We start from the raw sequence: 57,671 nt of genomic DNA on the forward strand, positions 1-57,671 counted from the left end.
GTGGATCGCGATTCCGGAGTCTGGGCGGCGTTGCAGCCGCTGCTCGACAGCCGTGGCGGTCACCCGGACAAGGCACAGGTGCTGGCCGAATTCAGCGAGGTGGTGCAGGCGCTGTACCCGCGTTTCGGCGAGCTGGGCTTCAGTGGTTTGCTGTGTTTCGCCCACCGCCAACTGGCCGAGCGCTGGGAGTTGAAAGCCAGTTGGGAGGAGGGCATGAGCTTCGCCCGGTCCGTCGTCGGCTGGTCGTTGTTCGAGGATGCACCCGGCGCCATGCTGTACTTGCGCAAGTTCTATCGCCTGCTGGTGCATGGCGACCGTGACGCCGAAGATCGCGGCCTGCTGTGCGAACGCCTGGGGATCATGCCCGACGATTTTATATCCCTGGCAAGCGACCCATTGCAGGATCATGACTGGCTGGCGGCCAATGACCTTGATGCCAACGCCATCCTCCAGGTAACCCGGCCTGGTGCCCGACAACCGGGGGCGGGCGCGGTCTGCCTGATCTGTCGCGGCCGGGCCAGACAGCCGTCGCCGTGCGCGGCGGATTACTGCATCAACAGCATGGCGGATCTGGTGGCTCAGCATCAGCTGTCTTTACGGCGCTGATTTTGCTAGAAGATTGTCTTACAAACGGCAGTCAAGAGGTACGCAATGGAAGGTTTAGTAAAACTGGACCGAATCGACATCAGCATCCTGGTTGAGCTGCAAAAGGACGGGCGCATGACCAACGTCAGCCTGGCGGATGCCGTGGGCCTGTCGGCCAGCCCCTGCCTGCAACGGGTCAAGCGGCTGGAGTCGGCCGGGTATATTTCCAGCTACAAGGCTCACCTGAACCTGGCCAAGATCACCGACTCGGTCACGGTGTTCACCGAGATCACCTTGAGCGACCACAAGCGCGAGGACTTCGCCAAGTTCGAGTCCAATATCCGTCTGGTCGACGAAGTGCTTGAATGCCACCTGATCAGCGGCGGCTACGATTACCTGGTGCGCTTCATGACCCGCAGCATCCAGCATTATCAGGAAGTGGTCGAAAGCCTGTTGGACAAAAACATCGGCATCTCCAAATACTTCAGCTACATCGTCATCAAGTCACCCGTGCTCAAGGACGGCGTGCCGCTGCGCAAATTATTGCGCCACTGAAGCTGACTCCGCGTACCCCATTCCCTTGCAGCCTGCCGCGCCTTCATAAGAGGCGCGCGACGGGCTCTGTGTAGCAGCTGCCGAGCAGCGTGAGGTGGCGTTCGGCTGCGTAGCAGTCGTAAACCCTGAATGCATGGTGTACCTGACGGATCGCAGTGACTGATTTTGCGGCTGCTTCGCCGCCGAACGCCGCCTCGCGCTGCTCGACAGCTGCTACGGAGAATTCGGTTTGGGCATGCACCTCAATCGGACACCGGGGCCGCACAACCGCTTCAACACGCTTCATGCTGGCGCAGGCCGTATAAACCGCTGTTTACGCGGCGAAAACAGTCTTCGTTGGCGTTCCGGGCGATGAATTCGGAACAAAGCCCAAAATTGCCTGCGTTGTAATGCGTTCAGAGAGGGGGCAGGTCGTTGCAGGGCTGCAACGATCCGTGGAACAACACCAATCGGAGCGCAAAAAAATGCGAATGAGCCACGCAAAAAAAGCACTGTTGGGTTACGGCGTCTTCATGCTGGCAAGCAGCAGCGAGGCGCATCAAATCTGGTACGAGCAGCCACCGGGGCAACCCCTTGCGTTGTACTACGGGGAATATGACAAGAACATGCTGGAAGTTACACCGGGCGGGATGGACCGTTTCCGGCAACTCAAGGGCTGGTCGATCAGCGACAGGTCCCAGCCGTTGCGCCTGACCTTGCAGCGCCAGGCGTTTGCGGTGGCGCATCAAGCCAACGCGGATGATTCGCTGCTGGCCGAGGATGGGCACTACCCGATCTTCGACCTCCACGAAGGCGATAAAACCCTCAAGGCTTACTGGACGCCCGCCACCCGTTGGGTCGGCGATCTGCGCGCCCGCACCCCGGAATTGACCCTGGACATCGTGCCCACCGGCGTCGCCGATGCGGGCAAGGCGCAGTTCCAGGTGTTTTATGCGCACAAGCCCCTGGTCAATCAGGACGTGGTGCTGGAAACCGGCTCCGGGGAAGTGTTCACCCAGCGCACCGACGCGGCTGGCAAGGTCAGTTTCGAACTGCCCTGGCAGGGCACCTATGTGGTAGCCGTCGAATACAAGGATCACACCGCCGGGCAGCGCACCAATCCCCAGGGTCAGGCTGAGCCCTATGACGTGAAGAGCTTCAGTTCAACACTGTCGTTCTATCGAAAGGAAGGTCAGGTACCCTTGCCGCGGGCGCCGTCGCAGCTGCCGGCATCGGAAGTTGCCAGGCTGAAGAAACAGGGCTGAGCCAGCGGTAGTCCACTGACCAAGACATGAGTGACTGATATGACCCTATCTACAAGCGTGGCAGGGCAGGCGGGAAGTGTTTCCCCTGCGCTGGCCACCAGCGTTGCCAAAACCAACACCCGGATGTTGGCCATCGATGCCTTGCGCGGCTTCGTCATGCTGTTGATGCTCATCGACCATGTGCGCGAAACCTTTCTGCTGCACCGTCAGGTCACCGACCCGATCGATGCGCTGAGCGTGACCCCGGACCTGTTCTTCACCCGCCTGCTGAGCACCCTTTGCGCCCCGGTGTTCATCTTCCTCACCGGGTTGTCGGCCTGGCTCTACAGCCAGAAACACACGGCCAGTGAAACCTCGGTGTTCCTGCTCAAGCGCGGGCTGTTCCTGGTGTTTCTGGAGCTCACGTTCGTGTGCTTTGCCTGGAACGCCGAGTTCCCGCCCAAGACGCTGTGGCTGCAAGTGATCTGGTGCATCGGCATCTGCATGATCGTGCTTGCCGGGTTGCTGCACTTTAAACGCGGTTGGCTGATCGTGCTCGGAGTGGCGATCGTCGCCGGGCACAACCTGCTCGATGGCGTGACCGTGGGGCCGGAGTCGCCGTTCTTCGTGCCGTGGTCGATCCTGCATCAGCGCGTATTCATCGACATCACCGAGTTCACCCGGGCTCGCACCACGTATCCGGTGTTGCCGTGGATCGGCGTAATCCTGCTGGGCTGGGCCATCGGGCCGTGGTTCGGCAAGGACATGGAACCGGCCGCGCGGATTTCCCGCTTGCTCAAAGTCGGCGTCGGCCTGTTGGCGGCGTTCGTGTTCATCCGTTACCTGAACGTTTACGGCGAGAAACCCTGGGTGCAGACCGGCGATTCGCTGCGCACCTTCATGAGTTTCATGAGCGCGAAGAAGTACCCGCCGTCACTGATGTTCCTGATGCCGACCCTCGGCCTGGGGCTGATTCTCCTGGCGTTGTTCGAGAAGGCCCAGGATCGCTGGTCCACCGCGACCCTGGCGGTCTACGGTGGTGCGCCGATGTTCTTCTACTTGTTGCACCTGTATGTGCTCAAGGCCATGTACCTGGTGGCCGTTGCCATCTGGGGCGCCAATCAGGGCACCTATTACGGTTTCGATAACCTGCCCATGGTCTGGCTGTGGAGCGTGATTCTCGGGGTGCTGCTGTTCTTCCCGACGCGCTGGTTCGCCAACCTCAAGCAGCGCCGTCGCGATATCGCGATTCTCAAATACCTCTGAGCCGCTCTTCGGTGTCCCCCCATTGGGCGGGACACCGAAGAGCCGCTGCGCACGACCGATTTTCCAGGAGAAAACTGTAAAGACGTTAACCACGCATGCCCTGCTTTTGGCCTTGGGAGGGGAAACCCTGCTCGCCCAGGCATCGGAACAAGACAACGCCAACGGTTTTTTGCAGGACAGCCAGTGGAGCCTGCTCAATCGCAGCCTCTATGACCGCCGCGATTATCAACACGGCTCACTGAGTAACGGCGCCCGCAACGCCTATAAACCCAGGGCCCAGCGCAGCGATCTGGCGGAGGAGTGGGCTTACGGTCTGATGGCCGATGTGGCCTCGGGTTTCACCACCGGTACCGTGGGTTTCGGGCTGGACGCGCACCTGTATTCCGGCTGGCAACTGGACAGCGGCGGCGGGCGCGCCGGCAAGGCGCGGGTGCTGGGCGTGGACAACGAAGGCTACCCCAAGGATGAATTCAGCCGAGGCGGCGCCGTGGCCAAGCTGCGTTTTTCCTCCACCGAATTGCGCTACGGCGAGCAACGGGTGAAAACCCCGGTATTCGGTTCATCCGACAGCCGCTTGCTGCCCGAGACCGCCACCGGCTGGCTGCTGACCAGCCGCGAACTGCCCGGCACCACGTTGTACGGCGGGCACTTCAACGAGAGCACCGACCGTAACGCCACCAGTCATGACCAAGGTTTTGTGGTCAATTACTCCAACGGCAAGCAGGGCAACAGCTTCGATTTGATCGGTGGGCGCAACACCTCGGTCAAGGGACTCAATGCCAGCCTGTTCAGCGCGCAGTATGACGATACCTGGCGTCAGCACTATCTGGGCGCGGTTTACACGCAGCCGTTGGCCGCTGGCCAGGAGCTGATCTTCGATCTCAATCTGTATCGCACCCAGGACACCGGCAAAGCTTTGTCCGGCCGGATCGACAACACCACCTGGAGTTTGCTGTCCACCTACAAGGTCGGCGCTCACAGCTTCGGCCTGGGTTATCAGAAGGTCGACGGTGACACGCCCTTCGACTACGTGACCCGAGGCGCGATCTACCTGAGCAACTCGGTGGCCCTGTCCGACTTCAACGCACCCGAAGAAGCTTCCTGGCAGGCCCGTTACGATCTGAATATGGCTGGCTACGGCGTCCCCGGCCTGACCTTAGGTGCGTTGTATGCGCGCGGCAGCGGCATCGACGGCAGTCACATGGACCCCAACGGCGGTTACAAGTGGCTGGGTTACGGGCAGGGTGGCAAGCATTGGGAACGGGACCTGCAGGCCAAATATGTGGTGCAGTCGGGCCCGGCGAAAAACCTCGGGTTTACCCTGCGCCATGCGGTCCATCGGGGCAATTCGGCACAGGCTGAGCTGGATGCCGATCAGATTCGTCTGGCGATTGAATATCCGTTGGGCGGGAAATTCTGAGGCTCACGCCTTGTAGCAGCTGCCGAGCGCGCGAGGCTGCGTTCGGCTGCGTAGCAGTCGCGAAATCAGGCGCTGCGATCCGTCAGGCACGCTGCGCATTCAGGGATTACGACTGCTGCGCAGCCGAACGCAGCCTCGCACAGCTCGGCAGCTGCTACGGGATTAGCGTAACCGGGACCGATTACGCTGATTCAAATCGGCCAGCGCTATTTGACGGCGTAAACCTTGCGCACATACCGCGCACTGTTCCAGGCACAAGGTGCCCCTTGTGGCACGAACACGGTGTCACCGGGATTGACCGTAACGCTGCTGCCGTCAGGTGCCTGCAAAGTCACGCTGCCTTCGAGCAGGTGCATCAGCTCGTTGAGTTTGTGCGCTCGGCCATGGCGAGTGTACGGCGTCGAATCCCACACACCGACGCGCAGATTAGTCGTGTCGTCTTCGAAGGCATTGCGCGAGCGGCACTGTGGCGTGGGTCCGATCAGTATCTGCGGTTCCGGTGCCGCCGAAGGGGACAGCATCGCCAGCGGGTCGAGCGCTGTCAGCCCCGGTTTCTGTTCGGCGCTGGGGCTGGTGACGGCACAGAAGGCCCAGCACGTATCGGGTTGTGCCTGAACCCGCAGTGCCGTACCGCGACTGATCACCGCGCTGGCACCGATCCCCAATTCCAGCACCTGTTCCCCGGATTGCAGCACCACATGCCCGGCATGGACCACGATCACTTCGGTGTGCGGGAAGCCCTCGATGTCGAGTGTTCTGCTGGTGTGAACGAGGCCCGCCGAAACACCGTCGGACCCGACGTAGGCGAGCTGACGACCGTCCATGAACGGATCGATGGAACTCAAGGGCGCTGCCTTGAAAGACGTAGAAACGCGGCTGCCGTCGGCGCGGGCCAACAGCACAATGGTGGGTTGAGACATGCGGGTGACGCTCCCTGCAAATGGGGGGTAGAAAGTGATGGAAGGCGCTCGCTTCATCGCGCGCCGGGATCAGCCAATGGCTTGGGTGACGAGGGCAAATTGGCGGACGCCGTTGGCCGCTTGCGGCGGTGTGCCCCGTGCCATTTGCGCCACGGTGTCGACCTGTTTGAGACCGGCCAGCTCCAGCCACTCGCTCAAACCACTGTCCGCTGGAATGTCGATTCGCACGAAAGCGTCCGGCACCTGGGCCAGCAACACCGCGATCAGGTGTTTGGCCTGTTCAAGGTTTTCGGCGATGACCGGGCCGAGGCAACGACCGCGACCGAACGGGCGCAGCAGGGCGAAGGCACGCAACTGACCGTCGCGCTCGATGCCCACCGAATGCTCGGCCAGCGCGAACAGCTCCGTGAGCACCGCTTGCCGGTCCAGCCCGCTGCCGGCGTTGGCCAGTGCCAGTTGAGGAGCCCGATCCGCCGCCTGTAACGGGCGGCATTCTTCACCGTCTGCCAGCGGTTCAAGCGCGGGCGCCTGAGCCAGGCCTTGATGCTGCTGAATCCGCCCGAACTCGACAAACCCCTGGCTGGCGTAAAGCGGTGCGCCGGCGAGGGTTGCATTGAGCATCGGCGTGCGCGACTGGCAGGCTAGCAGCGCGTGTTCCATCAATCGACGGCCGATGCCCTTGCCCTGATAGTCGTCGCTGACAATCACCAGGCCGATGGTGGCGAAGTCGCCTTGCCGGCAGGCGAATGCGGTGCCGATCAGTCGGTCGCCATCGAGCACCACGAAACCTTCGCTGACCCGCTGCAGCATCGCCCAGTCTTCCAGGCGATGGGGCCACTTCAACTCGACAGACAAGGCATGGGCCGAAGGCAAATCAGCAGCGGTCATCGGCCGATAGACATAAGCGGAAGGGTGCGAGGCGGACATGATGAATCTCCGTTTTACAGTGTGCGCGATCAACCGGTTTTCCGGCGCGAGGATGCCTGTATCCCATCTGTGTGAAGGCCTGACAAGGGGGGCGGAAGGATTCGGCAGATTCCTCACATCAAAGGCCTGCAGACCACACTTACTACTTAATTGCCCCATAAGGTCGGCAGCAAATGCTTGGGCTTTTTTTCTACGATGGAGGCCTGAGTAAACGCCTCGCCGTCCCTTTTTGGAGTGCTCCATGGATAGCTTCGATCCTCGCCTCATCGCTGTGCGCAGCGCTCATTTTATTGCCGGAAAATACCGCGACGCCCAACCGGGGCTGGAGGTGGTTCGCCCTTCAGACGGTCAGGCTTATGCCCAGTTGCCGATCGCCGATGCCGACCTGGTGGATGAGGCGGTCAACGATGCCTGGCAGGCGTTTAACCGCAGCGATTGGGCCAGCCGTCCGCCCCGGGAGCGGGCACGGGTCATGCGTCGCTGGGCCGATCTGATCGAAGCCGATGTCGCCGTGCTGGCGCCGCTGGAAGCGGTGGGCTCGACCCGTCCGCATAAAGATGTGATCGCCTGGGACATTCCTTATGTCGCCGAGGGCATTCGTTTCTTTGCCGAACTGGCGGACAAGCACGGCGGCCAAGTCGCGGCGACCCAGACCGATCGCCTGGGCATGCAGATCGCTGAACCGTACGGCGTGATCGCCGCCATCGCGCCGTGGAATTTCCCCTTGAGCATGGCTTCATGGAAAGTCGCGCCGGCGCTGGCTGCCGGCAATGCCGTGGTGCTCAAGCCGTCGGAGCTGACGCCGTTTTCCAGCCTGCGCTTTGCCGAACTGGCGGTGCAGGCGGGCATTCCTGCCGGGATTTTCAACGTGGTTCAGGGCGATGGCCGCGTCACTGGCGACGCCTTGTGCCGTCATCCACGGGTGGGCAAGGTAACCTTTACCGGCTCCACGGCGACCGGCTCGAGCATCATGTCCACTTGCGCATTGGTGGGGCCGAAACCGGTAACCCTGGAGCTGGGCGGCAAGAGCCCGCAACTGGTGTTCGCTGACGTGCCGGATATCGCGAAAACCGCACGCACCGTGGCGCTGGCCATCACCGGCAATGCCGGGCAGGTGTGCGTGTCTGGTTCGCGGTTGTTGATCGAGCGCTCGATCATGGAACCGTTCGTTGCGCACTTGCAGGCGTATTTCGAGGAATTGCGTCCAGGCCCGACCTGGTCGTCCGAGAACACGCTGTCGCCTATCATTTCCCGGTTGCAGGCCAGCCGTATCGACGGCATCGTCCAGCGTTCACGCCAGGCCGGGGCCGAAGTGCTGACTGGCGGTGGCTTGTTCGAAGGGCTGGGCGGTGCCTATTACCAGCCGACTTTGCTGGCCGGCCTGGACAATCAGAACCCGGCGATCTGTGAAGAAATCTTCGGCCCGGTGCTGACGGTGCAGGCGTTCGATGACGAACAGCAGGCGCTGAACCTGGCCGCACACGCCACCTACGGCCTGGCGGCGGGCGTGCACACCGCCGACATCAACCGCGCCCTGCGACTGGTCCGGCGGCTGGAGGCGGGCACAGTGTGGGTCAACCGTTACGGACGCAGCAACGACTACATCCTGCCGACCGGTGGCTACAAACGCTCCGGCATCGGCAAGGACCTGGGCCGCGAAGCCTTCGAAGCCAACTTGCGCTTCAAGAGCGTGCTGATCGATATCGTCCAATAACACGGCCCCCGTAGCAGCTGCCGAGCCTGCGAGGCGGCGTTCGGCGGCGAAGCCGTCGTAAACCCGATTTGCAAGGTTTTCATGACACACCGCAATAGCTGATTTCACGACGGCTTCGCCGCCGAACGCAGCCTCGCAGGCTCGGCAGCTGCTACACCGGGTAGTCATCAAGAGAAGGTTCAAACCGCACCCAAACGGGCGCTTCCTCAGGGAAGCGCCCGTTTTCGTTCCGCCCGGCGCAGGTTCTGCCGTGAATGGGGGCGTTCGTCAGCCTCGCATAGTCATGAAGGTCCATAAGAGCGCATAAATACGGGGTTTGCCCAAGGCTGGAGCGAGCCGCAAAGTCTGCTGAGGGGGCAGGCTAAAACGGTGGTTTGTATCAAGCAGAGGTCGCTTTTAACGCCATCTGCTGATTTCACGGTGTTGTAATGACGGTGTGCTGCAGCGTTGCATCGCCGCTCCCGAAACGCAGCGAATACCTGTCGCGCCATGACCTCAACGAACTTCAGGACCGCACTCAATGAGCTTTCTACGCCCCAAATTCATTACGTTCGACTGCTACGGTACGCTGACCAATTTCCACATGGGCACGATGACTCGCGAACTGTTCGCCGACCGCGTGGTGCCCGAGCAGATGGATCAGTTCGTCAAGGATTTTTCCGCCTATCGCCTGGATCAGGTCATGGGTGACTGGCGGCCTTATGATGAGATTCTCAAGACCGCACTGGCACGGGTCTGCAAGCGTTGGGGTGTCGAATACCGTGGCGAAGGCCAGCTGTATTACGACGCCGTGCCGACCTGGGGCCCGCACCCGGACGTGCCGGCCGGCCTGTCGAAAATCGCCGACAAGATCCCCCTGGTGATTTTCTCCAACGCCAGCAACAGCCAGATCATGTCCAACGTCGACAAGCTCGGCGCACCGTTTCACAAAGTCTTCACCGCCGAACAGGCCCAGGCCTACAAGCCGCGCCTGGCCGCGTTCGAGTACATGCTCGACAACCTCAACTGCGGCCCGGAAGACATCTTGCATGTGTCTTCCAGTTTCCGTTACGACCTGATGCCGGCCCACGACATGAAGATCAAGAACAAGGCCTTCGTCGCCCGCGGTCACGAGGTTCCGGGCAATGCGTTCTACGGCTACCAGCAGATCACCGACATCGGTGGACTGGCGGCGCTGGTCGGTCTCTGAGTTGAACGGTAACGGCGCTCTTCACGGAATAAGGGGTTAGACATGGGCAGTGAATCCTACTGGCTCGACACCGCACCGGCCTTTTCCGGTGCTCAGCTCGGCGCATTGCCCAGGCAGGTCGACGTGGCCATCGTCGGTGGCGGTTTCACCGGCCTGGCGGCGGCTCGCGCGCTGGCCTTGAAGGGCGCCAGTGTGGTGGTGCTGGAAGCCGGGAAAGTGATCGGCGAAGCCTCCGGGCGCAACGGCGGCCAATGCAACACCGGCGTTGCCCAGGACTATGCCGGGCTGAGTGCCAGCCTCGGTGCCGACAAGGCGCGGGCCTATTACCAGGCCTATGAAAGCGCGGTGCAGAGCGTTGTGTCCCTGGTGGAGCAGGAGCAGATCGCCTGCGACCTCAAGCGCAATGGCAAGCTCAAACTGGCGGCCAAACCGTTGCACTACGAAGGTCTGGCGCGCACCTGCGAATTGATTCGCAAAGAGGTCGATGCCGAGGTCGAGTTGCTGAACGCCGAACAGACCCGCGCCGAAGTGAATTCGGCGCAGTTCCATGGCGGCTTGCTGCAGCGCAACGGCGTGCAGATGCATGTCGGGCGTTTCGGCGTCGGTCTGGCTGAGGCTGCGGCACGTCACGGCGCGCTGATCTATCAAGGTACGCCGGTGACGGACTGGAAAGCCCAGGCCGGCGGTTATCGGGTCAACACCGCCAAGGGTTCTTTGCACGCCGGGCAAGTATTGCTGGCGACCGGCGCTTGTCAGCACGGTGGCCTGGGCTGGTATCGGCGGCGGATCGTGCCGGTCGGCAGTTTCGTGATCGCCACTGAGGTGCTGCCGCAGTTCCTCATCGATCAGTTGCTGCCCGGTCGGCGTGCCTATGTCACCAGCCGCATGATCGGTAACTACTTTCGCCTGACCCCGGATAACCGCTTGCTGTTCGGCGGCCGTGCGCGGTTCGCGATGTCCGACAGCGTGAACGACGCCAAGAGCGGCAAGGTGCTGCAAGCGGCGATGGTGCAGATGTTCCCGCAGTTGGCCAAGGTGAAAATCGACTACTGCTGGGGCGGGCTGGTGGACATGACCTCCGACCGCTTGCCTCGCGCCGGTCAGCACGGCGGGGTTTATCACTCCATGGGCTACAGCGGCCATGGCGTGCAGATGTCGGTGCACATGGGCCAGGTGATGGCCGAGGTGATGGCCGGCAAAGTCGAGGCCAATCCCTGGCGCGAACTCGACTGGCCGGCGATTCCCGGGCATTTCGGCAAGCCGTGGTTCTTGCCGTTCGTAGGCGCTTACTACCGCCTCCAGGACTATTTGCATTGAGTTGATGTTGTGGCGTCACCGTCGTTTGCGTTTCCAGGACGCTCCGGACATCTGGGGCACTCGAATCTTCTGATTTTCGACAGGTACAACTGATATGACTGACAACAAGATCGACTCGAAACTGATTTCCGGCCAGGACAGCCTGCGGGTATTCGAAGGCCTCAACCGTGGCATGTCGCGCCGCCACGCCTTGCAAATGCTCGGCGTGGCGGGTGTTGCCGCAGCGGGCGCCGGTAGCCTGTTCGGCGCTGCCGGCAAACTGTTCGCCGAAGAAGCGGCAACCCCGGGCAAAGGCAAGCCGGGCGGGCGGATTCGCGTCGCCGGCATGTCCAGTTCCACCGCCGACACCCTGGACCCGGCCAAGGGCGCGCTGTCTACCGACTACGTGCGTCACTTCATGTTCTACAACGGCCTGACCCGTTTCGACAGCCACCTGGTGCCGCAACTGGAACTGGCCGAGCGCATCGATAACACCGATGCGACGCTGTGGATCATCACCCTGCGCAAGGACGTGACCTTCCACAACGGCAAGACCCTGAGCGCCGCCGACGTGGTGTTCTCGCTGTCGCGCCACAAAGACCCGCTGACCGGTTCCAAGGTCATGCCGCTGATGGCGCAGTTCGAAGAGATCAAGGCCACCGGCACCCACGAAGTGCAGATCCGCCTGAGCGCGCCGAACGCCGAGCTGCCGTCGATCCTCGCCGTGTCGCACTTGCTGATCGTTCCCGAGGGCACTACCGACTTCAACCAGGGCATCGGCACCGGGCCGTTCACGGTCAAGGAATTCAAACCGGGCGTACGCTCGATTGCCGCGCGCAACACCGGCTACTGGAAACCGGGCCTGCCGTACCTGGACGAGATCGAATTCATCGCGATTGCCGACGAACCGTCACGCGTCAACGCGCTGCTGTCGGGCGACGTGCACATGATCAACGAGGTCAACCCACGCTCGACCACACGGATCAAGGCCAGCGCCAAACACCGGGTCGTCGATGCGCCGTCGGGCAACTACACCGACCTGATCATCCGTCAGGACCAGATGCCGGGTAAAAGCGCCGAATTCACTCAGGCGATGAAGTATTTGCTGGACCGTGAGCAAGTGAAATCCGCGGTGTTCCGTGGCTTTGCCGTCGTCGGTAACGACCATCCGATTTCCCCTGGCTCGCGCTACTACAACGCCGACCTGCCGCAGCGGGCCTACGACCCGGAAAAAGCCAAATTCCTGCTGAAGAAGGCCGGCATGGAAAGCATCACCATGCCGCTGGTGGCATCGCCTGCCGCGACCGGTTCGGTGGACATCGCCGTGCTGTTGCAGCAATCGGCGAAACAGGCCGGGCTCAAGCTCGACGTCAACCGCTTGCCCAGCGACGGCTACTGGTCCAACCACTGGATGAAGCACCCGCTGAGCTTCGGCAACATCAACCCTCGGCCGAACGCCGACGTGATGTTCTCGCAGTTCTTCCAGTCCAGCGCGCCATGGAACGAATCGGGCTGGAAGAACGATCAGTTCGACCAACTGCTGATGCTCGCCCGCGGTGAAACCGACGACGCCAAGCGCGGCAAGATGTACGGCGACATGCAGGCCCTGGTGCATGAACACAGTGGCATCGGCGTGCCGGTGTTCATCAGCAACATCGACGGTGTCGATCAGCGCATCAAGGGTTACGGCAGCAACCCCCTCGGCGGTTTCATGGGCTACATGTTCGCCGAACAGGTCTGGCTCGATGCCTGATCGGCCGCACACGGGCGTAAGCGGGGCTATTGCATGAGGGTAGGGCGATGAACAGCAACACACTGTGGTTGATCGGCCGGCGCCTGGGCGCGGCGATCGTGACTTTGTTGATCGTGTCCATGGTCGTGTTTGCGATCACGGCGGTATTGCCGGGGGACGCGGCGCAACAGGCACTCGGGCAATTCGCCACGCCGGAACAGGTGGCGGCCTTGCGCCTGAAACTGGGGCTGGATCAACCCGGTGTGGTGCGTTACCTGCATTGGTTGATGAACCTGCTGAGCGGCGACATGGGGCAATCGGTGTCCAATGCCTTGCCGGTCAGCGAGCTGATGGCCGGGCGGGTGCCCAACACACTGATGCTGGCGGCCGTCACGGCGCTGGTGTCGGTGCCGGTGGCGCTGATCATCGGCATCGGCTCGGCCATGGGCCGGGGCGGGCGCATGGACAGTTTCCTCAGCTTCATCACCCTGGCCCTGGTCGCCGTGCCGGAGTTTCTGGTGGCGACCTTGGCAGTGCTGATCTTTGCGGTGAACCTGGGCTGGCTGTCGGCGCTGTCTTATGCCAGCGACATCACCTCACCCTGGCAATTCATGCGCACCTACGCCTTGCCGGTGATGACCCTGTGCTGCGTGATTGTCGCGCAAATGGCGCGCATGACCCGGGCGGCGGTGATCGATCAGCTCGACAGCGCCTATGTGGAAATGGCCCGGCTCAAGGGCGTGAGCCCGGTGCGGATCGTGTTGCGCCATGCCTTGCCCAACGCCATCGGGCCGATTGCCAATGCCATCGCCCTGAGCCTGTCGTACCTGCTGGGCGGGGTGGTGATCGTCGAGACGATCTTCAACTACCCCGGCATCGCCAGCCTGATGGTCGATGCCGTGACCAACCGTGACATGGCGCTGGTTCAGGCCTGCACCATGCTGTTTTGTACGGCGTACCTGGGGTTGGTGCTGATTGCCGACCTGTGCGCGATTCTTTCCAATCCGAGGCTGAGAAACCAATGAACGATCTCATGGCGAAATCGGCGCCTGCCGGACCCGAACTGGCATTGGGCAAGGTTGCTCATGGGCCGTCGTGGCTCGGCCTGGTCGGGGCGGCAATGTGTGTGATCTGGCTGCTGGTGGCGATCTTCGGTCCGTGGCTGGCGCCGCACCCGGTGGGTGAAGTGGTCTCCGATAACGTGTTCGACAGCCTCAGCGCGGCTTACCCGTTGGGTACCGATTACCTGGGCCGCGACATGCTCAGCCGCATTCTCGTCGGCGCGCGGTTCACCGTGGGCCTGGCGCTGATTTCAGCGGTGTTGGCCAGCACGCTGGGGACCGGATGTGCGCTGCTGTCGGTGGTGTCGCCGAAATGGCTGGACGAAGTGATCAGCCGTTTGATGGATGCCTTTATCTCCATTCCGAGCAAGATGCTGGCGTTGATCATGGTCTCGGCGTTCGGTTCTTCGGTGCTGTTGCTGATCTGCACCGCAGTCCTGAGTTTCACCCCAGGCGCGTTCCGCATCGCCCGCAGCATGGCGGTGAACATCGAAGCGCTGGAATACGTGCAAGTGGCCCGCACCCGTGGCGAGCGTCGGTTGTACATCGCCTGCGTGGAAATCCTGCCGAACATGCTCAACCCGGTGCTGACCGATCTGGGGCTGCGCTTCGGCTTCATCGTGCTGCTGCTCAGTGGCATGAGCTTCCTCGGCCTCGGCGTGCAACCGCCGGATGCCGACCTCGGTTCGCTGGTGCGCGAGAACATCGGCGGCCTCAATCAGGGCGCGCCGGCCATCGTGATTCCGGCGCTGGCCATCGGCACCCTGACCATCGGCGTGAATCTGTTCATCGACCGACTGTCGTCACGGCGTAGTCGACGTACGGGAGGTCATTGAAATGAGTGATTTGATTCGAGTCGAAGACCTGCGCGTGGTCGCTTGCGGCGAGCGTGGCGAGGTGGAAATCGTCAAGGGCGTGAGCTTCTCCCTGGCCAAAGGTGAAGTGCTGGCGTTGATCGGTGAGTCCGGCTCCGGCAAGACCACCATCGCCCTGGCGCTGCTCGGCTATGCCCGACGCGGTTGTCGATTGGCGTCCGGCGTGGTGCAAGTCGGCGAGCACGACATGCTGGCGTTGAGTGAAAGCGAACTGCAAGGCCTGCGCGGCAATCGGGTGTCGTACATTGCCCAGAGCGCCGCCGCTGCGTTCAACCCGGCGAAAAAACTGATCGATCAAGTGGTGGAGGGCGCATTGATTCACGGCCTGGGTAGCCGGGCCGTGCTGGAAGCCAAAGCCATCGAACTGTTCCGCGATCTGGCCTTGCCGGATCCCGATCACATTGGCCAGCGTTACCCGCACCAAGTATCCGGCGGGCAGTTGCAACGGGTAATGGCGGCCATGGCGCTGATCAGCGATCCGCTGCTGGTGGTGCTCGACGAGCCGACCACCGCTCTCGACGTGACGACGCAGATCGACGTGCTGCGCGCCTTCAAGCGCGTGGTGCGCGAGCGTGGCGCGACGGCGGTCTATGTGTCCCATGATTTGGCGGTCGTCGCGCAAATGGCCGATCAGATCGTCGTGCTCAACGGCGGACAGATTTTCGAGCAGAGCGCCACCGCGCCGCTGCTCAAGGCCCCGGCCCACGAATACACCCGCAGCCTGCTGCTGGCGGCCCGCCCGGACACGACGATCCGCCCACCTTGCGGCATCGCTGAAGAAACACCGCTGCTGACCATCCAGGGGCTGACCGCCGGTTACGGCAACAAGAACCTGCAAGGCATGCCGTCGATTCGCGTGCTGGAAGATATCGACCTGACCGTGCGCCGGGGCCAGGCCATTGGCGTGATCGGCGAGTCGGGCTCCGGCAAGTCGACGCTGGCGCGGGTGGTGGCCGGGTTGCTGACGCCGGCCTTGGGCGGCCTGACCTTCGATGGCCAGCCACTGGGCGGTAGCCTGTCCGAGCGCACCGATGAGCAGTTCCGCCGGATTCAGATGGTGTTCCAGAATGCCGACACTGCGCTCAACCCGATGCACAGTGTCAGCACTATTCTGAGCCGTCCGCTGAAAATGTACTTCGGCCTCAAGGGCGCCGCGCTGCGCGAGCGTATCGGCGAACTGCTGGACCTGGTGCGCTTGCCGCGCGCCATGGCCGAACGCCGTCCAAATGAGCTCTCCGGCGGGCAAAAACAGCGGGTCAACCTGGCCCGTGCCCTGGCGGCCAAACCGGACCTGATCCTCTGCGACGAGGTGACCTCGGCGCTGGACACCGTGGTCGGCGCGGCGATTCTCGAACTGCTGCGCGACCTGCGTCAGCAACTGGGCGTGTCGTATCTGTTCATCAGCCATGACATTTCCACGGTACGCGCGCTGTGCGACGACATTGTGGTGATGTACAGCGGCCACAAGGTTCAGGCCGGCAGCCGGCAGGCGTTTGCCCAGGCACCGTTCCATCCCTACACCGACCTGTTGATCCATTCGGTGCCGGAACTGCGTCAGGGCTGGCTGGAAAACTGCGGCACCACCTGCGGCACGCTGCCGCCGATTGGCGCCAAGGCCAATGTGCCAGAGCTGTGCACCTTTCTCAGTCGCTGCCCGGTGCGGGTCGACGGTCTGTGCAATCGCACCGCGCCGAACCGGCGGATCATCGACGGCGGTAGCGAAATTCTTTGTCATCACGACAGTGCCGAGTTGCTGAAAACACAGCAGGGTTTATCCACCATGAGCCTGGGAGCTTATGCATGAAAGGGCGTTTTGTGAGGCTGGCCGAGCAGGGCCGGCCGACCGTCAAGCTGACGGTGGACGGTTCGCCCATTGAGGCGTTGCAGGGCGACACATTAATGGTCGCGTTGCTGACCCAGGGCTCGGCGCTGCGCCAATCGGAATTCGACTCGGGCCGCCGCGCCGGTTTCTGCCTGATGGGCGCCTGCCAGGATTGTTGGGTCTGGACCCGCAGTGGCGAGCGTTTGCGCGCCTGTTCCAATGAAGTCCGCGAAGGGCTGGACATCGTCACCACACAACCGGAGGCAATATGGCCACTGCACGGCTGAGCGCTCAACGAGTGGTTATTGTCGGCGCCGGGCCGGCCGGCATTCGCTGTGCCGAAACGCTGCTGGCGGCTGGCTTGAAACCGATCCTGATCGATGAGAATCGCCGGGATGGCGGGCAGATCTACCGTCGCCAGCCCGAAGGTTTTACCCGGGACTACGCCACCCTGTATGGCACCGAAGCGGCCAAGGCCAAGAATCTGCACCAGAGTTTCGACCGATTGCGCGGGCAAATCGACTACCGCCCCGACACGCTGGTGTGGAACCTGACGCCAGGGCAATTGTGCTGCGTCAGCCAGGGCAAGCACTCGACGGTGGATTACGATGCGCTGATCCTCTGCACCGGTGCCACCGACCGCTTGATGCCGATCGAAGGCTGGCAGTTGGCAGGCACCTACAGCCTTGGCGGGGCGCAAATCGCGCTCAAGTCCCAGGCGGTTTCCATCGGCCACCGCGTGGTGTTCATGGGCAGCGGGCCGTTGCTGTATCTGGTCGCCAGCCAATACGTCAAAGCAGGCGCCAATGTGGCGGCGGTGCTCGACACTTCGCCCCTCAGCAAGCGTATCGCGGCAGTGCCGAAGCTGATGGCGCGTCCGGGATTGCTGTTCACCGGGATGAAGTTACTGGCGCAGTTGTACCGGGCGAAAATTCCGGTGCATCTGGGGATTTCGCCGCTTCAGGTGCAAGGCGATGCAGCCAGCGGCGTCAGTGGTGTGCGGGTGCGTACCGCGCGCGGTGAGACGTTAACGGTGGATTGTGATGCTGTGGCGTTGGGTTATCACTTGCGCCCGGAAACCCAACTGGCCGATCTGGCCGGTTGTCGCATGCGCTTCGATGAGGCGTCCAGCCAGTGGTGGCTGGCCGTCGATGAAGACGGCCGCACCTCGGTCAACGGTGTGTATGCCGCCGGGGACGGCTCGAAGATTCGCGGTGCCGATGCCGCCGAACATGCCGGGCGCTTGGTGGCGATGGCGTTGATGGAAGATCTGCAGCAACCGGTGAACGCCGGTTTGCGTGACGAACAACGCCACGCGCTGGCGGTGATGGATGAGTTTCGCCTCGGTCTGGCCCAGGCGTTTCCCTGGCCGGCGGATCAAGCCAAAGCCTTGCCGGACTCAGCCATCGTCTGTCGCTGCGAGATGATCAGCGCCGGCGAGTTACGCCGTACCGTGAGCGAGAAGGGGGCCTGTGAAGTCAATCGGGCCAAGGCCTTCAGCCGGGTCGGCATGGGCCGCTGCCAGGGGCGTTATTGCTCCCAGGCCGGGGCCGAAGTGATCGCGGCGGCGGCAGGCGTCAGTGTGCAACAGGTCGGTCGGCAGCGTGGACAGGCACCGGTCAAACCCCTTTCGATGCTCACCGAGGAGGTGTCGCCATGACGCTACACAAAGCCGATGTAGTGATTGTTGGCGGCGGCCTGATGGGCTCGGCGGCGGCGTTTTTCCTGCGCCAGCGCGGGCAGTCGGTGATTCTGCTGGAGCGCGACCAGATCGGTCAGTACGCCAGCGGCGTCAATTTCGGCAACGTCCGGCGTCAGGGACGCTTCCTCGGTCAACTGGAATTGGCCAACCGTTCCTGGGCGCTGTGGAAACGCTTGCCAGAGCTGATCGACGACGACCTCGAATTCATTGCCAGCGGGCACATGCGCGTGTGTTACCGCGAGGACGAAATCCCTGAACTGGAAGCCTATGCGGCAGCGCCCGAGGCGGCGCAGCTGGATTTGAAAATCTATCGTGGCGCCGAGCTGCACCAGCGCTTTCCGTTCCTCGGGCCGGACGTGAAGGGCGGTTCTTACGCGCCCCACGATGGCCACGCCAACCCGCGTCTGGCAGCCCCGGCATTTGCCCGGGCTGCCCGCCGCCTCGGGGCGCGAATCGAGGAACAGACTGAAGTCGCTGAAGTGCAGAAAATTGCCGGCGAGTTCACGGTGACCACCACCGACGGTCGCCAGTTCGGCGCCGAGCGCTTGCTGATCACCGCCGGCGCCTGGGGCCAGAAACTCTCGGCGCAGTTCGGCGAACCGGTGCCGCTGGATACCAACGGCCCACAAATGGCCGTGACCGAACCGGTGCCGTACGCCTTGCCAACGGTGATCGGCGTGTACACCAAGATCCCCGAGGAAGTGATCTACTTCCGCCAGATCCCGCGCGGCAACATCATCATCGGTGGCGGCTACCGCAGCAAACCGGACATGCTCAACCGCCGCGCCTATGTCGAGCCGCGCAGTATTCTCAATCAGATGGATCAGATGCGTCGCCTGCTACCGGGCGTCGGCAACCTGAACATCATCCGCGTGTGGAGCGGCATTGAAGGCTACTTGCCCGATTCCCTGCCGGTGATGGGCCCCAGCGGCAACGTTGACGGTTTGTATTACGCGTTCGGCTTCTGCGGTCATGGCTTCCAGCTCGGCCCAGGCGTCGGCGACGTAATGGCCGAACTCATCAGCACCGGCAGCACCAGCACTTCGATTGAGCCGTTCTCGATCCGCCGGTTCACCCCTTCAGCCGAGCAACGGACAACCGAGCAAAGGAGCAGGGCCTCATGAAACCCCGTGTACTGGATATTCTCAAACGCCTGATGGCCTTCGACACCGTGTCTTCGGAGTCGAACATGGCCCTGATCGAGTACGTACGCGACTTGCTGCTGACCAAGGGCATCGAGTCACTGATCGTCAAGGACGAAACGGGTAAAAAGGCCAACCTGTTCGCCAGCACCGGCCCTAAAGAGTTACCGGGCATTCTGTTGTCCGGGCACACCGACGTAGTGCCGGCGGCAGGCCAGGCCTGGACCTTGCCGGCGTTTGAGGCGACGGTGCAGGACGGGCGGATTTACGGCCGGGGCAGTTGCGACATGAAGGGGTTTATCGCGTTGGCCATCGATGCCATGCTCGATGCCGCCGACCATTCGCTGAGCCGACCGCTGCAAATCGCCTTGTCCCATGACGAAGAAACCGGCTGCGTCGGTGTACGACGTTTACTCGACGTGCTGCACCTGGCGCCGGTACGGCCGTTTTTGTGCCTGATCGGTGAGCCGACCAACATGCAGTTCGTGCTGGGGCACAAGGGCAAGGGGTCTTACCGCACTTACTGCCGTGGCCTGGAAGCGCATTCCTCGTTGGCGCCGCGTTCGGTCAATGCGATTCACGTGGCCTGCGATTTCATCGCGGCTCTGCGTCAGAGCCAGCAGCAACTGCAAGAGCAGGGCGCACAGGATGCCGATTACGATGTGCCTTACAGCACCGTGCACGTCGGGCAGATTGTCGGCGGCAAGGCGCTGAACATCGTGCCGAACCTGTGCACCCTGGATTTCGAGGTACGTAACTTGCCGGCGGACGATCTGGATCAGTTCCTGGAGCAGATGCGCGAGCGTGCAGAAGTGATCGTGCGCGAGGCGAAAAAGCTGTCCAGCGTGGCAGACATCGAGATCGAAACCCTCAACGTCTATCCGGGCCTCGATACCCATCCGAGCGTTGAAGCGGTGCGCTTCCTGAAAAACTTCGCCGCGCCGGACACCGGCACCGCCAAAGTCTCGTTCGGCACCGAGGGCGGGTTGTTCAAGCAGCGTCTGGATGTACCGGTAGTAGTCTGCGGCCCGGGCTCGATCGAACAGGCGCACAAGCCGGACGAGTTCATCGAGATCAGCCAGATGCAGGCTGGGGAGCGGTTTCTGGAGGGATTGCTGGGCTCCCTGAAACTTTGAGATCGTCAAGATCTTTTGATTTCTGCTTGCCGGTAGAGCCTGCCGTCCCACCGCGAATTTCAGCATCCAACACTGCCCATCAAACGCTTTCAGCATCCTTATCCGTGGCACCTCCCTAGACTGGAAATGTCTCGGATCAGGACTCGACCATGCTCAAGAATCGTTTGAAAGACCCCAGCCTTCTGGCAGAACTCGCTTATGTGGACGGGCAGTGGATCGGCGCCGATAACGCCGCGACCCTGGACGTCATCGACCCGGCCACCGGCCAGTTGCTTGCCCGGGTGCCGGCCATGCAGGGCGCAGAAACCCGACGCGCCATCGAAGCCGCCGAGCGGGCCTGGCCCGCGTGGCGCACACGCCCGGCAGCAGAACGGGCGGCGCTGCTGGAGCGCTGGTATCAGGCGATGATCGACAACCTCGACGACCTCGCCTTGATCATGACCTGCGAGCAGGGCAAACCGCTGAACGAAGCCAAGGGTGAAATCCGCTACGGTGCCGGGTTCGTCAAATGGTTCGCCGAAGAGGCCCGCCGGGTTTATGGCGAAACCATGCCGGCCCCCAGCGGCGACCGCCGCCTGTTGACCCTCAAGCAACCGGTCGGCGTGTGTGCCGCGATCACCCCCTGGAATTTCCCCAACGCGATGATCACCCGCAAGTGCGCGCCGGCCCTGGCCGCCGGGTGCCCGATCATCGTCAAACCCTCGGACCTGACCCCGCTGTCGGCCCTGGCCCTGGCGGTACTCGCCGAACGCGTCGGCATTCCGGCCGGGGTGTTCAACGTGCTGACCGGCATGCCCGCTGGCATCGGCGAAGAACTGACCGGCAACCCAACGGTGCGCAAGATCTCCTTCACCGGCTCCACTGCGGTCGGTCGACTGCTGATGCGCCAGAGTGCCGAACACATCAAACGCTTGAGCCTGGAACTGGGCGGCAACGCGCCGTTCATTGTGTTCGACGATGCCGACCTGGAGCAGGCGGTAACCGGGATCATGCTCAGCAAATTCCGCAACGCCGGGCAGACCTGCGTCTGTGCCAACCGCATTCTGGTGCAGGATGGCATCTACGAACGCTTCGCCCAGCGACTGGTGGAGGAGGTGGGCAAACTCAAGGTCGGCAATGGTCTGGACGCCGACGTGACCATCGGCCCGCTGATCAACCCGGCGGCGGTGAGCAAGGTCGCGCGGCACATCGACGATGCCCTGAGCCAGGGTGCGCGTTTGCTCTGTGGCGGCATTCCTGAAGGCGACAACCAGTTCGTTCAGCCGACCGTCCTTGGCGACACCCACGCCGGCATGCTGCTGGCCAACGAAGAAACCTTCGGCCCGGTGGCGCCGTTGATGCGGTTTACCTCTGAGGCCGAAGCGCTGGCCTTGGCCAATGCCACGCCTTTTGGTCTGGGGGCCTACTATTTCACTCAGGATTTACGCCGTTCCTGGCGGTTCGGCGAGGCGCTGGAGTTCGGCATGGTCGGCCTCAACACCGGGCTCATTTCCATGGAAGTCGCGCCGTTCGGCGGCATCAAGCAGTCTGGGCTGGGTCGTGAAGGCAGCAAGTACGGGCTGGATGAATACCTAGAAGTCAAAGCCTTCCATATCGGTGGGCTGTAACCCGGCAACGATTGCACAGCCATTTTGCGAGGCATGATTGATGAGTAAACCATTCAGAATCGCCGCGATTGCCGGCGATGGCATCGGCAAGGAAGTCCTGCCGGAAGGGTTGCGGGTACTGGAGCAAGCCGCGAAGAAGTGGCAGTTGGAGCTGAGCATCGAAGTGCTCGACTGGGCTCACTGCGATTACTACCTGGAACACGGGCAAATGATGCCCGACGATTGGTTCGACCAGCTCAAGGGGTTCGATGCGATCTACTTTGGCGCCGTCGGCTGGCCGGACAAGGTGCCGGACCACATTTCTTTGTGGGGCTCGCTGCTGAAGTTTCGTCGCGACTTCGACCAATACGTGAACATTCGCCCGGTACGTCTGTTTCCCGGCGTGCCGTGCCCGCTGGCCGGGCGCAAACCAGGGGACATCGATTTCGTGGTGATCCGCGAGAACACCGAGGGCGAGTATTCCTCGGTCGGCGGCAAGATGTTCGAAGGCACCGAACATGAGTTCGTGCTGCAAGAGTCGGTGTTCACCCGACGCGGCGTGGACCGGATTCTCAAGTTCGCCTTCGACCTGGCCCAGACCCGACCGCGCAAACGCCTGACGGCGGCAACCAAGTCCAACGGGATATCCATCAGCATGCCGTACTGGGACGAACGCACGGCATTGATGGCCGCGCAGTACCCGGACATCACTTGGGACAAACAGCACATCGACATCCTGTGCGCGCGTTTTGTACTGCAACCGGACCGGTTCGATGTGGTGGTGGCGTCGAACCTGTTCGGCGACATCCTGTCCGACCTGGGACCTGCCTGCGCCGGCACCATCGGCATTGCACCATCGGCCAACCTCGATCCCGAGCGGCGTTTTCCGTCGCTGTTCGAACCGGTGCACGGCTCGGCCCCGGACATCTATGGGCGCAACATCGCCAACCCGATCGCGATGATCTGGTCCGGTGCGTTGATGCTGGATTTTCTGGGCAACGGCGATGAGCGTTATCGCGCCGCACACGACGGGATTCTGCAGGCGATCGAACGGGTGATTGCCGAGGGACCGATCACCCCGGACCTGGGCGGGCAGGGCTCGACTCAGGAGGTCGGCAAGGCGATTGCGCAAGCGCTTTAAAGCCTGCGACGCACTCCTTGTGTAGCAGCTGTCGAGCCTGCGAGACTGCGTTCGGCTGCGCAGCAGTCGTGAAATCAGGCAGTGCGGTGTTTCAGCTAAACCGTGGGCAGGATTTACGACGACTTCGTCGCCGATCGCAGCCTCGCAGGCTCGACAGCTGCTACGGCCGAACGCAAGGGATCAGTCTTCCTTGCGAATCGTGGCCACGTCATCGGCGCGGACTTTCACTTTCGCCCCGGAAATATCTTCGAACTCGAAGAAGCCATCCTTGCCCTTGGTGTTCGGCATGTCCTTGGTCAAATACTGGGTGCCGTTCTGCAGGGTCACGACTGTTGGCGTCGAGCAACCGGTCAGGGCCAGAAAGGCCGCTACCACCAGGGGCAAACCCAGAGTCTTGATATTCATACACACCTCCATCACTCAATAAAAACAATGCGAACGCCTCATTCGAGATCAATCCTCACTGTGCTTCTAACGCGGTTGGTGCGATGTAATGGCAGAAAGTTCGATGGTCTCCTGAAAATTGTCCGATTGCGTCGCCACTGATCCTTTTCCGTTTGCACCGGGTGGGGCATAGCTGGTATCTGTACGCATAACCAGTATTCGCTTGCCATGGCCCGATTGACCGTGATTGAAAATCCTCTCGATGACCCGTTCTATTACTTGAACAACTTCATGCAAGTGCTTGATTGGCTTGAGCATCGCTACGCCGATGTACTGAGCCTCGAAGAGCAGGATTTCATCCGCGACTTCAACCGGCTGCCCCGCGAGTCCCAGGCTTTGTTGGTCAGATTGGTGATGCGCAAGGGCGTGCATTTCAGGGTCGGCAAACTGAGTTATGTCGAAATCGGCGACATCGCCAGCGCCGCCGCGCCGCTCCTGGCCCTGGGCTGGATCGACGAGCAGTTGCCGCTGCCTGTCGAGGAGGTGTTCGAGGTGCTGCTCAAGGCCGAGATTCTCCAGTGTTTTGGTGACGCCATCGATCAACCGAAAGGCAAAAAGAGCGATTGGCTGCCGGCCCTGAGCGAGCAGTTTCCTGAAGAGCAAAGTTTTGCCCAGTGGTGCCCGGCACTGGATGACCGGCTGTTCAGCCTGACCGTCATGGGCCTGTGCGATCGGTTGCGCCTGATGTTCTTCGGCAATCTTTACCAGGACTGGTCGGAATTCGTTCTGGCTGACCTGGGCATCTACACCTACGAAAAAGTCGAGTTTTGCGCCGAGTCCCGAGGCTTGCGCAGTCGCGAAGACGTCGACGCCTGCCTGTTCCTGCACAGCTGCCAGCAGCAATTCGAGGCCGGTGAAGAAGTGGCGGTGGTTGTCGAGCAGATCAACAGGCTGGAACTCGCCAACCCCTGGCTGCAAAGACGTCGGGCCAAACTGCTGTTCCAGATCGCTCAGCACTGCGAACGCATGGCGGATTTTTCCACCGCCCTGGGCCTCTACCGCGATTGCGCCTATCCCGGCGCACGCCTGCGGCTGATTCGCGTGCTGGAGCGCTGTGGTGAATTTCAACTGGCCATGGATTTGGCGAGCCACGCCGAGCAAACCCCGGAAAGCGCCACCGAACATCAGCATTTATTGCGTGTGTTGCCCAGGCTGCGGCGCAAACTGGGCGGGCCGCCGATCAAGCGGCCAGCCCCGCGGGCCATGGAGCGCCTGGACCTGCAATTGCCCCGGCATGATCCGGCGTTGTCGGTGGAATATTACGTTCAGGCGCACTTGGCGGACGCGTCAGCGCCGGTGCATTACGTCGAGAACAGCCTGATCAACTCGCTGTTCGGGTTGCTGTGCTGGCCGGCGATCTTCGCCCCGTTGCCAGGGGCGTTTTTTCACCCGTTCCAGCGCGGGCCGGTGGACCTGCACAACGAAGACTTTCATGCTCGGCGCGCGGATTTGTTCCAGGCTTGTCTTGCCGAACTCGATGACGGGCGTTACGCCCAGACCATCCGCGAGCGTTACATCGCCAAGTGGGGCGTGCAGTCGCCGTTCGTATTCTGGGGCGCGCTGAGCGAGGAACTGCTGGAGCAGGCGCTCGACTGTCTGCCCGCCGAACACCTCAAGCACTGGTTCAATCGACTGCTGCTCGACATCAAGGCCAACCGCGCCGGCATGCCGGATCTGATCCAGTTCTGGCCGCAGCAAAAAACCTACCGAATGATCGAAGTCAAAGGCCCCGGCGATCGCCTGCAAGACAACCAATTGCGCTGGCTGGAGTTCTGTCACGAGCACCAGATGCCGATTGCCGTTTGCTACGTGCAATGGGTGGAGCAGGGCGCTTGAGCTACAGCATCGCGGTGCGGGCGTTGTGTGAATTCACCGCCAAGGTCGGCGACCTCGACCTGCGCTTCACCCCGTCGCCAACCGCGCTGGAAGGCATTGTCGGCCATCGCACCGTGGCGTCACGACGCAGCGAGGGTTACCAGAACGAGGTCGCGCTCGAAGGCCAGTATCGAACCTTGAGCGTGAAAGGCCGGGCGGACGGCTACGATCCGGGGCAAAACTGCCTCGAAGAAATCAAAACCTACCGGGGCGACCTGAGCAAGCAACCGGCCAACCACCGGCAGTTACACTGGGCGCAGGCGAAAGTCTATGGCTGGTTGATGTGTCAGAAACTGGATTTGGCGCAGATCGACCTGGCTCTGGTGTACTTCGACATCGTCAGCGAGAAGGAAACCTGTCTGGTCGAGACCTTCAGCGCCGCCGACTTGCAGCTGTTCTTCGAGCACCACTGCGGGTTGTTCCTGCACTGGGCCGAGCAGGAAATGGCCCATCGCGAAGGGCGCAATCTGGCGGCTCAACAGCTGAGCTTTCCCCATGCCGATTTTCGCCCCGGCCAACGGCATCTGGCCGAATCGGTGTTCAAGGCGGTCAGCACCGGCCGCTGTCTGATGGCCCAGGCGCCGACCGGTATCGGCAAGACGATTGGCACGCTGTTCCCGATGCTCAAGGCCCTGGCGCCGCAGCAACTGGACAAGGTGTTTTTCCTCACGGCGAAAACCCCGGGGCGCAAATTGGCGCTGGACGCCGCTCAGGTCATCCTCGACAGCGCCGATGCGCAGCCGTTGCGAGTCCTCGAGATGATCGCCCGGGACAAGGCTTGCGAGCACCCGGACAAGGCCTGTCATGGCGAATCCTGCCCGTTGGCCCAGGGTTTTTATGATCGTCTGCCGAACGCGCGTCAGGCCGCCAGTCAATTGAGCCTGTTGAACCAGAGTGCCTTGCGCGAGGTTGCCCTGCAGCACGAGGTTTGTCCTTATTACTTGAGCCAGGAAATGGCCCGCTGGGCGGACGTGGTGGTCGCCGACTACAACTACTATTTCGACTTCAGCGCGTTGTTGTTCGGGCTGGCCCAGGCCAATAACTGGAACGTCGCGGTGCTGGTGGACGAGGCCCACAACCTGGTGGAGCGCGGCCGGCAGATGTACAGCGCCAGTCTCGACCAGGCGACTTTGAACGGCGTACGAAAAACCGCGCCCGAGTCGTTAAAGAGATCCTTGCAGCGAGTCAATCGTGAATGGAATGCCTTGCACGATCAGCAACTCGGCCCCTATCAGGCCTACGACAAAGCCCCGGAAAAACTGCTTCAGGCCTTGTCCTTGTGTTGCGCGAGCATCGGCGACTACCTGAATGATCACCCTCAGGGCCTGGACAGCGGGTTGCAGAATTTTTACTTCGACATGCTGCAATTCGGCCGCGTGGCTGAACTGTTCGACGAGCATTTCCTGTTCGACATCAGCAAGCGTGACCTCGAGCGCAAGCGCAATCTGTCGCAGCTGTGCCTGCGCAATGTGGTACCCGCCGGTTTCATCCGCCCGCGCCTGACCGCAGCGCGCAGCACGGTGCTGTTTTCCGCGACCTTGAGCCCTCGGCATTACTACGCCGACCTGCTGGGCACCCCGGCGAACACGGTTTGGATCGATGTGGAATCGCCATTTCACGCCGATCAGCTGCAAGTGCACATCGTCAGCCAGATCTCCACGCGGTTCGTCCACCGTCAAGCGTCCCTTGCGCCCATCGTCGAGCTGATCGCCAAACAGTTCAGCCAACGCCCCGGCAACTACCTGGCGTTTTTCAGCAGTTTCGATTATTTGCAGCAAGTGGCGCAGCTGCTGGCCGAGCGGTATCCGCAGATCACGCTGTGGTCGCAGTCCCGGGGTATGGGGGAAGCGCAGCGTCAGGACTTTCTCGACCAGTTCACCGCCGACGGGCAGGGCATCGGGTTTGCAGTGCTGGGTGGCGCGTTCGGTGAAGGCATCGATTTGCCCGGCGCCCGATTGATTGGCGCCTTCATCGCCACCCTGGGGCTCGCGCAACTCAATCCGGTCAACGAGCAACTGAAACAGCGCATGGCGGCGATTTTCGGTGCCGGTTATGACTACACCTACCTGTTTCCAGGTGTGCAGAAAGTGGTGCAGGCGGCAGGAAGGGTGATCCGTACACGGGAGGACCAAGGGGTGGTGATGCTGATCGACGACCGGTTTGGCGAGAGTAAGGTCAAGCAATTACTGCCGCGTTGGTGGGCGGTCGAGAAGGCACACAAACCCCCTTGTGGGAGCGAGCCCGAGTAGAGTCAGGCCTTGCGGTTACGCAAACTACGCTCCATCCGCGCAATCCCTTCTTCCAGCAACGCCCGTGGGCAGCCGAAGTTCAGGCGCACGAATTGCTGGGCGTGATCGCCGAAATCCAGCCCGGCGCTCAGCCCGACTTTGGCCTGTTCGAGGAAGAATTGCTGCGGGTTGTCCAGCCCCAGTGCCGTGCAATCGAGCCACGCCAGGTAAGTGCCTTGTGGAACGTTCATGGTCACGCCCGGCAACCGCGTGCGAACGGCCTCCACCAGATAGTCCCGATTGCTTTGCAGGTAGGCCATGAGTTCGGTCAGCCATGGGTGGCCTTCGCTATAGGCGACGCGGGTCGCTTCCAGGCCCAGCGGGTTGACGCTGTCGACCATGCCGCAGCGGGCATGATTGACGCGATGGAGCAGCGCTGCGTCTTGAATGATCATGAACGCCGTCTTCAGGCCCGCGATGTTGTAGGCCTTGCTGGCCGACATCAGGGTGATGGTGCGTTTGGCGATCTGCGGGCTGAGCGAGGCGGTCGGAATATGCACGCGCCCATCGAAGCACAGCTCGGAATGGATCTCGTCGGAGATGATCCAGGCATCCTGTTCCAGGCAGATGTCGGCAACCGCTTGCAGTTCTTCCCGGGGGAAGACCTTGCCCAGCGGGTTATGTGGGTTGCTCAGCAACAGCGCGCCGCCTCCTTGCAGTGCCTGGCGCAAGGCATCGAGTGGCGTGGCGTACGTGCCATCGGCCAGCGCGTTGAAGTCCAGTTCGACCTTGTTTAGATGCCAGTGGCCCGGCGCATGGCGCAGCGGCGGATAGTTCGGGGTTTGCACGACCACGTTCTGTTGCGGCTGAACCAGTGCATGCAGGGCCATGTTGAAGCCTGATTCGATACCCGGCAGGAACACCAGTTCCTGGGGCTGCACGCGCCAGGCGTACTTGCTCCAAAGGTCGGCAACGATGGCGTCACGCAAGTCATCCTGGGCCACGCTGTAACCGAGCATCGGGTGTTCCAGGCGTTTTTGCAGGGCCTGAATGATCGCCGGCGGTGCGGCGAAGTCCATGTCGGCGACCCACATCGGCAATACATCGGCCGGGTAACGGCTCCATTTGGTACTGCCGGTGCCATGGCGGTCGAACACCTGATCAAAATCGAAAGTCATGCTCAGTCTCATAAAAGGCAGAGGGGGGTAATCCGGCGGCCATGATAAGCGCCAACCTTCACCGCTGGCGAGTTGTGCAACAGAGCATGACCGGCAAGCCGCCGACGGTCGGTTTTCAGACCGCGCAGCACAACATTGTCTAAAGTTCTAATTGGCGGTAGTTCCGTTGCCGTCACTGTGATCGTCCAGAAAAACCCGGCCAACGCACCGGGTTTCCACCTGATCAGGAGTGCACGATGGACCTCAACCGTCGTCAGTTCTTCAAGGTCGCTGGTCTCGGCCTTGCAGGATCCACCCTTGGCGCGCTGGGCATGGCCCCGACGCCAGCCTTCGCCGAACAAGTGCGTCATTTCAAGCTCGCCCATACCCATGAAACCCGCAACACCTGCCCGTACTGCTCGGTCGGCTGCGGCTTGATCATGTACAGCCAGGGCGACAATGCGAAGAATGTCGCCCAGAGCATCATCCACATCGAAGGCGATGCCGACCACCCGGTCAATCGCGGCACCCTCTGCCCCAAAGGCGCAGGCTTGCTCGACTTCATTCACAGCCCCAGCCGTCTGCAATACCCGCAAGTGCGCAAGCCCGGCACCAAGGAGTGGACGCGGATCTCCTGGGATGAAGCGCTGGACCGCATCGCCGACCTGATGAAGGCCGACCGTGACGCCAACTTCATCGAGAAGAACGCCCAGGGGCAAACGGTGAACCGCTGGCTGACTACCGGTTTCCTCGCGGCCTCGGCCTCGTCCAACGAAGCGGGTTACATCACCCACAAGGTCATTCGCAGTCTGGGCATGCTGGGGTTCGATAACCAGGCACGTGTCTGACATGGCCCGACGGTGGCAAGTCTTGCCCCGACGTATGGCCGTGGTGCCATGACCAACCACTGGACCGATATCGCCAACGCGAATCTGGTTCTGGTGATGGGCGGCAACGCAGCAGAAGCGCACCCTTGCGGTTTCAAATGGGTGACCGAAGCCAAAGCCCACAACAAGGCGCGGCTGATTGTGGTCGACCCGCGTTTCACCCGGACGGCCTCGGTGGCGGACTATTACGCACCGATCCGCACCGGCACTGACATCGCCTTCATGGGCGGGCTGATCAATTACTTGCTGACCGAAGACAAGATCCAGCACGAATACGTGCGGGCCTATACGGACGTGTCGTTCATCGTCAAGGCCAACTACGGTTTCGAGGATGGCTTGTTCAGCGGTTACGACGCGAGCAAGCGCAGCTACACCGACAAGTCCGGCTGGGGCTATGAAATCGGCGAGGACGGCTTTGCCAAAGTCGACCCGACCTTGCAGGACCCACGCTGCGTCTATCAATTGATGAAGCAGCATTACAGCCGCTACACCCTGGAGCTGGCCAGTCAGGTCTGTGGCATGCCCACCGACGCGATGAAGAAAATCTGGGAAGAGATTGCCACGTGTGCGCAACCGGGCAAGACCATGACGATTCTCTATGCCCTGGGCTGGACCCAGCACTCGATCGGCTCGCAGATGATCCGCAGCGCGGCCATGGTGCAACTGCTGCTGGGCAACATCGGCATGCCGGGCGGAGGTGTCAACGCCCTGCGCGGGCACTCCAACATCCAGGGCCTGACCGACCTCGGCTTGCTGTCTAACCTGTTGCCCGGTTACCTGACCCTGCCGTCCGAAGCCGAACAGGACTACAACGCCTACATCGCCAAACGCGCCCTCAAACCGCTGCGTCCCGGGCAGATGTCCTACTGGCAGAACTACGGCAAGTTCCACGTCAGCCTGATGAAAGCCTGGTACGGCGCCAATGCCACCGCCGAGAATCACTGGGGCTACGACTGGCTGCCGAAACTGGATATTCCCGGCTACGACATCCTGAAAATGTTCGACATGATGGGCAAGGGCCAGGTCAACGGCTACATGTGTCAGGGCTTCAACCCGATCGCCGCCTTGCCGGACAAGAACCGGGTGATGAAGGCACTGGCCAAACTCAAGTGGCTGGTGGTGATGGACCCGCTGGCCACCGAGACCTCGGAGTTCTGGCGCAACGTCGGGCCTTACAACGATGTGCAAACGGCCGACATCCAGACTGAAGTCATCCGCCTGCCCACCACCTGTTTTGCCGAAGAAAACGGCTCGCTGGTCAACAGCGGCCGCTGGCTGCAATGGCACTGGAAGGGGGCCGACGGCCCGGGACAGGCGCGCACTGACGTGAAGATCATGAGCGAGCTGTTCATGCGTCTGCGCCAGCGTTACCAGGCCAATGGTGGCGCCTGGGCCGAGCCGATCCTCAAGCTCGACTGGCCCTACAAAGTACCGGATGACCCGACACCGGAAGAACTGGCCCGGGAATTCAACGGCTACGCCATCGCCGATGTCACCGACGCTTCGGGCGCGGTGGTCAAGGCCGGTCAGCAGCTGTCCGGTTTCGCCCAGCTCAAGGACGATGGCAGCACGGCCTCCGGTTGCTGGATCTTCTGCGGCAGTTGGACCGAGCAGGGCAACAACATGGCCCGTCGTGACAACAGTGATCCTTACGGCATGAAGCAGAACCTCGGCTGGGCCTGGGCCTGGCCGGCAAACCGACGGATTCTCTATAACCGTGCCTCTTGCGACCCTCAAGGCAAACCGTGGGATGCGAAAAAGCGGCTGGTGTGGTGGAACGGCAAGGTCTGGACCGGCACCGACGTGCCCGACTACAAGGTCGATGTGCCGCCGGAAGCCGGGATGAACCCGTTCATCATGAACCCCGAAGGCGTGGCGCGGTTCTTCGCCCTCGACAAGATGAACGAAGGGCCATTCCCCGAACACTATGAACCGTTCGAGACGCCCATCGGCATCAACCCGATGCACCCCAACAACAAACAGGCGACCAGCAACCCGGCCGGACGGATCTTCGATTCGGTCTGGGACACCCTGGGCCAGGCCAAGGACTTTCCTTATGCAGCGACCAGCTACCGGCTGACTGAACACTTCCACTTCTGGACCAAGCATTGCCCGATCAACGCCGTGACCCAGCCCGAGCAGTTCGTCGAAATCGGCGAGGCGCTGGCCAAGGAGAAGGGGATTGCCGCCGGCGACCGGGTTCGGGTCAGTTGCAAGCGCGGGCATATCGAAGCGGTGGCAGTGGTGACCAAGCGGATTCGTCCGCTGCAGGTCAACAATCAGGTGGTGCACCAGATCGGTATCCCGTTGCACTGGGGTTTCACCGGCGCCACCCGTCACGGTTACCTGACCAACACCCTGGTGCCGTTCCTCGGCGATGGCAACACACAGACCCCGGAATCCAAGTCATTCCTGGTCAACGTGGAGAAAATCTAAATGGCCAGCCAAGACATCATCGCCCGTTCGGCCACCACCACCGTGCCGCCCTCGGTGCGCACCCAGGAGGAAGTGGCCAAGCTGATCGACACCACCAAGTGCATTGGCTGCAAGGCTTGCCAGGTCGCCTGCTCGGAATGGAACGAGCTACGTGACGACGTCGGTCACAACCTGGGCACCTACGACAACCCGCACGACCTCAGCGCAGACACCTGGACCCTGATGCGCTTCACCGAGCATGAAACCGACGCCGGCAACCTCGAATGGTTGATCCGCAAGGACGGCTGTATGCACTGCGCCGAGCCCGGCTGCCTGGCGGCATGCCCGAGCCCCGGCGCGATCATCAAGCACGCCAACGGCATCGTCGACTTCGATCAGGACCATTGCATCGGCTGCGGCTATTGCATCACCGGTTGCCCGTTCAACATTCCGCGCATCTCGCAAAAGGACCACAAGGCCTATAAATGCACGCTGTGTTCGGACCGGGTGGCGGTGGGGCTGGAACCGGCCTGCGTGAAAACCTGTCCGACCGGCGCCATCGTGTTCGGTAGCAAGGAAGACATGAAGGAACACGCCGCCGAACGCATCGTCGACCTCAAGAGCCGCGGCTTCGACAACGCCGGTTTGTATGACCCTGCCGGCGTCGGCGGCACCCACGTGATGTACGTGCTGCACCATGCCGACACGCCCAGGTTGTACGCCGGGTTGCCGGATCACCCGGCGATCAGTCCGCTGGTGGACCTGTGGAAAGGCCTGAGCAAACCCCTGGCGCTGTTGGCCATGGGCGCGGCGGTGCTGGCCGGGTTCTTCCACTACGTGCGCGTCGGGCCACAACTGATCGAGGAGGACGAACATCCGACCACCGTCGATCCTGCCGTGCATGAGTTCGATCCGTCGGTACATACTTTCGATCCAAGCAAACCCGGCGGGGAGGACAGGCCATGAACGACAAACCGATCGTGCGCTACACCGCCAACCAGCGCACCAACCACTGGCTGGTGGCGATTGTGTTTCTGATGGCCGCGCTGTCGGGGCTGGCCTTGTTCCATCCGGGCTTGTTCTGGCTCAGTAGCCTGTTTGGCGGCGGTCCGTGGACGCGCATTCTGCATCCGTACCTGGGCGTGACGATGTTTGTGCTGTTCCTCGGCCTGGTGTGCAGTTTCTGGCGGGCGAACTACTTCATCACCAACGACCGGCTGTGGCTCAGGCGTGTCGGGCAGGTGATCCGTAACGAGGAGGAGGGCGTGCCGCCCATCGGTAAATACAACCCGGGGCAGAAGCTGCTGTTCTGGGTATTGTTGATCTGCATGCTGGTGTTGCTGTTCAGCGGGTTGGTGATCTGGCGCGCCTGGTTCAGTGCGTACTTCGGCATCACCAGCATTCGCTGGGCGATGCTCCTGCATGCATTGGCGGGATTTATCCTGGTGCTGAGCATCATCGTCCACGTCTATGCTGGTATCTGGATTCGCGGTTCGGTCGACGCCATGGTGCATGGCCGGGTCAGCCGCGCCTGGGCGAGAAAACACCACGGGCTCTGGTACCGGGAAGTGACCGGTGACGAAACGCCAGAGCCACCGATCAGCAAAAAAGGATGACCTCTTGGCCACGATCCTCGAACCCGGACAGATAGAAGCGGCGGCGAGTTCACCGCCGTTTCTGTACCTGCCGCCGAACAACCTGTTCACGTTGCGCGCGTTGCGCCTGGAACGTTTGGCCGACGGCCATCCCATGGCGGACTATCTGCGTTTGATCGCGGGGTTGTGTCATGTCCAGCAGCAGCTGATGGACGATCCGCCCGTGGCGACCATGCCCGACCCCGAACGCCTGCGATTGTGCGTAGAACATGGCTTGCCGCCGTTCGCTGCCGACAGCCTGGTGCGCGAAAACGTTTGGCTGCCGTATCTCGAGGCCTTGTTGCAGCGCTATCAGCCATTGCCACATTCTGCGGTAGAAAACGCCGTGGCGACTTTGAGCAGTGCAAATCCGGGGTTGCTCAAGGCGTGGGCGATTGCCTTGGTCAGCGGCCAGTACTCGATGCTGCCGGCAGCGCTGGTGCCGTTTCTCGGCGCCGCGCTGCAAGTGGCCTGGAGTTATTGGCTGCTGAGCACGCCCAACCTTGAACTGACGCGCGGCGACAGCCTCAGCCAATGCCCGGCCTGCGGTTCGCCGGCGATGGCCGGGGTGATTCGTCATCGCGGCAAATACAACGGTTTGCGTTATCTGGTGTGCTCGCTATGTGCCTGCGAATGGCATGTGGTGCGGGTCAAGTGCGTGTATTGCGAACAGAGCAAGGGGCTTGAATACGTCAGCTTCGAGGACGATCGCCACGCCGCCAATCAGGCGCCGCTGCGGGCGGAAGTCTGCCCCGGCTGCAACAGCTACTTGAAACTGCTCTACCTGGAAAACGACGCCGAAGCCGAAGCCCTGTCGGCGGACCTGTCCAGCCTGATGCTGGACATGCGGCTGGAGCAGGAAGGTTACCAGCGGCCAGCGCCCAACTTGATGCTCGCACCCGGAGGCGACTGAGCTTATCGATCCCAGAGGCTACACTCAGACGCGACGGTCACTCGCTTCCGGGAGCCTCTGATGCGCGCAACGTCTGCCAGCCCAGCCTTGCGGCTGCCTTCCATCGACAGCTTGTTGCGCCATCCCGCCTGCCAAACGCTGGCCGAGCGTTACGGACACGACGCACTGCTGGCCGGCCTGCGGCAATTGCTCGATGACTTGCGCGAGCCGGTGCACAACGGTGAACTCGCCGACATTGAAATCGCCCCCGACGTATTAGCGGGGAGGGCAGGTGAGCGTCTGGCGATCCAGCATCGCAGCCAGATCCGCCGGGTGTTCAACCTCACCGGCACGGTGCTGCATACCAACCTCGGGCGGGCGTTGTTGCCGGAACAAGCCATTGAAGCGGTGCAACTGGCCGCCCGTTATCCGCTCAATCTGGAATTCGACCTGCACAGCGGCAAGCGCGGCGACCGGGACGATTTGATTGAAGGCTTGATCCGCGAACTGACCGGCGCCGAAGCAGTCACCGTGGTCAACAACAATGCCGCCGCTGTGTTGCTGACGCTCAACAGCCTGGGTGCACGCAAGGAAGGGATCATATCCCGTGGTGAGCTGATCGAAATCGGCGGTGCGTTTCGCATTCCCGACATCATGGCCCGCGCGGGGGTCAAGCTGCACGAAGTGGGCACCACCAACCGCACCCATGCTCGCGATTACGAGGCCGCCATCGGCCCGCGCAGTGGTCTGCTGATGCGGGTACACACGAGCAATTATTCCATTGAAGGCTTTATCGCCCGGGTGCCGACGGCGGAATTGGCGCAGCTGGCTCACCGCCACGGACTACCCTTGCTCGAAGACCTCGGCAGCGGCAGCCTGCTTGACCTGACCCGTTGGGGCCTGCCCGCCGAACCGACGGTGCGCCAGGCGTTGCTCGACGGCGCGGACATCGTCACCTTCAGCGGCGACAAACTGCTCGGCGGGCCTCAAGCCGGATTGATCGTCGGCCGCAAAGACCTGATCGCCAGGATCAAAAAGAACCCGCTCAAGCGTGCCTTGCGAGTCGACAAACTGACCCTGGCCGCCCTAGAAGCCGTATTGGCGCTGTACCGCGATCCCGATCGTCTGGCCGAACGACTGCCAAGTCTGCGTCTATTGACCCGGCCCCAAGCCGATATCCTCGCCCAGGCCGAACGCTTGCAACCGTCATTGGCGCAGGTGTTGGGCGATGGCTGGAGCGTCAGCGCGGTGCCGGCACTGGGCATGATCGGCAGTGGCAGCCAACCCGTGGCCCGATTGCCCAGCGCCGCGTTATGCCTGCGGCCCAACGTTTCCAAACGCCTGCGTGGGCGACGGTTGCTAGGGCTGGAGGCAGCGTTGCGGCAACTGCCCATTCCGGTGCTCGGGCGTATCGACGATGACGCCTTGTGGCTCGACGTGCGCCAACTCGATGACGAAGCGGCATGGCTGGCGCAGCTCAATCAGCTGGTGCGATTCGATCAACTGCAGGAGGAGGGCCGGGACGGGTGATTGTTGGCACGGCGGGGCATATCGATCACGGCAAGACCTCCTTGCTGCAGGCATTGACCGGGCAGGCCGGTGATCGTCGCCGCGAAGAACGCGAACGCGGCATGACCATCGACCTGGGCTATCTCTATGCGGCGCTGGAACCGGGCGCCGCCCTGACCGGTTTTATCGACGTGCCCGGCCATGAGCGCTTCACCCACAACATGTTGGCCGGCGCTCAAGGGATTGATCTGGTGTTGTTGGTGGTAGCGGCCGATGACGGCGTCATGCCGCAGACTCGCGAACATCTGGCGATTGTCGAGTTGCTGGGCATTCCTCGGGCACTGATTGCAATCAGCAAGTGCGACCGGGCTGACCCGGTTCGGGTGCAGGCTGTTCGTGAGCAGATCGAAGCATTGCTGGCGCCCGGCCCTTATTCCGGTGCGCCGCAAATCCCGCTGTCGAGTGTCACTGGCGAGGGCATCGAGACATTGCGCCAGGCCTTGCTGGAGGCACAGCGTGAAGTGCTTCAACGCAGCACCGGCGGCGGTTTTCGTCTGGCGATTGATCGGGCTTTCAGCGTGGCCGGCGCCGGCATCGTGGTGACCGGTACGGCGTTGTCCGGTCAGGTGACAGTGGGCGATACGCTGATGTTGAGCCCGCAGGGCAAACCGGTGCGAGTACGTGGCCTGCATGCGCAGAACCAGGCCGCTGACAACGCAACGGCCGGGCAGCGCGTCGCGCTGAACCTGAGTGCCGAGCGTTTGGCCTTGGAGCAGATCCACCGTGGCCACTGGCTGGTGGCCGAATGGCTGCATGCGCCGACCCAGCGTCTGGATATCCAGATGACGGTGTTGGCCGGCGAAGCGCGAAGCTTCGAACACTTTCAACCGGTGCATGTGCATCTTGGCACTCAGGACGTGACGGGGCGGGTGGCCTTGCTGGAAGGTTCCAGCCTGGCACCGGGCGGGCAGATGTTCGCGCAACTGCTGGTCAATGCGCCGGTGCTGGCGGTGAAGGGCGACCGCTTGATTCTGCGCGACCAAAGCGCCCAACGCACCCTTGGCGGCGGACAGGTGCTGGACCCGTTCGCCCCGGCCCGACATCGTCGCAGCCCTGAGCGATTGGCGCAGCTACAGGCGCTGTCCACCACCAATAGCCTGGAAGCGGCACTGCCGGCGTTGCTGGCCAACAGCGACACCGGGCTCGATCCGCAGCGCCTGGAGCGTCAATTCAATCGTCCGCGCCGGACTTGGGAGTTACCCGATGACGTGCGCTTCATCGATACGCGACAGGGGCCGTTGCTGTTCAGCGCGGTGCGTTGGGAAGCGCTGAAAGCGCCGCTGCTGGAACACCTCGCACGCTTTCATCAACTCGAACCGGACCAGATGGGACCGGACCGGGATCGCCTGCGTCGCTTCGCCGGCAGCGTGCTGGAACGGTCGACCTTTATCAGCCTGCTCGACGAATTACTGGCCAGTGGTGCAATGGCGGCCAGCGGCCCGTGGCTGCATTTACCCGATCACCAGGTGCGCTTGAGCGAGGACGACGAAACCCTGTGGCAACAATTGCAGCCGTTGTTCGAACAGGCGGGTTTCGATCCGCCGTGGGTGCGTGATCTGGCCAAAGCCTCTGGCCATGACGAGGCTGCCGTGCGCCTGCTGCTGCGCAAGATGGCCCGGTTGGGACTGCTGCATCAAATCGTCCGTGACCTGTTTTACACCGAAACACTGGTGCGCCGATTGGCGGCTATGCTGGTGCAACTGGCCAGCGATAACCCGGTGATTCAGGTCGCCGCATTTCGCGATGCCGTGGGCCTGGGGCGCAAGCGCAGTATTCAGATTCTTGAATACTTCGACCGGCTCGGCCTGACCCGCCGCTTTGGCGACCGACGCCATATCCGGCTCGACAATGCATTGGCCCAACAAACCGCAGTCTGACTTCAAGGAAGGCAATCGCGCCCGGTGGCGCGGCCGGGCTTCAAACCCGGTTGGGGACGGCATCCGTTCCCGGGCAGGTTCGACTCCGGCTGCCTTCCGCCATTTCTACGGTGACGTTGATCACAGGTGCCCGAAGGTCAGCGGGTACTGGATGACGACGTAAACCCTGTCGATGTCATCGCCCGCCTGAGCGGTGTTGGCCCGATGAGACACATGGGACAGTTGCAGTGACAACCCCTTGGCGGAGCCTGACTGCACGACGTAGCGCAGGTCGATGTCGCGCTCCCAATGCCGCCCGCCATCGCCCTGTTGAGGTACGTACTCGCCGATGGTCGGGTCGAACGGGTTGTAGGCCCCACCCTTGGGCGCACGGGTGCCGTCGATGTCGCTACCCCGGACATAACGCGTCATGAAACTCAGGCCGGGGATGCCATAAGCGCCGAGGTCGAGGTCGTAGCGTGCCTGCCAGGAGCGTTCATGGGCGCCGTTGAAGTCGGCGTACTTGATCGAGTTGGCCAGGTAAATCGAGTCGCCGCCGACGAAGTCGAACGGTGTGTCGCCATTGATGCGTTGCCAGGCCAGGGTGAAGGCATGGGCATCAAGGGTGTATTTGCCCGAGAGGCTATAAGCGGTGTTGTCGATGGCACCGGCCAGCGCCTTGCCGGTGTCCTGCGTGCGATACAGGTTGGCGTCGAGGAACACGGCGGACTGTTTCAGGTGCAGGTTGGCGTAATACTGGTGCCAGGTGTCGCTCAGCTCGGAGGCGTATAAAGCGCCGCCGACAGGACTGTGCGTGAACAGGTCGGTGCCCAGAAACGTGATGCCACCGGCTTCGGTGTTGGCGCCGTAGCCGTAAAAGTTGCCCTTGCTTGTTGTGTTGTCCTGATTCTTGAACGCCGTGAAATGACCCGCCACCAGTTTCATGTCGTCGATTTCGTTGCTGTTCAACAGAAAGCCTGTGGCGTATTCCGGTTGCAGGCGTTTGTCGGAGGTGTCGAACACCGGGGTTTCCACGGTCATTTCACCGAAGGCCAGGGTGGTACGGGAGGCCTTGATTTTCAGCGCACCACCGGCACTGGAATAGTTGTCTTCGCTGCGACCGTCACTGTCCAGCGGCAGTAACCCGGTTCCCGAATGCCCTTTGCCGCCGTCGAGCTTCAGCCCCATAAAAGCGTGGCTGTCGACGCCGAAACCTAGCGTGCCGGGAGTGAATCCAGATTCAAATGAGCCGATAAAGCCTTGAGCCCACTCTTGTTTGTAGTTCTTGCCCGAAGGCTGGGGTGAGCGGTAGTCGCTGTTGAGGAAGAAATTTCGACTGAGCACCTCAAGCTTCCCGCCCTCGAGAAATCCTTGCGCGGAATCCGGTGTCTCATCCGCCAGGGCTGTTCCGGCAAAAAACACGCAGAGCCAGAAGGACGCCCTGGGGACGTCCTTCCGACCGGAAATGCGCGGGAGGGTTTGTAAAGAAAACATGACGGATCTCCCGCTTGAAACAGCGACTCCGCAGAGTCGCTATTTATTCTCAATGGCCTTCAGAGGCATGGAACATGGTCTTGGCGTAGATCAGGCCCAGACCATAGGCACCACCGTTGGCGATGGAGGTTTTCACCGTCTCGTCGTAAGTCTCGGTGCGTGCCCAGTCGCGCTGCAGTTCAAGCAGGTATTGCAGCGATGTCATTGGGCGGGCACCGAGCTGGATCATGCGTTGCACGGCCATTTCATGGGCTTCGATGGAGACATCGCCACAGGCATCGGCGATGAAGTACACCTCGAAGCCTTGGTCGAGGGCCGACAGTGCCGGGCCAACGATGCACACGGAGGTCCACAGGCCGGCCAGGACGATTTTCTGTTTGCCGATGGCGTTGACTTCAACGGCAATGCGCTCGTCTTCCCAGGTGTTCATGCTGGTACGGTCGATCACTTTGTGTTCCGGGAACACCGATTTGATTTCGTCGAAAATCGGGCCGGAGAAGCTTTTCTCGGCAACGGTGGTGAGGATGGTCGACACGTTGAAGCCCCGGGCTGCCTTGGCCACCAGTGCGGCGTTATTGCGCAAGGTGACGGCATCGATCGACTTGGTCGCAAAGGACATTTGCGACTGGTGATCGATCATGATCAGGGTGTGGTCGGTTGGGTTCAGCAGGGTTTTGCCAGGTGCTGCTTTTGCGATGGCCATGATGATGTCCTTGCAAGTGGATTGTGGGTGGTTCACAGGGCCTATGGTTGCGTAGATTTCGATGCGGATATTGAGTCGATGTGCTGTCTTTGATTAACGGCGCATCAGCACAAAGGCCGTCAACAAACACATCTATGACCTACGCTTGTTTCCAGACGAATGCTCACCGAACAGGGGCTCTCCCTGATCGAAAACAACAAGAACGGCTATCCGGAGACGTCTCATGTTTGCACTGGCCCGTCGATTCAGCAGCAACCTCGCCGCTTTCATTACCGCCGCCGCACTCGCATCACCCGTTTTTGCCCTGGACACCGTCAAGTTCATGGCCCCAGGTTCCGTGGGTGGCGGTTATGACCAGACCGCGCGAGTCCTGGGCAAAGCCATGGTCGAGGCCCAAACGGCCAAAGCCGCCACCTTCGAGAACAAGGGTGGCGCCGGCGGGACCCTGGGGTTGGCGCAATTTGCCAACGCCACCAAGGGCGACCCCGATGCGCTGATCGTGGTCGGCGCGATCATGGTCGCGTCCATCGAGCAGAACAAACCGCAAATCACCTTGAAGGACGTAACCCCGATCGCCCGGCTGTTTACCGAATACAACGTGATCGCCGTACGCGACGACTCGCCGTACAAAACCCTGGAGGACTTGCTCAAGGACTTCAAAGCCAACCCGTCCAGCATCAAATGGGGCGGTGGCTCCAAGGGGTCGATCGACCACATCGGCATCGCCGAACTGGCGAGCAAGATGGACATCCCCGTCAACAAGGTCAATTACGTTGCCTTCGCCGGTGGCGGCGAAGTCGTTGCCGAGGTGCTTGGGGGGCACATCACGGTGATCACTGGCGGCTACGCCGAGCTGGCCAAATACGTGCAATCCAAGCAGTTCCGCTTACTGGCCGTCGGCGCGCCCAACCGCGTTGAAGGCATCGACGCACCGACCCTCAAAGAGTCTGGCTACGACGTGACGATCGGCAACTGGCGGGGTATTTACGGCGCGGCGGGCCTGACGCCTGAACAGCGCAAGGCACTGACGGAAGCCGTCCTGACCGCCACCAAAAGCGCCGTCTGGCAGGAAAACGTAAAAGCCAATGCGTGGTCGCCGAGCATTCTGACCGGGGATGATTTCGGCAAATTCGTCGATGAGGAGCACGGACGCCTGCGCGCGATGCTGGTCAAGGTCGGGCTGCTTTGAGATGGCCGGGCGCTGGAGCGTAAGGCCGGCTCAACTGGCGATTGGCGTCGGCATTGTCGTGATCAGTGCGGTATTGGCGGTCGGCGCCTCGCGGTTTCCCCCTGAGATGGGCTTCGTCATCATGCCGGCCTATGTCTACCCCTATGCCGTCGCGGCATTTCTGGGCGCCGTTGGTCTGTTGATGGGCTATCAGGCGCTCACCGGTGGTTTTCGCAACCTCGCCGATGATCATGAGACTTCCGGGGCCGAGCCCGGCGGCAAGTCCGGGGCGACCTGGGTTACGGCAGGGCTGCTGGGCGTGGCGTTGCTCATTTCCTACATCGGCTTCGTCTTGGCTGCTGCATTGCTGTTTGCCTGTTCGGCGCGAGGCTTCGGCAGCCGCAGCCCGGTGCGGGACCTGGCCATCGGCATTGCCCTGACGCTGCCGATCTACTGGCTTTTCACCGCCGGGCTAGGGGTTTCCCTTCCGCCCTTGATCAACGCCTGGATCTGATTCAGGCCGAAGGAGGTCGACAAGGTGGATATTCTCTCGAATCTGGCCGTCGGCTTCGCTGGCGCGCTGACGCCGATCAATCTGATGTGGGGGTTTATCGGTTGTCTGCTGGGCACTGCAATCGGAGTATTGCCGGGGATCGGCCCGGCGCTGACCGTCGCCTTGCTGCTGCCGATTACCGCCAAGGTCGACCCGACCGGGGCACTGATCATGTTCGCCGGCATCTATTACGGCGCTCAGTTTGGCGGCTCCACCACCTCGATCCTGCTCAACACCCCGGGGGAATCGTCCTCCATGGTCACGGCCCTGGAAGGCAACCTCATGGCCCGCAACGGACGGGCAGGCCCGGCGCTGGCAACGGCCGCCATCGGTTCATTCGTGGCCGGCACCATCGCAACGATCTTGCTGACGTTGTTCGCGCCCCTGGTGGCCACGCTGGCGCTGAAATTCGGGCCGGCGGAGTATTTCGCGATTCTGGTGCTGGCCTTCACCACTGTGTCGGCAGTGCTCGGCGCGTCGATGCTGCGCGGCTTTGCTTCATTGGGCATCGGGCTGACCATCGGTTTGATCGGCCTCGACTCGACGTCAGGCATTGCCCGCTACACCTTGGGGGTTCCCGAACTGGTCGATGGCATCGAAGTGGTGCTGGTCGCGGTGGGGATGTTTGCCGTCGGTGAGGCCTTGTACGGCGTGCTTTACCAAAAGGAAGAAACGGCCGGCCGACACCGCATGAGCTCGTTATGGATGACCCGCGCCGACTGGAAACGCTCGGTTCCTGCGTGGTTACGGGGCACCTTGATCGGCTTTCCCTTCGGGTCGATTCCGGCCGGTGGTGCGGAAATCCCGACGTTCCTGTCCTATTCCACCGAACGCAAACTCAGCAAGTACCCAAAAGAATTCGCCGCCAGCAAAGGCGTGGGCGCCATCGAGGGTGTCGCTGGCCCCGAGGCGGCGAACAACGCGAGCGCCACCGGCTCGCTGGTTCCACTGCTGACCCTGGGCATACCGACCTCCGCGACGGCGGCGATTCTGTTGGCGGCGTTCCAGAACTACAACCTGCAACCGGGGCCGCTGCTGTTCCAGACCTCGGGCGAGTTGGTCTGGACCCTCGTGGCCTCCTTGTACATCGGCAACGTCATCCTGCTGGTGCTGAATCTGCCGTTGGTGGGGCTTTGGGTCAAACTCTTGCAAATCCCTCGGCCGTACCTGAACGCCGGGATCCTGGTATTCGCCACCATCGGCGTGTATGGCATGCGCCACTCAACCTTCGACTTGTTTCTAATGCTGGGCATTGGCTGGGCCGGGGTGTTGATGCGCCGCTTCGACTTCCCCGTCGCCCCGGTGATCGTCGGCATGCTGCTGGGGCCGATGGCGGAAAAACAGCTGCGTAATGCTTTATCCATCAGCCAGGGCGACTGGATGATATTTGTGACGCAACCGATTGCGGCGTCGGTGCTGGCGTTGACGTTGTTGGTGTTGCTGGTGCCGTATCTGCTGCATAAGCGTGGGATCAAGTTGCATGAGGATGATTAAGCATTCTGGGCAAACACGCGTTTGGCGGGCAGTCCACAACGGTCCACGTTGTGGCGCACAACTTTCCAAGACGTTTCCTACAACGTACCCTGTTGCCGCGTTTTGGTATCGACCCCTATAGTTCGGGCTCGCGGTAAACACCGCGAACGACCTTGGCCGGTCGGTCACACCAAACGCATCAGCGTCATTGTTCAGACCTATTTATGTCTGGATATCGTGTTATGGCAGCTGTGCGCGGGACACCCTAGGGTGTGCCGGATTTAGGGTGTGCCGGTCGGCCAACCCGCACATAGCTGCCACCTTTTTCGCTTGGCCGCGGAAGGTGGTTGCTCTATTGGAGTTACACCCATGTCCGACCAAGTCATGCCCCGTTACCTCCCCATCGACACCTACGACGCCGACACTCCGGTGCTCTTCATCAATACCCATAAAGAACTCAGCGACCTGGCCGCCTGCGCCATGCATCGCTTCACCGTGGTTCGCGATCTGATGGACACCTTGTCCAGCCTCAACCTCAAAGGTATTTCCGACTGCGACCTGACCCGCGTCACCCGGGCGGTGCATCTGCTGACGCGTGAAGGCTGTGCCTTGCTGGATGTGATTCAGGCTCGGGCGTTGCAACGGGAGGAGGGGTTCAAGGCTGCTGTTTAGTGGTAGCGACGGACGCCATCGCGAGCAGGCTCGCTCCCACATGTGATCGCTGGCGTGCACAAATACTGTGCTCACAGAAAATCCAGTGTGGGAGCGGGCTTGCTCGCGAAGAGACCGGCACATCCAGCATTGCAACTGCCTGACACCCCTCGCCAGGTCAGAGCCGGAACGCTTGTCGTCCTACCAGTAACCATTTTCCTTGCTGCTTTTGCCAGATCTGAAAGTTCTCGATTTCCGTGGGAACAATCTCGGTGCCCTTGATGGCTTGCGCCGAAAAATGATGGCGGACCAACGCCACATCACCCGAGACGGTGATTTTCTGATTCTGCATCTCCAGCGTTTTGAAAGCGCTTTTTCCGGTTTCGATGTCGGCGATGAATTCTTTCTTGTCCTGGATTTTCCCGCTGGAATGCCCGTAGGTCAGGTTTTCAGCGGTGAGCGCATTCAGTTGTGGGACGTTTTTGGTCAGCATCGCTTGAGTCAGATGGTCTACCGCAGCGGCAACATCCGTCTCGCTCGATGCGGGGGAGGCCGCCACGTAGCCACTGAACAGGCATAAAAAACCGATAATCAGTTTCACTTTTTTCATGGGTAATTCCTTGTTGTTATAGGTGCGAGGATGACAGATGAATTACGTCAACTCATCCGTCATCGTACAACATATTTGCAGCGCGCGGGCTTTGGTCTGCACGTGCTTTACCCGAGCCCGCAGCATCTGCCGTTGGCGGTATCGGCTTTCATTGAACTGGCGATGGAGAAACTAAGAGTGGAAGCATTCCCGGCGCAGGGCTGAACTATCCAAATGCATCAGCAATGCTGGCCAAAAGCCTTCTATAATGCACGGCCTTTGACGCCAGTGTACTCAACAGCCCGGTACTTCCTTGAAACGCGATCTTCGACTTGCCACTTTTCTGATCTTTCTGGTGTGTGTCTCCGTGGTGCTGCTGACGGCCTGGCAGACATGGACAGCCCGACAGAACACCTTGAGCGACATCAATACCGATACATTGAACCTGACCCAGGCGCTCAACACTTACACCGAGGGCACCTTCAAGCAAAGTGAAGTGCTGTTGCTGAGCCTGACAGAAAGGATCGAGAAAGACGGTACCGGCCCGGAGCAACTCGAACGGCTGAGCAAGTTGGTTGCCCAGCAGATGGATGCGCTCCCGCAATTAAATAGTGTGGTGCTGTATGACGCCCAAGGGGACTGGCTATTCTCGGCCAACATGCCGATCTCATCCAATAGCAACAACGCAGATCGGGCGTTCTTCCAGTATCACCGCGACACTCCGGATCGCGGCATCTATATCGGCCCGGCGATTCTTAGCCGGGCCACGTGCGCCTGGGTGATTTCGGTCAGCCGACGCATCGATCACCCTGATGGAAGTTTTGCCGGGGTAATCGCCGCAACTATCAGCCTCGAACACTTCCTCAAACTTTATCGAAGCATCCACGTGGGGCAATTCGGCGCGATCAGCCTGACCTCATCCGAAGGGCGCCTGCTGGTGCGGTATCCCTTTCAAGTGGAAGACATCGGCCGTGATCTGTCTCACGCACCCATATTCTCCGAATACTTGCGTAACACCTCATCAGGCACCGTGGACTTTGCGTCGAAAGTAGATGGCATCCATCGCCTCTACGCGTTCAAGAGAAACGATCAATATCCTGTCGTCACGACGGTTGCGGTGGGACAGGCCGAGGCAATGCAAGCGTGGCTCAGTCAGACAAAGCAATCTGTCGCTGTGGTGCTGCTGTTGTTGGGGCTCTTGGTCGCACTGGGACGCCGGCTGATTTCCCACATCAGCCGGCGTATTCGGGCGGAGGAAAAATTGCTCGCCACCCAAACCGCACTGATCGAGCTTAACCAGACACTGGAAGTTCTCGCCAGCGAGGACAAACTCACCGGCCTCGCCAACCGCCGGCATTTCGATCAGTTCCTGGATGTCGAACTCAAACGCGCCAAGCGACTCGCAAGCCCGTTGTCACTGATCCTGATCGATGTGGACTTTTTCAAACGCTACAACGATCACTACGGCCATCTCGCTGGAGACGAATGTCTGCGGATCATAGGTCAGGCGATCAAGCACTGTGTCCGTCGCCCAGGTGACATGACAGCTCGCTATGGCGGGGAAGAAATCGCCGTGGTGATGCCCAATACGGACGAATCAGGAGCGCGAACGGTTGCCGAGGCGATCCTGTCGTGTATTGCGGCCGAGCAGCTTGAGCATTTGTCGAGCCCGTTAGGTATCGTGACCGTCAGCCTGGGGTTGGCGACATATGTCGCCGACGGCAGCGACCCTGATGAAAAGGCACTGATCGGTCGTGCAGATCGCGCGCTTTACGCGGCGAAATCGCAGGGGAGAAATCAGCTGAGCGTCGCGTGATCGAGCAGGCACTTGAAGGAAAGCGCAAATAATCGGCACGCGGCGCAACTATCGGTTCAAGTGATAGTGACAATCAAGAAACGCAAGTTCTGCTGGGTCGGGTAAAGGCGGAAAATCGCCTCCATCGAAGACGCAGCTCAAGGAAATTGCGCGATGAAGACATTGACCCGACTGGCAATTGTCGCCCTGTTGATGGGCGGGGTTGCTACTGCTGCAACCGCCTACGCAGACGACGCCCAATCGTGCCATTTTCTGCCCATCGCCGGCGCCAGTACCGGGTTGCAGCATTCGCAAACCGTCGGTGTGCTGTACAGCGAAAACACCCTGGACAACCTGCAATACCTCGAGCGTTACCACGACGTAGCGCTGAACGGCGCGCGAGATGCGCTGGATGCGCGGATTCGCGACGCGTTCATCAACAGTTCCGATCCGGAATTGGCGATCGACTGGCTGATGAGTTCGCTGCAGCAGCAGTTCCTGTCGGTGACCGTCTACGACAACCTCGATGCGTTGTTGCAGGCCCATCCGGATGTGGTGGTGATGCTCGATACCCACAACCGTTTGCTGACCCAACGCAACAGTCAGGTCGAAGCGCGTTTAGCCGCACGGTTCTACGACGCCAACCTGCAATACATCGGCAAGGCCGAAGGCGCCGTCGAGAAACAAATGCCTTCGGTCTGGGTACACCGTAAAGCCGCAGCCGAGATCGCCGCCCAGATCGATCAGCAACGCGACCTGCAACTCAGCGCCTTGAAGCAGTTCGATGACTCGCTCAAGACCCTGGTGACTGCTGGCTGAACACCCGGACCATAACCGCAACGACAGTGCCCCGTTGCGCAACGAAACAGATTTTTTACTTCAGGACTGCACCGATGCGCCCTTTATTTGTTCCTGCCATGGCTGTTGCCACCTTGCTGCTGGCCGGTTGCGCCTCCGCGCCGAACGACCCGACGCTGACCTTGCAGACGAAAAAAACGCCTGCCGAGTACGCCGATTGCGTGGTGCCGAAGTTGCAGGGCAACGCACTGAACCCGACGGTCTCGCAAACCCAGCGCAGCTACCGGATCGTGGTGCCGAGCAAAGTCGCCGCAGACAACGTTCTGGAAGCCTACAAAGCCCCGAACGGCGGCAAGGTGTTTTTGTATGAGCGCCACTTGCTGGCGTCGAACTTCATGCCTTCGAGTTTCGAACGTGCCGCGCAGGATTGCCTGTAACCCGTAACCGCTTTGAAAAATGCTCCTTTGGTTGGCCGCAACCAACCAATTTTTAGCCCCGAACCTTATGTGGTTTCGGGGCTTTTTTTGCGCGCAGGTTTTGGGGCTGGGAGTAGGGCGCCGGTACTTGCGCCAGAGACATCAACCGACCGGCTCGGCCTTGCAACTCATTGGCCCTGAGCCAGGCTTCTGGAATAGCACCACGTCGCCGTCTTGCCAGAAACTGTAATTCCCTAGGGAGTCCTTGCCTGTGTATCGGGTTCCCGAATCACTCGGCTCCTGGTTCAGGACAATCGAGGTGTTCGCCCATTTCAGGAACACGACACCCGGCTGCGTGGTGAAGAAGGTGGCGGCAACCAGCGGATTAAGCCCTGTACAACGAAAAGCCAGGGGGCCCTCTGTAAGCCTGTATGGGTCTTTGGTTCTCACAATGGCCGAACCTTGACGCAACTGGTGCGCGCGCTCGGCATAACTGCGGACTGTGCACGCCTTGGGTGTCGGTGTGGAGGCGCAATGATTGCGGGCATCGATCCAGAACTGCTGGTCGATCATGATTTTGTCCGGACGCGGCACTGAATGTTCATCCGTGAGCGCCAGGCGATAAAGACGCGTCAGTTCGATATCCATCTGCGCCAGTTGCGGATCGCGACAGATCAGTTTCTCGACAGGCGCCTTTGCCTCGCCACAGTCGAAGCTGGTCTTGTAGGTTGGCGCAGCCATTACACAGGTGCTCGCCGCCGTGCATACGCTGGCAGCGAGCAGACAGCGGAAAAGGCTCGTGACCGTTTTCATATTGGCTTCACCCAGATCATTACGTGATGCCCGGATTGCCGTGGGATGTATCGATGCATTGAACAGTGATTCGTTCGCATTGGTGTATCGCAGTGTAAGTCAGTGCTCAGAACTTGCCATACCGCTCGGCGGTGGTTGGGTTGCAGGAGCGAGTTGGCCGCCATTGATATTTGACGGCCTTCGCTTGCAGCTATTCGACCCGCAGGTGCCCCACAAATGCCGCATCACTCAAGGGCGTTGCCCCAAAGGCTCCAGGTAAAATCAGTTGTACTGACTTATCGATCCAGCTGCGGGTTTGGGCCTCCAGGTGTGGGTCAGCTGATAGGCAATTGCCAACCATATAAACCACCCCGGCATGACCATTAAAGCAATACGGGTGTCAGGTCTTAATGCCAGCAAACAGAGAACAAAGCCCAGGAATGCCAAAGAGAACCAGGCCATCGGCACGCCGCCAGGCATCTTGTAGGTCGATTGCGCATGCAGGTCGGGTCGGCTTCTGCGATAGGCAATGTACGACGCGAGGATGGTCGACCAAGTGAAAATCACCAGGATCGCCGACACGGTCGAGACAATGGTGAACGCTGTCATGACTTCCGGAACGATGAACAGCAACAGTACACCCACCAGCATCAATAGTGTGGTGAACGCGAGGCTCAGCAGAGGCACGCTATTGCCCGACAAACGCCGAAAAATCCCGGGTGCATTGTCGTGACTGGCCAGCCCAAACAGCATGCGGCTGGATGAAAATACGCCACTGTTGGCCGATGAGGCGGCAGACGTCAGCACCACAAAGTTCACGATACCGGCGGCTGCGGGAAACCCTGCAATCAGAAACAGTTCGACGAAAGGGCTCTTGTTGGGCGAAACCTGTTGCCATGAAGTCACTGCAATAATGCAGGCTAGAGCCAGCACATAAAACAGGATGATTCTCAGCGGAATCGAGTTGATGGCTTTAGGCAGGGTCTTCTCGGGGGAGCGGGTTTCGGCGGCTGCAGTGCCGATCAGCTCGGTGCCGGCAAAGGAAAAGATGGCCATCTGAAAACCGGCAAAGAAACCGAACAGGCCATTGGGGAAGGCTGCCTGTTTATCCAGCAGGTGGTTCAGGGATGCGGTGACGCCATTGGGCGATACAAATGAACTGGCAATCAGCACCATGCTGACGCCAATCAAGGTGACGACGGCAATGATCTTGATGATCGCGAACCAGAACTCCACCTCACCGAAAAGCCTGACGGTCAGCACGTTCAAGGCGAACAGCGTCAGTAGCATGCCAATGGCCGGTATCCAGGCGGGTACATCAGGGAACCAGTATTGAAAGAAGCCGCCGACCACTACGGAATCGCCCACCACCGCGACGCTCCAACTCAGCCAGTACGACCAGCCGAGGAAGAATGCCGCACGCGGGCCAAGGTAGGCACCGGCAAAGTCCGCGAAGCTTTTGAAGTTCAAGTTGGAGAGCAACAGTTCGCCCATGGCGCGCATGACGAAGTAGACGAACAGGCCGATGATCATATAGATGAGGATGATCGACGTGCCGGAAAGGGCGATGATCTTCCCGGAGCCCATGAACAGGCCTGTGCCAATGGCGCCTCCCATGGCCATTAACTGAATGTGACGATTGCTGAGGGTGCGCTGCAGCGCGGGCTGTTCAGGCAGCCCGGACGGAGTCGTTTTCATTACAAAACCTCTTGATTTTATGTTTTTGAGTTTTGGCAGAAAGTGGGTGTCTAGCGTTCTTGTTAGAGACGTCACGGCTAATGACGTCGCTTGTTTGCAGGTGTCAGGGTTTCTCGTCTGCGAGCTCCTTTCTCTAGAGCATCACCTTTGGGCTATCAGCTGACTGTGCGCAGGCGCGACGGAGCGATGGCCAGCGGTTGTTCGAGCAGTTGGTAGAGGTTTTTTATGTTGGCCGGCGTCGGCACCAGATGGATGCGCTCACCGATGGCATGCTCCCGCGCCAGATCGTGCACGTAGCGCAGTGACGAAAAGTCTTCGAGGGCGAAACCCACGGAATCGAAAACCGTGACCTGTGCGTCGCTCTCACGGCCCGCTACTTCACCTTGAACAATCCGGAAGAACTCGACGACGGGAAAGTCGGCCTCCAGTTGTTGAATATCGCCTTCAATCCGGGTTTGAGGTTCAAACTCAACGATGACCCGGGCATTGCGCAGGATGTCGGCGTGCAGTTCGGTTTTCCCCGGGCAGTCACCGCCGACGGCATTGATATGCATGCCGGGCTCGATCATTTCGGGCGTCAGAATCGTTGCATAGGCTTTGTCTGCGGTGACCGTGGTGACGATGTGTGCACCCTTGACCGCGTCCTGTACCGAGCTGGCCAGAATCACCTCAATATCCGGGAATGCGGCTAGGTTGCGCTTCAACTTAAGTGAAGCGTCGCGATCGATATCGAAAATGCGGATTTCCTTGATGGAGAGCATTTCGTAGAAGGCGATGGCTTGAAATTCGCTCTGGGCGCCATTGCCGATGATTGCCATGATGTTTGCATCAGGGCGCGCCAGGGACTTCGCGACCAGGGCGGAGGTCGCGGCGGTGCGCACGGCTGTAGTCAGCGTCAGTTCGCTGAGCAAGGTGGGATAGCCACTGTGGACATCGGCCAGGACACCGAAGGCCATGACCGTCAGCAAATTGCTTTGACCGTTGTCCGGGTGACCGTTCACGTATTTGAATGAGTACTGTTGGCCATCGTCGGTCGGCATCAACTCGATCACACCATCGGCCGAATGATTGGCGGTGCGCGGCGACTTATCAAACTGCGCCCAGCGTGAGTAGTCAGCTTCGATGTAAGCCGCCATTTCGCGGATTGCCCGGCGGATTCCCACCTTGGCGAACAGGCGTGCGGCATGATCGACGTCTATAAAAAGAGTCATGTTTTTATTCTCCGATTCAATAGTTGAAACGCTGCGATTCAGGGGATGACTCAGGCGCGTTTGCTCTCGTAACCATGCAGCACGTTGACCGCATTGATCCCGATTTCATCAACCATGTAGCCGCCTTCCATCACGAACAGGGTGGGGCAGCCCACGCCCGCTATCAGCTCGCCGATGCCGATGAAATCGTCGCTTTCCAGCAGGAAATGGCTGATTGGGTCGTCCTTGAACGTGTCGACGCCGAGTGAAATAACCAGCACTTCAGGGGCGAATTGCTGAAGTTTCTTGCAGGCGTGGAGCAGGGCGTTACGGTAACTTTCCCAGGTGGTGTTCTTCGGCAACGGGTAGTTGAGGTTGTAACCTTCGCCGTGGCCGGCGCCGACTTCGTGGCTGAAGCCTGAGTAATACGGATAAGACACTGTCGGTTCGCCGTGCAGCGAGACAAACATGACGTCACTGCGCCCGTAGAAAATGTTCTGGGTGCCGTTGCCGTGATGAAAGTCGACGTCCAGTACCGCGACACGTTTGGCGCCTTGGGTGATGGCTTGCTGTGCGGCAATGGCGGCGTTGTTGAGATAGCAATAGCCGCCCATGTATTCACGTGCTGCGTGATGGCCCGGCGGGCGGCACAGGGCAAAGGCACTGTCGTGGCCTTCATTGATCAGCGCCAGTCCGGTCAGCGCAATATCGGCACTGGTTCTTACCGCTGGCCATGTGGTGGCGGTGATGGGGGAGCCAGCGTCCATGGCGTAGAAACCCAACTTGCCGTCGATGTAAGTCGGCACTTGCTCGTTGGCCAGATCGCGCACTGGCCACACCAGCGGCAAGGCATCGTGGGTGCGTCCGGTTGCGCTCCATTCAGACCAGGCGGATTCCAGAAAGGTTACGTAGCGCTCGCTGTGCGCGTTGACATAGCACGACCGGTCAAAGGCTCGCGGTTCGATGATCTGACCAAGCCCGACCTGCTTGACTCGATGATGGACGGTATCGGCCCGACTGGGCTGTTCGAAGGACGGCTTGAGCACGCCGTCTTTCAATTCGGTGCCGTGGTGTAAACGGTGGGAATCACTGAAAACTGTAAACATTGTGCGCATCCGTTGATGTGAACCAGTGCAAATATTTTGTTCTGGTACGGATGCGATTTCTTTGCTTTGTTTTCGGTGTTTGGTAGATATTACGGGAGGTTTTACTCAGGAATGGCGTAATGCAGAAAAAAACATCCAAGCGCATCAGTCTCGACGACACCGACCTGGCGATTCTCGCATTGCTGCAGGAGGATGCGAGTATCTCCAACGCCGAGCTCAGTGAGCGTCTGTCGTTAAGCCTTACGCCTTGCTGGCGGCGGCGTAAGAGAATGGAGGAGGCGGGAGTGATCAAGGGCTATCAGGCTAACCTTGATCGACGAATGCTGGGGCTGGATATCATGGCGTTCGTGCATATCCGTTTTTCCACCCACGCCGATCACGCCCCCGACGACTTCGAGGCGGTGATTGCGCAATTGCCCGAAGTGTTGTCCTGCCACAAGATCACTGGGGATGCCGACTATGTGCTGCAAGTGTTGGCGGAGGATCTTGATAGCTACAGTGACTTTATCGAGCAGGTGCTCAGGCGTCAGGTGGGTATTGCCTCCATCCAGTCCAGCCTGGCATTACGCGAGGTCAAGACCAGTAGCCGTATTGCGATACCCAAATCGAGCAAGGACTGAAGGGCAGGGGTTGGATCACCTCGCTGGCGAAATTGACGCCTGCCCCCCATACCAGAATGCAAAATGCTGTCGGTGCGGGCTTGCTCGCGAAAGCGGTGGGTCAGCTTGCACCCATGTTGGATGTACCGCCGCCTTCGCGGGCAAGCCCGCTCCCACATTTTGATTGATGGCTGTCCTCGATTTTTCGAGCACTGCAAATCCCTTTTGGGCGTAACTCAGGCTGTGAAGTCGCTGACGTGCAACTCCGTGACGCCCACCAGTGCGATTTCGAACTCGGGGGCGGCGTCGGCATCGACGCTGCCGTAGAGAATGCCATCGGCAAAGCGCAGTTGGCCGGTGGCGTCGGCAGGGTCGAAGGCGTTGCTGCCGATGAAGGTGAACGCGTCGATAGCAGTGGTCAGCGGGTTGGCGTCCAGGCCGGTGAAGTCCAGATGATCGCCCTCGGTGCTCTTGAAGCCGTTGATCACATCGCGCAGAGCGCCGGCGCCCATGTCCGACAGCGCATCAAACACGTAGGTATCCGCGCCAGTGCCTCCGGTGAGGTTGTCGGTGCCGGCACCGCCGATCAGCCGGTCATCGCCCGAACCGCCCACCAACGTATCGTTGCCCGCACCACCGTTCAGAACGTTCGCGCCGCTGTTACCCGACAGCGTGTCGGCGTAGGCGCTTCCCGTGAGGTTTTCGAAGAGCTTCACGGTGTCGAGCCCGGAACCCACGGTGTTTTGCTGCGCTGACGTCGAGAGGTTGACGGTAACGCCAGACGCGGCGCGTTCAAAAGACACGGTGTCATTGCCCTCGCGTCCGTCCAGCACGTTGTTGCCGGCTCCGGCGAATAGCGTGTTGTCCAACGCGTTGCCCGTGCCATTGGCGGCGCCAGTGCTATCGATATACAGATGCTCGACGTTGTTGCCGAGGGTATAGGCCGCCAGGCTGCTGTGCACACTGTCGATCCCACCGGACAGCGCATTGCTGTTGATCTCGATCACGATGTCGTCGGCGTTGTCGACATAGTAAGTGTCGCTGCCATCGCCGCCGCTCATGCTGTCGCCCCCTGCGGCACCATCGAGCACATTATTGCCGGCATTGCCGGTGATGAAGTTGTGCTGCTCATTGCCGGTGCCGTTGATGCCCGACACGCCGGTGAGCACCAGGTTCTCGAGATTGGCGCCCAAGGTCCAACTGACCGAGGCCTGTACCGTATCGATCTGCGAGGTCGAGGTGTTGCTTTCCACCACGCGGTCGAGCACGTTATTGACCACATAGATGTCGTTGCCATCGCCACCGGTCATGGTGTCGGCGCCCAGTCCGCCATCCAGCGTGTCGTTGCCCGAGCTGCCCACCAGGGTATCTGCCTGGTCGGTACCGGAAATCATCGTCCGGTTGTTGTCGAAAATGTCCTGCACGCTGTTGTTGTCGTTGGGGTTGCCCTGGAAGCCAAGGTCATTGGCGATGTAGTCGGCCAGGCGCTGGCCGACGATTTCCGCCGATTCCTCGTGCAGGTGCCAGACGTCGTCGGGATACGTCAGCGGATCGACTTCGTGTCGCAAGGGGAGGTCGTTGTAGTCCACCGCCAGCTTGACGTCGGCGCGCTCGGCGGCAATGGCTTCCTGGGCGGCGTGAACATAGCCAACCCCCTCGACGATGGAGGCGATCTTCTCTTCCGAATAGCCACGGGCGCGCGCCGCGTCCTGCTCGTAGTGACCGGTTTCCATCATGTACACGTCGAAGTTGCCGAACTGGGCATGCAGGTAGTCAAACACCTTTAGGGTCGCATCCTTGTAGGCCGCTGCTGCCGCTGCTTTGTCCGTGGCTTGGGCGATCTCCTGAGCGGCTTCCTCACCCTGGCCCCAAATGATGCCCATGGTGACGTTATTGATCGATTGCAGTTCGCTGCGCTGGTCGCTCAGCAGCGTCACTGCGCGCAACAGAGCAGCCCCGGGTTGGTCGGTGTCGGTCAGCCACCAGCACAGCTTGAGTTCCTCGGCGCTGAGCGTCGATAGGCCGGTGACCGTGCTGCCGCCCACCGCGATGTCGATGCCGTTGCCATCGGCATCGGTGAACTGGCTGCGCACGTCATAGGGGGTGTAGCGGTCCAGGTCGTTGACCAGCATCGAGGTGCCGGACTGATTGTCGTCCTCCGTCATGCGCAGCAGGCGTGCATTGGATTGGCCGAGGGTGGGCAGGTAGAGGATGTCCTGCTGGGCGTGCTGGCCAAACACGAAGTCACTGGCGGTCAGGGTGTTGAGGTAGTTGCCGCTGAGGGCGATTTCAAAGCGATTGCCATTGGCATCCGCTTCGGCGGACTTGATGTAGGTCTTGTCGCCGGCCGTGTTGAGGGTGATGTACAACGTGCCATTGTGGCCATCGCCAAGGCCGACAAAGCCCAGGCCCGACACATCGATCTTGTCGACGCCCGCGGTGAAGTCATAGATCGTATCGGTGGCCGTGACACCACCCGTGTCGTAGTCGCGGTAGCTGTCGAGCAGGTTGGTATAGCGGAAGGTGTCGGCACCGTCGCCACCATACAGCGAGTCGCGTCCGGCACCGCCGTCGACGGTGTCGGCGCCAGCGCCGGCCTTGATCGTGTCGTTGCCACCGAGGCCGAGGATTAGGTCGGCACCCGCCGTGCCGTTGAGGGTTTCGGCATTGTTGGTGCCGGTGACGGTGTTGGCCACTACCAGATCGAAGCTATCGCTGGCCGATGCACCGGCCGGGTCCATGGCCTTTATCAGCACGTTGTAATTGCCGGATGCGGTGCTGGTCGGCGTGCCGCTGAAGGTCAGGTTGGTGGAATTGAAGCTCAGCCACGCGGGCAGGGCGCTGCCATCGGACAGGGTGGCGGTGTAGTTGAGGTTGTCATTATCCGCATCGGTGAAGCTGGTGGCTGGCACCACGTAGCTAAACGGGGCGTTTTCGGTTGCGTTCTGATCCAGCAGCGGCGTGGCCAGAACCGGCGCGTGGTTGGTCGGTGACGACGTGGCGAAGACGAAGTTGGCGCTGGTCAGCTTGTCGAGGTAGTTACCGCTCAGTGCCACTTCGAAGCGGTTGCCATCGGCGTCGGCAGTCAGGGACTTGATGTAAGTCTTGGTGCCGGCACTGTTGAGCACCACGTACACGGTGTTGTTCTTGCCATCCCCCAGGCCGGTGAAACCCATGGCCGAGAGGTCGATCTTGTCGGCGGTGATATCAAAATCGGTGATCAGGTCGGCAAGGTTGGCACCGCCGGTGTTGTAATTGCGGTAACTGTCCAGGCGATTGGAGAACACAAAGGTGTCCGCTCCGGCGCCACCGGTGAGGGTGTCCATACCGGCGCCGCCGTCGAGTTTGTCGTCGCCCGCGCCGCCATTGAGGCTATCGTTACCCGCCAGGCCGAGCAGGGTGTCGGCCGAATCACTGCCCAGCAGCGAGTCGTTGCCGTTGGTGCCGGTGAGCACACGATTGAAGATGAAATTGCTCGCGGTCAGAGTGCTGGCGAGGTTGCCCGAGAGTATCAATTCGAAGCGATTGCCACTGGCGTCGGCATCGTAGTCCTTGATGTAGGTGCGGTTAGTGCTGGCGCTGTAGCTGACTTGCAAGGTACTGCCATGGCCATTGCCCAGGCCGGTGAAACCGAGGCCGGCGAGGTCGATCTTGTCCTGGGTGACGTCGAAGTCGGTGATGGTGTCATCGAAGCTTGCGGTTGCGTTGCGATAACTGTCGGACTGAGTGGTGAAACGGAACGTATCGGCGCCGGTACCGCCGGTGAGTTTGTCGATGCCTGCACCACCCACCAGAATGTCGTCACCGGCCCCGCCATTGATGGTGTCGTTGCCGGCCACACCATAGAAAATCTCGCTGCCGGCGCTGCCCAGCAGGATGTCATTGCCAGCTGTGCCTTGCACGGTGATCATCGGCACCGTGTCGCTGACGTAGCTGCCGTCGCCATAGACCAGCGTCGCACCGTTGCTGGTGTGGCTGATGGTGTTGCCGATGATGGCGTTGCGATCGGTGCCGTCTTCATTGCGTTCCGCAACACCGTAGGTCGACAGGTTGCTGCCGGTGATGATGTTGCTCTGGATGGTGTTATCGCTGCCGTTGTAGTACTTGCCGGACACACCCAGGGTGTCGTTGTAGGACTGGATGATGATCTCCGGTACGGGGTTGCCCAGGGAATTGCTGTTGAGCGTGTTGTCGATAAGCTCGACGTGGTTGCTGCCGTAGATGCGGACCCCGGCGCTGATGTTGTCGTGAATGTCGACGCCGCTGACTGTCACCTCGCTGGACATTTTGATCAGCACCCCTTCGGCGCCGTTGCCATACACTTCGCCACCGGTGATGGTGATGTTGCTGGGGGAGGGGATGTTCTCGCTGCCGCGCTGCACCACGATGCCATTGCC

46 protein-coding genes, 1 tRNA gene and 1 pseudogene (2 of these 48 cut by a window edge) are annotated in these 57,671 nt (G+C 60.9%); 36 read left to right on the forward strand and 12 right to left on the reverse strand.

What is annotated here, in order from left to right; genetic code table 11:
- From AC30D7_RS04410 to AC30D7_RS04430, 5 genes are all read left to right on the forward strand, one after another.
- A protein-coding gene (locus AC30D7_RS04410; RefSeq protein ID WP_490133213.1) for an HAD family hydrolase crosses the window boundary here: on the forward strand, positions 1-606 show its 3' portion. The gene continues 51 nt to the left of window position 1, outside the view; only the last 606 of its 657 coding nucleotides appear in the window; its start codon lies beyond the left edge, outside the window; its stop codon occupies positions 604-606.
- Between the two features lie 45 nt (positions 607-651).
- Positions 652-1,140 carry an Lrp/AsnC family transcriptional regulator gene (locus tag AC30D7_RS04415; RefSeq protein WP_003174918.1) on the forward strand — a complete coding sequence of 163 codons (489 nt, stop codon included), beginning with the start codon at positions 652-654 and terminating at the stop codon, positions 1,138-1,140.
- A 470-nt stretch (positions 1,141-1,610) separates the two neighbouring features.
- Positions 1,611-2,384, forward strand: a complete 774-nt coding sequence (locus AC30D7_RS04420) for a DUF4198 domain-containing protein (RefSeq protein WP_230172667.1) — start codon at positions 1,611-1,613, stop codon at positions 2,382-2,384.
- Positions 2,385-2,423: 39 nt separating this feature from the next.
- Entirely contained in the window at positions 2,424-3,629 is a 1,206-nt protein-coding gene (locus AC30D7_RS04425; RefSeq protein ID WP_086944261.1) for an acetyltransferase domain-containing protein, read from the forward strand.
- Positions 3,630-3,729: 100 nt separating this feature from the next.
- Positions 3,730-5,049, forward strand: a complete 1,320-nt coding sequence (locus tag AC30D7_RS04430) for an OprD family porin (protein WP_490133279.1) — start codon at positions 3,730-3,732, stop codon at positions 5,047-5,049.
- A 206-nt stretch (positions 5,050-5,255) separates the two neighbouring features.
- Here AC30D7_RS04430 and AC30D7_RS04435 read toward each other — a convergent pair whose 3' ends face one another.
- Positions 5,256-5,969 (reverse strand): cupin domain-containing protein, encoded by a 714-nt coding sequence (locus AC30D7_RS04435; RefSeq protein ID WP_490133214.1) that lies wholly within the window; start codon positions 5,967-5,969, stop codon positions 5,256-5,258.
- 69 nt (positions 5,970-6,038) lie between these two features.
- Positions 6,039-6,896, reverse strand: coding sequence for a GNAT family N-acetyltransferase (locus tag AC30D7_RS04440; RefSeq protein WP_490133215.1), 858 nt, complete (start codon positions 6,894-6,896; stop codon positions 6,039-6,041).
- Between the two features lie 241 nt (positions 6,897-7,137).
- On the opposite strand from AC30D7_RS04440, the gene AC30D7_RS04445 reads away from it, so the two are divergent.
- From AC30D7_RS04445 to AC30D7_RS04505, 13 genes are all read left to right on the forward strand, one after another.
- The gene (locus tag AC30D7_RS04445; protein WP_490133216.1) at positions 7,138-8,610 is read left to right on the forward strand and encodes an aldehyde dehydrogenase family protein; all 1,473 of its coding nucleotides are present in this window, start codon (positions 7,138-7,140) and stop codon (positions 8,608-8,610) included.
- A gap of 520 nt (positions 8,611-9,130) precedes the next feature.
- Entirely contained in the window at positions 9,131-9,799 is a 669-nt protein-coding gene (locus tag AC30D7_RS04450; RefSeq protein ID WP_028940564.1) for a haloacid dehalogenase type II, read from the forward strand.
- Positions 9,800-9,841: 42 nt separating this feature from the next.
- A complete protein-coding gene (locus AC30D7_RS04455; RefSeq protein ID WP_490133217.1) occupies positions 9,842-11,116 on the forward strand; it encodes an NAD(P)/FAD-dependent oxidoreductase in 1,275 nt (424 codons plus the stop codon).
- Between the two features lie 94 nt (positions 11,117-11,210).
- Complete coding sequence (locus AC30D7_RS04460; protein ID WP_019578993.1) at positions 11,211-12,848, forward strand: ABC transporter substrate-binding protein; 1,638 nt, start codon at positions 11,211-11,213, stop codon at positions 12,846-12,848.
- A 47-nt stretch (positions 12,849-12,895) separates the two neighbouring features.
- The gene (locus AC30D7_RS04465; RefSeq protein ID WP_019578992.1) at positions 12,896-13,852 is read left to right on the forward strand and encodes an ABC transporter permease; all 957 of its coding nucleotides are present in this window, start codon (positions 12,896-12,898) and stop codon (positions 13,850-13,852) included.
- Positions 13,849-14,724: an ABC transporter permease gene (locus AC30D7_RS04470; RefSeq protein WP_018925983.1), complete on the forward strand. Its 876-nt coding sequence runs from the start codon at positions 13,849-13,851 to the stop codon at positions 14,722-14,724. Before AC30D7_RS04465 ends, AC30D7_RS04470 begins: the two co-directional genes overlap by 4 nt.
- Position 14,725: 1 nt before the next feature.
- Positions 14,726-16,567 carry an ABC transporter ATP-binding protein gene (locus tag AC30D7_RS04475; protein ID WP_064617983.1) on the forward strand — a complete coding sequence of 614 codons (1,842 nt, stop codon included), beginning with the start codon at positions 14,726-14,728 and terminating at the stop codon, positions 16,565-16,567.
- Entirely contained in the window at positions 16,564-16,872 is a 309-nt protein-coding gene (locus tag AC30D7_RS04480; protein WP_018925981.1) for a (2Fe-2S)-binding protein, read from the forward strand. Before AC30D7_RS04475 ends, AC30D7_RS04480 begins: the two co-directional genes overlap by 4 nt.
- Positions 16,854-18,245: an FAD/NAD(P)-dependent oxidoreductase gene (locus AC30D7_RS04485; protein WP_490133218.1), complete on the forward strand. Its 1,392-nt coding sequence runs from the start codon at positions 16,854-16,856 to the stop codon at positions 18,243-18,245. Before AC30D7_RS04480 ends, AC30D7_RS04485 begins: the two co-directional genes overlap by 19 nt.
- Positions 18,242-19,411: an NAD(P)/FAD-dependent oxidoreductase gene (locus AC30D7_RS04490; protein ID WP_018925979.1), complete on the forward strand. Its 1,170-nt coding sequence runs from the start codon at positions 18,242-18,244 to the stop codon at positions 19,409-19,411. Before AC30D7_RS04485 ends, AC30D7_RS04490 begins: the two co-directional genes overlap by 4 nt.
- Positions 19,408-20,565, forward strand: a complete 1,158-nt coding sequence (argE, locus tag AC30D7_RS04495) for an acetylornithine deacetylase (protein WP_019578987.1) — start codon at positions 19,408-19,410, stop codon at positions 20,563-20,565. Before AC30D7_RS04490 ends, argE begins: the two co-directional genes overlap by 4 nt.
- 149 nt (positions 20,566-20,714) lie before the next feature.
- Positions 20,715-22,172: an NAD-dependent succinate-semialdehyde dehydrogenase gene (locus tag AC30D7_RS04500; protein ID WP_490133219.1), complete on the forward strand. Its 1,458-nt coding sequence runs from the start codon at positions 20,715-20,717 to the stop codon at positions 22,170-22,172.
- Positions 22,173-22,212: 40 nt separating this feature from the next.
- Positions 22,213-23,292, forward strand: a complete 1,080-nt coding sequence (locus AC30D7_RS04505) for a tartrate dehydrogenase (RefSeq protein WP_019649861.1) — start codon at positions 22,213-22,215, stop codon at positions 23,290-23,292.
- A 180-nt stretch (positions 23,293-23,472) separates the two neighbouring features.
- On the opposite strand, the gene AC30D7_RS04510 is transcribed toward AC30D7_RS04505, so the two are convergent.
- Positions 23,473-23,697, reverse strand: coding sequence for a YgdI/YgdR family lipoprotein (locus AC30D7_RS04510; protein WP_028940570.1), 225 nt, complete (start codon positions 23,695-23,697; stop codon positions 23,473-23,475).
- A 207-nt stretch (positions 23,698-23,904) separates the two neighbouring features.
- On the opposite strand from AC30D7_RS04510, the gene AC30D7_RS04515 reads away from it, so the two are divergent.
- Both AC30D7_RS04515 and AC30D7_RS04520 read left to right on the forward strand, forming a co-directional pair.
- Entirely contained in the window at positions 23,905-25,572 is a 1,668-nt protein-coding gene (locus AC30D7_RS04515) for a VRR-NUC domain-containing protein (RefSeq protein ID WP_490133220.1), read from the forward strand.
- Positions 25,569-27,860, forward strand: a complete 2,292-nt coding sequence (locus tag AC30D7_RS04520; RefSeq protein WP_490133221.1) for an ATP-dependent DNA helicase — start codon at positions 25,569-25,571, stop codon at positions 27,858-27,860. Before AC30D7_RS04515 ends, AC30D7_RS04520 begins: the two co-directional genes overlap by 4 nt.
- A 2-nt stretch (positions 27,861-27,862) precedes the next feature.
- Here the strand turns inward: AC30D7_RS04520 and AC30D7_RS04525 are convergent, their stop codons facing one another.
- On the reverse strand, positions 27,863-29,017 hold the full coding sequence (locus AC30D7_RS04525) for a MalY/PatB family protein (protein ID WP_490133222.1): 1,155 nt from the start codon (positions 29,015-29,017) through the stop codon (positions 27,863-27,865).
- A 236-nt stretch (positions 29,018-29,253) separates the two neighbouring features.
- Here AC30D7_RS04525 and fdnG point away from each other — a divergent pair, with 236 nt between their 5' ends.
- The 7 genes from fdnG to AC30D7_RS04560 all read left to right on the forward strand — a co-directional run bounded on the left by fdnG (position 29,254) and on the right by AC30D7_RS04560 (position 38,372).
- Positions 29,254-32,319, forward strand: a complete 3,066-nt coding sequence (fdnG, locus tag AC30D7_RS04530) for a formate dehydrogenase-N subunit alpha (RefSeq protein ID WP_490133223.1) — start codon at positions 29,254-29,256, stop codon at positions 32,317-32,319.
- A complete protein-coding gene (gene fdxH / locus AC30D7_RS04535) occupies positions 32,320-33,264 on the forward strand; it encodes a formate dehydrogenase subunit beta (RefSeq protein WP_490133224.1) in 945 nt (314 codons plus the stop codon). It abuts the gene before it with no gap.
- The gene (locus AC30D7_RS04540; RefSeq protein ID WP_490133225.1) at positions 33,261-33,914 is read left to right on the forward strand and encodes a formate dehydrogenase subunit gamma; all 654 of its coding nucleotides are present in this window, start codon (positions 33,261-33,263) and stop codon (positions 33,912-33,914) included. Before fdxH ends, AC30D7_RS04540 begins: the two co-directional genes overlap by 4 nt.
- A 4-nt stretch (positions 33,915-33,918) precedes the next feature.
- Complete coding sequence (fdhE, locus tag AC30D7_RS04545; protein WP_490133226.1) at positions 33,919-34,845, forward strand: formate dehydrogenase accessory protein FdhE; 927 nt, start codon at positions 33,919-33,921, stop codon at positions 34,843-34,845.
- A gap of 60 nt (positions 34,846-34,905) precedes the next feature.
- Positions 34,906-36,354, forward strand: coding sequence for an L-seryl-tRNA(Sec) selenium transferase (gene selA, locus AC30D7_RS04550; RefSeq protein WP_490133227.1), 1,449 nt, complete (start codon positions 34,906-34,908; stop codon positions 36,352-36,354).
- Positions 36,351-38,270: a selenocysteine-specific translation elongation factor gene (gene selB / locus AC30D7_RS04555; protein ID WP_490133228.1), complete on the forward strand. Its 1,920-nt coding sequence runs from the start codon at positions 36,351-36,353 to the stop codon at positions 38,268-38,270. Before selA ends, selB begins: the two co-directional genes overlap by 4 nt.
- Before the next feature lie 6 nt (positions 38,271-38,276).
- A tRNA-Sec gene (locus AC30D7_RS04560) sits at positions 38,277-38,372 on the forward strand.
- 18 nt (positions 38,373-38,390) lie between these two features.
- Here the strand turns inward: AC30D7_RS04560 and AC30D7_RS04565 are convergent.
- Together AC30D7_RS04565 and AC30D7_RS04570 are read right to left on the reverse strand one after the other, a co-directional pair.
- Positions 38,391-39,743, reverse strand: a complete 1,353-nt coding sequence (locus tag AC30D7_RS04565) for an OprD family porin (protein ID WP_490133229.1) — start codon at positions 39,741-39,743, stop codon at positions 38,391-38,393.
- A gap of 49 nt (positions 39,744-39,792) precedes the next feature.
- Positions 39,793-40,446, reverse strand: coding sequence for a hydrolase (locus AC30D7_RS04570; RefSeq protein ID WP_019649847.1), 654 nt, complete (start codon positions 40,444-40,446; stop codon positions 39,793-39,795).
- Between the two features lie 223 nt (positions 40,447-40,669).
- Between AC30D7_RS04570 and AC30D7_RS04575 the strand changes: the two genes are divergently transcribed.
- From AC30D7_RS04575 to AC30D7_RS04590, 4 genes are all read left to right on the forward strand, one after another.
- Entirely contained in the window at positions 40,670-41,635 is a 966-nt protein-coding gene (locus AC30D7_RS04575) for a tripartite tricarboxylate transporter substrate binding protein (RefSeq protein ID WP_490133230.1), read from the forward strand.
- Between the two features lies 1 nt (position 41,636).
- A complete protein-coding gene (locus AC30D7_RS04580) occupies positions 41,637-42,128 on the forward strand; it encodes a tripartite tricarboxylate transporter TctB family protein (RefSeq protein WP_490133231.1) in 492 nt (163 codons plus the stop codon).
- 24 nt (positions 42,129-42,152) lie between these two features.
- On the forward strand, positions 42,153-43,661 hold the full coding sequence (locus AC30D7_RS04585; RefSeq protein WP_490133232.1) for a tripartite tricarboxylate transporter permease: 1,509 nt from the start codon (positions 42,153-42,155) through the stop codon (positions 43,659-43,661).
- A gap of 348 nt (positions 43,662-44,009) precedes the next feature.
- The gene (locus AC30D7_RS04590; RefSeq protein WP_490133233.1) at positions 44,010-44,312 is read left to right on the forward strand and encodes a hypothetical protein; all 303 of its coding nucleotides are present in this window, start codon (positions 44,010-44,012) and stop codon (positions 44,310-44,312) included.
- A 157-nt stretch (positions 44,313-44,469) separates the two neighbouring features.
- Here the strand turns inward: AC30D7_RS04590 and AC30D7_RS04595 are convergent, their stop codons facing one another.
- Positions 44,470-44,901 (reverse strand): nuclear transport factor 2 family protein, encoded by a 432-nt coding sequence (locus tag AC30D7_RS04595; RefSeq protein ID WP_019578968.1) that lies wholly within the window; start codon positions 44,899-44,901, stop codon positions 44,470-44,472.
- Between the two features lie 78 nt (positions 44,902-44,979).
- Between AC30D7_RS04595 and AC30D7_RS04600 the strand changes: the two are divergent.
- From AC30D7_RS04600 to AC30D7_RS04615, 4 genes and pseudogenes are all read left to right on the forward strand, one after another.
- Positions 44,980-45,105 (forward strand): annotated as a pseudogene (locus AC30D7_RS04600) (LysR family transcriptional regulator); the annotation flags it as partial.
- An 88-nt stretch (positions 45,106-45,193) separates the two neighbouring features.
- The gene (locus AC30D7_RS04605; RefSeq protein WP_490133234.1) at positions 45,194-46,696 is read left to right on the forward strand and encodes a sensor domain-containing diguanylate cyclase; all 1,503 of its coding nucleotides are present in this window, start codon (positions 45,194-45,196) and stop codon (positions 46,694-46,696) included.
- Positions 46,697-46,849: 153 nt separating this feature from the next.
- The gene (locus AC30D7_RS04610; protein WP_490133235.1) at positions 46,850-47,494 is read left to right on the forward strand and encodes an ATPase; all 645 of its coding nucleotides are present in this window, start codon (positions 46,850-46,852) and stop codon (positions 47,492-47,494) included.
- A gap of 74 nt (positions 47,495-47,568) precedes the next feature.
- Complete coding sequence (locus tag AC30D7_RS04615; RefSeq protein ID WP_028940580.1) at positions 47,569-47,910, forward strand: YajG family lipoprotein; 342 nt, start codon at positions 47,569-47,571, stop codon at positions 47,908-47,910.
- A gap of 141 nt (positions 47,911-48,051) precedes the next feature.
- On the opposite strand, the gene AC30D7_RS04620 is transcribed toward AC30D7_RS04615, so the two are convergent.
- The 4 genes from AC30D7_RS04620 to AC30D7_RS04635 all read right to left on the reverse strand — a co-directional run bounded on the left by AC30D7_RS04620 (position 48,052) and on the right by AC30D7_RS04635 (position 52,675).
- A complete protein-coding gene (locus AC30D7_RS04620; protein ID WP_490133236.1) occupies positions 48,052-48,702 on the reverse strand; it encodes an MliC family protein in 651 nt (216 codons plus the stop codon).
- A gap of 261 nt (positions 48,703-48,963) precedes the next feature.
- The gene (locus AC30D7_RS04625) at positions 48,964-50,379 is read right to left on the reverse strand and encodes an amino acid permease (protein WP_490133237.1); all 1,416 of its coding nucleotides are present in this window, start codon (positions 50,377-50,379) and stop codon (positions 48,964-48,966) included.
- A 155-nt stretch (positions 50,380-50,534) separates the two neighbouring features.
- Positions 50,535-51,590 (reverse strand): ornithine cyclodeaminase, encoded by a 1,056-nt coding sequence (gene ocd / locus AC30D7_RS04630; RefSeq protein ID WP_490133238.1) that lies wholly within the window; start codon positions 51,588-51,590, stop codon positions 50,535-50,537.
- Positions 51,591-51,640: 50 nt separating this feature from the next.
- Positions 51,641-52,675, reverse strand: coding sequence for a histone deacetylase family protein (locus tag AC30D7_RS04635; protein WP_490133239.1), 1,035 nt, complete (start codon positions 52,673-52,675; stop codon positions 51,641-51,643).
- Positions 52,676-52,794: 119 nt separating this feature from the next.
- Here AC30D7_RS04635 and AC30D7_RS04640 point away from each other — a divergent pair, with 119 nt between their 5' ends.
- Entirely contained in the window at positions 52,795-53,295 is a 501-nt protein-coding gene (locus AC30D7_RS04640) for an Lrp/AsnC family transcriptional regulator (protein WP_018925946.1), read from the forward strand.
- Positions 53,296-53,510: 215 nt separating this feature from the next.
- Here AC30D7_RS04640 and AC30D7_RS04645 read toward each other — a convergent pair whose 3' ends face one another.
- On the reverse strand, positions 53,511-57,671 hold the 3' portion of the coding sequence (locus tag AC30D7_RS04645; protein ID WP_490133240.1) for a M10 family metallopeptidase C-terminal domain-containing protein. Its footprint extends 654 nt past the window's final position; 4,161 of the gene's 4,815 nt are visible here — the last part of the coding sequence; its start codon lies off the right edge, out of view; its stop codon occupies positions 53,511-53,513.

It is taken from the genome of Pseudomonas sp. DF5 (assembly GCF_058148225.1).

Bases quoted from the DNA above. Each gene is read 5' to 3' on its own strand.
- AC30D7_RS04570 (WP_019649847.1), bottom strand. From the start codon at position 40,446: ATGGCCATCGCAAAAGCAGCACCTGGCAAAACCCTGCTGAACCCAACC.
- AC30D7_RS04625 (WP_490133237.1), bottom strand. From the start codon at position 50,379: ATGAAAACGACTCCGTCCGGGCTGCCTGAACAGCCCGCGCTGCAGCGC.
- argE (WP_019578987.1), top strand. From the start codon at position 19,408: ATGAAACCCCGTGTACTGGATATTCTCAAACGCCTGATGGCCTTCGAC.
- AC30D7_RS04435 (WP_490133214.1), bottom strand. From the start codon at position 5,969: ATGTCTCAACCCACCATTGTGCTGTTGGCCCGCGCCGACGGCAGCCGC.
- AC30D7_RS04565 (WP_490133229.1), bottom strand. From the start codon at position 39,743: ATGTTTTCTTTACAAACCCTCCCGCGCATTTCCGGTCGGAAGGACGTC.
- AC30D7_RS04415 (WP_003174918.1), top strand. From the start codon at position 652: ATGGAAGGTTTAGTAAAACTGGACCGAATCGACATCAGCATCCTGGTT.
- AC30D7_RS04440 (WP_490133215.1), bottom strand. From the start codon at position 6,896: ATGTCCGCCTCGCACCCTTCCGCTTATGTCTATCGGCCGATGACCGCT.
- AC30D7_RS04575 (WP_490133230.1), top strand. From the start codon at position 40,670: ATGTTTGCACTGGCCCGTCGATTCAGCAGCAACCTCGCCGCTTTCATT.
- AC30D7_RS04515 (WP_490133220.1), top strand. From the start codon at position 23,905: ATGGCCCGATTGACCGTGATTGAAAATCCTCTCGATGACCCGTTCTAT.
- AC30D7_RS04465 (WP_019578992.1), top strand. From the start codon at position 12,896: ATGAACAGCAACACACTGTGGTTGATCGGCCGGCGCCTGGGCGCGGCG.
- AC30D7_RS04525 (WP_490133222.1), bottom strand. From the start codon at position 29,017: ATGACTTTCGATTTTGATCAGGTGTTCGACCGCCATGGCACCGGCAGT.
- AC30D7_RS04580 (WP_490133231.1), top strand. From the start codon at position 41,637: ATGGCCGGGCGCTGGAGCGTAAGGCCGGCTCAACTGGCGATTGGCGTC.
- fdxH (WP_490133224.1), top strand. From the start codon at position 32,320: ATGGCCAGCCAAGACATCATCGCCCGTTCGGCCACCACCACCGTGCCG.
- AC30D7_RS04470 (WP_018925983.1), top strand. From the start codon at position 13,849: ATGAACGATCTCATGGCGAAATCGGCGCCTGCCGGACCCGAACTGGCA.
- AC30D7_RS04610 (WP_490133235.1), top strand. From the start codon at position 46,850: ATGAAGACATTGACCCGACTGGCAATTGTCGCCCTGTTGATGGGCGGG.
- AC30D7_RS04635 (WP_490133239.1), bottom strand. From the start codon at position 52,675: ATGTTTACAGTTTTCAGTGATTCCCACCGTTTACACCACGGCACCGAA.
- AC30D7_RS04420 (WP_230172667.1), top strand. From the start codon at position 1,611: ATGAGCCACGCAAAAAAAGCACTGTTGGGTTACGGCGTCTTCATGCTG.
- ocd (WP_490133238.1), bottom strand. From the start codon at position 51,590: ATGACTCTTTTTATAGACGTCGATCATGCCGCACGCCTGTTCGCCAAG.
- AC30D7_RS04540 (WP_490133225.1), top strand. From the start codon at position 33,261: ATGAACGACAAACCGATCGTGCGCTACACCGCCAACCAGCGCACCAAC.
- AC30D7_RS04455 (WP_490133217.1), top strand. From the start codon at position 9,842: ATGGGCAGTGAATCCTACTGGCTCGACACCGCACCGGCCTTTTCCGGT.
- AC30D7_RS04490 (WP_018925979.1), top strand. From the start codon at position 18,242: ATGACGCTACACAAAGCCGATGTAGTGATTGTTGGCGGCGGCCTGATG.
- AC30D7_RS04425 (WP_086944261.1), top strand. From the start codon at position 2,424: ATGACCCTATCTACAAGCGTGGCAGGGCAGGCGGGAAGTGTTTCCCCT.
- AC30D7_RS04480 (WP_018925981.1), top strand. From the start codon at position 16,564: ATGAAAGGGCGTTTTGTGAGGCTGGCCGAGCAGGGCCGGCCGACCGTC.
- AC30D7_RS04640 (WP_018925946.1), top strand. From the start codon at position 52,795: ATGCAGAAAAAAACATCCAAGCGCATCAGTCTCGACGACACCGACCTG.
- AC30D7_RS04620 (WP_490133236.1), bottom strand. From the start codon at position 48,702: ATGAAAACGGTCACGAGCCTTTTCCGCTGTCTGCTCGCTGCCAGCGTA.
- AC30D7_RS04615 (WP_028940580.1), top strand. From the start codon at position 47,569: ATGCGCCCTTTATTTGTTCCTGCCATGGCTGTTGCCACCTTGCTGCTG.
- AC30D7_RS04485 (WP_490133218.1), top strand. From the start codon at position 16,854: ATGGCCACTGCACGGCTGAGCGCTCAACGAGTGGTTATTGTCGGCGCC.
- AC30D7_RS04500 (WP_490133219.1), top strand. From the start codon at position 20,715: ATGCTCAAGAATCGTTTGAAAGACCCCAGCCTTCTGGCAGAACTCGCT.
- AC30D7_RS04450 (WP_028940564.1), top strand. From the start codon at position 9,131: ATGAGCTTTCTACGCCCCAAATTCATTACGTTCGACTGCTACGGTACG.
- AC30D7_RS04505 (WP_019649861.1), top strand. From the start codon at position 22,213: ATGAGTAAACCATTCAGAATCGCCGCGATTGCCGGCGATGGCATCGGC.
- AC30D7_RS04460 (WP_019578993.1), top strand. From the start codon at position 11,211: ATGACTGACAACAAGATCGACTCGAAACTGATTTCCGGCCAGGACAGC.
- AC30D7_RS04475 (WP_064617983.1), top strand. From the start codon at position 14,726: ATGAGTGATTTGATTCGAGTCGAAGACCTGCGCGTGGTCGCTTGCGGC.
- AC30D7_RS04510 (WP_028940570.1), bottom strand. From the start codon at position 23,697: ATGAATATCAAGACTCTGGGTTTGCCCCTGGTGGTAGCGGCCTTTCTG.
- AC30D7_RS04590 (WP_490133233.1), top strand. From the start codon at position 44,010: ATGTCCGACCAAGTCATGCCCCGTTACCTCCCCATCGACACCTACGAC.
- AC30D7_RS04595 (WP_019578968.1), bottom strand. From the start codon at position 44,901: ATGAAAAAAGTGAAACTGATTATCGGTTTTTTATGCCTGTTCAGTGGC.
- selA (WP_490133227.1), top strand. From the start codon at position 34,906: ATGCGCGCAACGTCTGCCAGCCCAGCCTTGCGGCTGCCTTCCATCGAC.
- AC30D7_RS04445 (WP_490133216.1), top strand. From the start codon at position 7,138: ATGGATAGCTTCGATCCTCGCCTCATCGCTGTGCGCAGCGCTCATTTT.